At 71.9% G+C, this 57671-nt stretch carries 56 protein-coding genes and 2 pseudogenes (1 of these 58 running past the window's edge); 28 read left to right on the forward strand and 30 right to left on the reverse strand.

All coding sequences use genetic code 11. The annotated features are described in order from the left end of the window. Positions 1-202: ATP-grasp domain-containing protein (locus ACRYR2_RS18935; protein ID WP_432564440.1), on the reverse strand; the 202-nt coding region annotated here is incomplete at its 3' end. A 731-nt stretch (positions 203-933) separates the two neighbouring features. Here ACRYR2_RS18935 and ACRYR2_RS18940 point away from each other — a divergent pair. After that, a complete protein-coding gene (locus tag ACRYR2_RS18940; RefSeq protein WP_432564441.1) occupies positions 934-1455 on the forward strand; it encodes a DUF1801 domain-containing protein in 522 nt (173 codons plus the stop codon). 82 nt (positions 1456-1537) lie between these two features. On the opposite strand, the gene ACRYR2_RS18945 is transcribed toward ACRYR2_RS18940, so the two are convergent. From ACRYR2_RS18945 to ACRYR2_RS18960, 4 genes are all read right to left on the reverse strand, one after another. Further along, entirely contained in the window at positions 1538-1717 is a 180-nt protein-coding gene (locus ACRYR2_RS18945; RefSeq protein WP_432564442.1) for a hypothetical protein, read from the reverse strand. A 25-nt stretch (positions 1718-1742) separates the two neighbouring features. Further along, entirely contained in the window at positions 1743-2792 is a 1050-nt protein-coding gene (locus ACRYR2_RS18950; protein ID WP_432564494.1) for a zinc-binding dehydrogenase, read from the reverse strand. A 62-nt stretch (positions 2793-2854) separates the two neighbouring features. Next, positions 2855-3715 carry an alpha/beta fold hydrolase gene (locus ACRYR2_RS18955; protein ID WP_432564443.1) on the reverse strand — a complete coding sequence of 287 codons (861 nt, stop codon included), beginning with the start codon at positions 3713-3715 and terminating at the stop codon, positions 2855-2857. Further along, entirely contained in the window at positions 3712-5190 is a 1479-nt protein-coding gene (locus ACRYR2_RS18960) for a flavin-containing monooxygenase (RefSeq protein ID WP_432564444.1), read from the reverse strand. Before ACRYR2_RS18960 ends, ACRYR2_RS18955 begins: the two co-directional genes overlap by 4 nt. 77 nt (positions 5191-5267) lie before the next feature. Here ACRYR2_RS18960 and ACRYR2_RS18965 point away from each other — a divergent pair, with 77 nt between their 5' ends. Both ACRYR2_RS18965 and ACRYR2_RS18970 read left to right on the forward strand, forming a co-directional pair. Next, complete coding sequence (locus tag ACRYR2_RS18965; RefSeq protein WP_432564445.1) at positions 5268-5936, forward strand: TetR/AcrR family transcriptional regulator; 669 nt, start codon at positions 5268-5270, stop codon at positions 5934-5936. Positions 5937-6292: 356 nt separating this feature from the next. Then, a complete protein-coding gene (locus tag ACRYR2_RS18970) occupies positions 6293-6709 on the forward strand; it encodes a hypothetical protein (protein ID WP_432564446.1) in 417 nt (138 codons plus the stop codon). Positions 6710-6945: 236 nt separating this feature from the next. Here ACRYR2_RS18970 and ACRYR2_RS18975 read toward each other — a convergent pair whose 3' ends face one another. Together ACRYR2_RS18975 and ACRYR2_RS18980 are read right to left on the reverse strand one after the other, a co-directional pair. After that, positions 6946-7386 (reverse strand): YdeI/OmpD-associated family protein, encoded by a 441-nt coding sequence (locus ACRYR2_RS18975; RefSeq protein ID WP_432564447.1) that lies wholly within the window; start codon positions 7384-7386, stop codon positions 6946-6948. A gap of 95 nt (positions 7387-7481) precedes the next feature. Beyond that, the gene (locus ACRYR2_RS18980) at positions 7482-8657 is read right to left on the reverse strand and encodes a hypothetical protein (RefSeq protein WP_432564448.1); all 1176 of its coding nucleotides are present in this window, start codon (positions 8655-8657) and stop codon (positions 7482-7484) included. 202 nt (positions 8658-8859) lie between these two features. On the opposite strand from ACRYR2_RS18980, the gene ACRYR2_RS18985 reads away from it, so the two are divergent. Then, entirely contained in the window at positions 8860-9261 is a 402-nt protein-coding gene (locus ACRYR2_RS18985) for a hypothetical protein (protein WP_432564449.1), read from the forward strand. A gap of 48 nt (positions 9262-9309) precedes the next feature. Here ACRYR2_RS18985 and ACRYR2_RS18990 read toward each other — a convergent pair whose 3' ends face one another. Continuing rightward, positions 9310-9732 carry an NUDIX hydrolase gene (locus ACRYR2_RS18990; RefSeq protein ID WP_432564450.1) on the reverse strand — a complete coding sequence of 141 codons (423 nt, stop codon included), beginning with the start codon at positions 9730-9732 and terminating at the stop codon, positions 9310-9312. Positions 9733-9869: 137 nt separating this feature from the next. Between ACRYR2_RS18990 and ACRYR2_RS18995 the strand changes: the two genes are divergently transcribed. The 3 genes from ACRYR2_RS18995 to ACRYR2_RS19005 all read left to right on the forward strand — a co-directional run bounded on the left by ACRYR2_RS18995 (position 9870) and on the right by ACRYR2_RS19005 (position 12020). Next, positions 9870-10688, forward strand: coding sequence for a hypothetical protein (locus ACRYR2_RS18995; RefSeq protein WP_432564451.1), 819 nt, complete (start codon positions 9870-9872; stop codon positions 10686-10688). A 145-nt stretch (positions 10689-10833) separates the two neighbouring features. Next, positions 10834-11133, forward strand: coding sequence for an RNA polymerase sigma factor (locus ACRYR2_RS19000; protein WP_432564452.1), 300 nt, complete (start codon positions 10834-10836; stop codon positions 11131-11133). Next, on the forward strand, positions 11130-12020 hold the full coding sequence (locus tag ACRYR2_RS19005; RefSeq protein WP_432564453.1) for a hypothetical protein: 891 nt from the start codon (positions 11130-11132) through the stop codon (positions 12018-12020). The genes ACRYR2_RS19000 and ACRYR2_RS19005 overlap by 4 nt, the downstream gene beginning before the upstream one ends. Positions 12021-12114: 94 nt before the next feature. Here ACRYR2_RS19005 and ACRYR2_RS19010 read toward each other — a convergent pair whose 3' ends face one another. From ACRYR2_RS19010 to ACRYR2_RS19020, 3 genes are all read right to left on the reverse strand, one after another. Continuing rightward, a complete protein-coding gene (locus tag ACRYR2_RS19010) occupies positions 12115-12909 on the reverse strand; it encodes a hypothetical protein (RefSeq protein WP_432564454.1) in 795 nt (264 codons plus the stop codon). A gap of 103 nt (positions 12910-13012) precedes the next feature. Continuing rightward, on the reverse strand, positions 13013-13144 hold the full coding sequence (locus ACRYR2_RS19015; protein WP_432564455.1) for a hypothetical protein: 132 nt from the start codon (positions 13142-13144) through the stop codon (positions 13013-13015). A 16-nt stretch (positions 13145-13160) separates the two neighbouring features. Then, positions 13161-13412, reverse strand: a complete 252-nt coding sequence (locus tag ACRYR2_RS19020) for a hypothetical protein (protein WP_432564456.1) — start codon at positions 13410-13412, stop codon at positions 13161-13163. A 222-nt stretch (positions 13413-13634) separates the two neighbouring features. Here ACRYR2_RS19020 and ACRYR2_RS19025 point away from each other — a divergent pair, with 222 nt between their 5' ends. Beyond that, positions 13635-14096, forward strand: coding sequence for an HIT family protein (locus ACRYR2_RS19025; RefSeq protein ID WP_432564457.1), 462 nt, complete (start codon positions 13635-13637; stop codon positions 14094-14096). A gap of 402 nt (positions 14097-14498) precedes the next feature. Next, the gene (locus ACRYR2_RS19030) at positions 14499-15023 is read left to right on the forward strand and encodes a hypothetical protein (protein WP_432564458.1); all 525 of its coding nucleotides are present in this window, start codon (positions 14499-14501) and stop codon (positions 15021-15023) included. Positions 15024-15219: 196 nt separating this feature from the next. Here the strand turns inward: ACRYR2_RS19030 and ACRYR2_RS19035 are convergent, their stop codons facing one another. The 3 genes from ACRYR2_RS19035 to ACRYR2_RS19045 all read right to left on the reverse strand — a co-directional run bounded on the left by ACRYR2_RS19035 (position 15220) and on the right by ACRYR2_RS19045 (position 18852). Further along, entirely contained in the window at positions 15220-16782 is a 1563-nt protein-coding gene (locus ACRYR2_RS19035) for a flotillin family protein (RefSeq protein WP_432564459.1), read from the reverse strand. Between the two features lie 311 nt (positions 16783-17093). Then, complete coding sequence (locus tag ACRYR2_RS19040; RefSeq protein WP_432564495.1) at positions 17094-18191, reverse strand: ABC transporter permease; 1098 nt, start codon at positions 18189-18191, stop codon at positions 17094-17096. 46 nt (positions 18192-18237) lie between these two features. Then, a complete protein-coding gene (locus ACRYR2_RS19045) occupies positions 18238-18852 on the reverse strand; it encodes an FtsX-like permease family protein (protein ID WP_432564496.1) in 615 nt (204 codons plus the stop codon). Between ACRYR2_RS19045 and ACRYR2_RS19050 the strand changes: the two genes are divergently transcribed. Continuing rightward, the gene (locus tag ACRYR2_RS19050) at positions 18751-19302 is read left to right on the forward strand and encodes a hypothetical protein (RefSeq protein WP_432564498.1); all 552 of its coding nucleotides are present in this window, start codon (positions 18751-18753) and stop codon (positions 19300-19302) included. The two genes, ACRYR2_RS19045 and ACRYR2_RS19050, sit on opposite strands and share 102 nt — an antisense overlap. A 353-nt stretch (positions 19303-19655) precedes the next feature. Here the strand turns inward: ACRYR2_RS19050 and ACRYR2_RS19055 are convergent, their stop codons facing one another. Both ACRYR2_RS19055 and ACRYR2_RS19060 read right to left on the reverse strand, forming a co-directional pair. Continuing rightward, positions 19656-20423, reverse strand: a complete 768-nt coding sequence (locus tag ACRYR2_RS19055; protein WP_432564497.1) for an ABC transporter ATP-binding protein — start codon at positions 20421-20423, stop codon at positions 19656-19658. 575 nt (positions 20424-20998) lie between these two features. After that, a complete protein-coding gene (locus ACRYR2_RS19060; protein WP_432564460.1) occupies positions 20999-21664 on the reverse strand; it encodes a TetR/AcrR family transcriptional regulator in 666 nt (221 codons plus the stop codon). 619 nt (positions 21665-22283) lie between these two features. Here ACRYR2_RS19060 and ACRYR2_RS19065 point away from each other — a divergent pair. Then, positions 22284-23444, forward strand: a pseudogene (locus ACRYR2_RS19065) (IS3 family transposase). 464 nt (positions 23445-23908) lie between these two features. On the opposite strand, the gene ACRYR2_RS19070 reads toward ACRYR2_RS19065, so the two are convergent. Together ACRYR2_RS19070 and ACRYR2_RS19075 are read right to left on the reverse strand one after the other, a co-directional pair. Continuing rightward, complete coding sequence (locus tag ACRYR2_RS19070) at positions 23909-24274, reverse strand: hypothetical protein (protein WP_432564461.1); 366 nt, start codon at positions 24272-24274, stop codon at positions 23909-23911. 206 nt (positions 24275-24480) lie between these two features. Beyond that, a pseudogene (locus tag ACRYR2_RS19075) lies at positions 24481-24860 on the reverse strand (VOC family protein). Between the two features lie 100 nt (positions 24861-24960). On the opposite strand from ACRYR2_RS19075, the gene ACRYR2_RS19080 reads away from it, so the two are divergent. Continuing rightward, positions 24961-25263 (forward strand): hypothetical protein, encoded by a 303-nt coding sequence (locus ACRYR2_RS19080; RefSeq protein ID WP_432564462.1) that lies wholly within the window; start codon positions 24961-24963, stop codon positions 25261-25263. Positions 25264-25299: 36 nt separating this feature from the next. Here the strand turns inward: ACRYR2_RS19080 and ACRYR2_RS19085 are convergent, their stop codons facing one another. Further along, on the reverse strand, positions 25300-26133 hold the full coding sequence (locus ACRYR2_RS19085) for a phosphotransferase (RefSeq protein WP_432564463.1): 834 nt from the start codon (positions 26131-26133) through the stop codon (positions 25300-25302). 104 nt (positions 26134-26237) lie between these two features. On the opposite strand from ACRYR2_RS19085, the gene ACRYR2_RS19090 reads away from it, so the two are divergent. From ACRYR2_RS19090 to ACRYR2_RS19105, 4 genes are all read left to right on the forward strand, one after another. Further along, positions 26238-26975 carry a hypothetical protein gene (locus tag ACRYR2_RS19090; protein WP_432564464.1) on the forward strand — a complete coding sequence of 246 codons (738 nt, stop codon included), beginning with the start codon at positions 26238-26240 and terminating at the stop codon, positions 26973-26975. Positions 26976-27138: 163 nt separating this feature from the next. Beyond that, positions 27139-27558 (forward strand): RidA family protein, encoded by a 420-nt coding sequence (locus ACRYR2_RS19095; protein WP_432564465.1) that lies wholly within the window; start codon positions 27139-27141, stop codon positions 27556-27558. Positions 27559-28061: 503 nt separating this feature from the next. Continuing rightward, entirely contained in the window at positions 28062-29972 is a 1911-nt protein-coding gene (locus tag ACRYR2_RS19100) for a putative bifunctional diguanylate cyclase/phosphodiesterase (protein ID WP_432564466.1), read from the forward strand. 526 nt (positions 29973-30498) lie between these two features. Next, a complete protein-coding gene (locus tag ACRYR2_RS19105; RefSeq protein ID WP_432564467.1) occupies positions 30499-30666 on the forward strand; it encodes a hypothetical protein in 168 nt (55 codons plus the stop codon). Between the two features lie 1729 nt (positions 30667-32395). Here the strand turns inward: ACRYR2_RS19105 and ACRYR2_RS19110 are convergent. Continuing rightward, entirely contained in the window at positions 32396-32794 is a 399-nt protein-coding gene (locus ACRYR2_RS19110) for a RidA family protein (RefSeq protein WP_432564468.1), read from the reverse strand. Between the two features lie 314 nt (positions 32795-33108). Between ACRYR2_RS19110 and ACRYR2_RS19115 the strand changes: the two genes are divergently transcribed. Further along, a complete protein-coding gene (locus ACRYR2_RS19115) occupies positions 33109-33936 on the forward strand; it encodes a hypothetical protein (protein WP_432564469.1) in 828 nt (275 codons plus the stop codon). Positions 33937-34035: 99 nt separating this feature from the next. Here ACRYR2_RS19115 and ACRYR2_RS19120 read toward each other — a convergent pair whose 3' ends face one another. The 3 genes from ACRYR2_RS19120 to ACRYR2_RS19130 form a co-directional block, all read right to left on the reverse strand. After that, the gene (locus ACRYR2_RS19120) at positions 34036-34626 is read right to left on the reverse strand and encodes a GNAT family N-acetyltransferase (protein WP_432564470.1); all 591 of its coding nucleotides are present in this window, start codon (positions 34624-34626) and stop codon (positions 34036-34038) included. A gap of 56 nt (positions 34627-34682) precedes the next feature. Continuing rightward, on the reverse strand, positions 34683-35429 hold the full coding sequence (locus ACRYR2_RS19125) for a hypothetical protein (protein ID WP_432564471.1): 747 nt from the start codon (positions 35427-35429) through the stop codon (positions 34683-34685). Positions 35430-35670: 241 nt separating this feature from the next. Next, on the reverse strand, positions 35671-36564 hold the full coding sequence (locus tag ACRYR2_RS19130; protein WP_432564472.1) for a helix-turn-helix domain-containing protein: 894 nt from the start codon (positions 36562-36564) through the stop codon (positions 35671-35673). A 154-nt stretch (positions 36565-36718) separates the two neighbouring features. Between ACRYR2_RS19130 and ACRYR2_RS19135 the strand changes: the two genes are divergently transcribed. Then, on the forward strand, positions 36719-37477 hold the full coding sequence (locus ACRYR2_RS19135; protein WP_432564473.1) for an SDR family oxidoreductase: 759 nt from the start codon (positions 36719-36721) through the stop codon (positions 37475-37477). Positions 37478-37803: 326 nt separating this feature from the next. Here ACRYR2_RS19135 and ACRYR2_RS19140 read toward each other — a convergent pair whose 3' ends face one another. Beyond that, complete coding sequence (locus ACRYR2_RS19140) at positions 37804-38643, reverse strand: helix-turn-helix transcriptional regulator (protein ID WP_432564474.1); 840 nt, start codon at positions 38641-38643, stop codon at positions 37804-37806. A gap of 242 nt (positions 38644-38885) precedes the next feature. Here ACRYR2_RS19140 and ACRYR2_RS19145 point away from each other — a divergent pair, with 242 nt between their 5' ends. Both ACRYR2_RS19145 and ACRYR2_RS19150 read left to right on the forward strand, forming a co-directional pair. Then, entirely contained in the window at positions 38886-39647 is a 762-nt protein-coding gene (locus ACRYR2_RS19145; protein WP_432564475.1) for a DUF3159 domain-containing protein, read from the forward strand. Positions 39648-39685: 38 nt separating this feature from the next. Further along, positions 39686-40633, forward strand: a complete 948-nt coding sequence (locus tag ACRYR2_RS19150) for an SDR family oxidoreductase (protein WP_432564476.1) — start codon at positions 39686-39688, stop codon at positions 40631-40633. 287 nt (positions 40634-40920) lie between these two features. Here ACRYR2_RS19150 and ACRYR2_RS19155 read toward each other — a convergent pair whose 3' ends face one another. From ACRYR2_RS19155 to nadE, 3 genes are all read right to left on the reverse strand, one after another. Beyond that, the gene (locus tag ACRYR2_RS19155; protein WP_432564477.1) at positions 40921-41253 is read right to left on the reverse strand and encodes a hypothetical protein; all 333 of its coding nucleotides are present in this window, start codon (positions 41251-41253) and stop codon (positions 40921-40923) included. Positions 41254-41882: 629 nt separating this feature from the next. Continuing rightward, the gene (locus tag ACRYR2_RS19160; RefSeq protein WP_432564478.1) at positions 41883-42275 is read right to left on the reverse strand and encodes a hypothetical protein; all 393 of its coding nucleotides are present in this window, start codon (positions 42273-42275) and stop codon (positions 41883-41885) included. Positions 42276-42575: 300 nt separating this feature from the next. Beyond that, positions 42576-43397: an ammonia-dependent NAD(+) synthetase gene (gene nadE / locus ACRYR2_RS19165; RefSeq protein ID WP_432564479.1), complete on the reverse strand. Its 822-nt coding sequence runs from the start codon at positions 43395-43397 to the stop codon at positions 42576-42578. Between the two features lie 478 nt (positions 43398-43875). Here nadE and ACRYR2_RS19170 point away from each other — a divergent pair, with 478 nt between their 5' ends. Further along, on the forward strand, positions 43876-44643 hold the full coding sequence (locus ACRYR2_RS19170; protein ID WP_432564480.1) for a GNAT family N-acetyltransferase: 768 nt from the start codon (positions 43876-43878) through the stop codon (positions 44641-44643). A gap of 382 nt (positions 44644-45025) precedes the next feature. On the opposite strand, the gene ACRYR2_RS19175 is transcribed toward ACRYR2_RS19170, so the two are convergent. The 3 genes from ACRYR2_RS19175 to glmS form a co-directional block, all read right to left on the reverse strand. After that, positions 45026-46201, reverse strand: coding sequence for a pyridoxal phosphate-dependent aminotransferase (locus ACRYR2_RS19175; protein ID WP_432564481.1), 1176 nt, complete (start codon positions 46199-46201; stop codon positions 45026-45028). A gap of 31 nt (positions 46202-46232) precedes the next feature. Beyond that, the gene (gene serA / locus ACRYR2_RS19180; RefSeq protein ID WP_432564482.1) at positions 46233-47315 is read right to left on the reverse strand and encodes a phosphoglycerate dehydrogenase; all 1083 of its coding nucleotides are present in this window, start codon (positions 47313-47315) and stop codon (positions 46233-46235) included. Positions 47316-47511: 196 nt separating this feature from the next. Then, positions 47512-49344: a glutamine--fructose-6-phosphate transaminase (isomerizing) gene (glmS, locus tag ACRYR2_RS19185; RefSeq protein WP_432564483.1), complete on the reverse strand. Its 1833-nt coding sequence runs from the start codon at positions 49342-49344 to the stop codon at positions 47512-47514. Between the two features lie 314 nt (positions 49345-49658). On the opposite strand from glmS, the gene ACRYR2_RS19190 reads away from it, so the two are divergent. From ACRYR2_RS19190 to ACRYR2_RS19220, 7 genes are all read left to right on the forward strand, one after another. Next, complete coding sequence (locus tag ACRYR2_RS19190; RefSeq protein ID WP_432564484.1) at positions 49659-51464, forward strand: glycosyltransferase family 2 protein; 1806 nt, start codon at positions 49659-49661, stop codon at positions 51462-51464. 91 nt (positions 51465-51555) lie between these two features. Continuing rightward, entirely contained in the window at positions 51556-52599 is a 1044-nt protein-coding gene (locus ACRYR2_RS19195; protein WP_432564485.1) for a glycoside hydrolase family 6 protein, read from the forward strand. Positions 52600-52701: 102 nt separating this feature from the next. Then, positions 52702-53325: a PIG-L deacetylase family protein gene (locus ACRYR2_RS19200; RefSeq protein WP_432564486.1), complete on the forward strand. Its 624-nt coding sequence runs from the start codon at positions 52702-52704 to the stop codon at positions 53323-53325. Between the two features lie 2 nt (positions 53326-53327). Beyond that, entirely contained in the window at positions 53328-54353 is a 1026-nt protein-coding gene (locus ACRYR2_RS19205; RefSeq protein ID WP_432564487.1) for an endonuclease/exonuclease/phosphatase family protein, read from the forward strand. A 72-nt stretch (positions 54354-54425) separates the two neighbouring features. Next, positions 54426-55151, forward strand: coding sequence for an endo alpha-1,4 polygalactosaminidase (locus ACRYR2_RS19210; RefSeq protein ID WP_432564488.1), 726 nt, complete (start codon positions 54426-54428; stop codon positions 55149-55151). A gap of 157 nt (positions 55152-55308) precedes the next feature. Further along, positions 55309-55857, forward strand: a complete 549-nt coding sequence (locus ACRYR2_RS19215; RefSeq protein ID WP_432564489.1) for a hypothetical protein — start codon at positions 55309-55311, stop codon at positions 55855-55857. Further along, positions 55854-57671, forward strand: partial view of an Agd3-related carbohydrate deacetylase gene (locus ACRYR2_RS19220; RefSeq protein WP_432564490.1) — the 5' portion only. The gene runs 21 nt beyond the window's last position; 1818 of the gene's 1839 nt are visible here — the first part of the coding sequence; the start codon lies at positions 55854-55856; its stop codon lies beyond the right edge, outside the window. The genes ACRYR2_RS19215 and ACRYR2_RS19220 overlap by 4 nt, the downstream gene beginning before the upstream one ends.

The raw sequence follows: 57671 nt of genomic DNA on the forward strand, positions 1-57671 counted from the left end.
ACGGACCCGAGGCCCACAGCGGATTGACCTCCACCACCAGCCACCGATCCTTCCCGCGATCCCAGGCCACGTCCAACGCGCACACCGACGGGCACTCCGACCCCAGCACCCGCACGGCGTGGCGAGCGAAACGCGGCCGCCTCCTCTGAGCGCTCTGAGCGCAGCGACGGGCTCCACGCCCGCCCCGCCACCCGGTAGGCACTACCGGTCAGCACCTGCCCTTCGCAGACCACGAACCGGTGTTCGTGGTCCAGGTCCAGCAGTTCCCGGCTGTACTGCACCTGCAGCCGCGGGTCGGCCCCGTCAGCCAGCGCAGCCCGGCGGAAGTCGTCCACGTTCCAGACCCCGGCCGGTGCCCCGACCAGCTTCAGCAGCGCCGGTTTGAGGAACATCCGCCCGGCCGGCACCTGGTCCAGCGTGGTGGAGACCACCTGCCGGCCCAGCAGATCAGCGTCGAGGCCGCTGAGCCAGTCCCAGGCCGGCGCGGCCAGCGCCGGCGCCAGCCCGGCCAGCTGCAGCCGGGCGGCGTAGGCGTCAGCCATCCAGAAGGTCAGAGAGTCGAACTCGGCCGCCAACGGCACCTGCCCGGCGTAGGACAGGAACAGGCGACGATCCCCGCGGCCCGGGGCCAGGCGCATCGCCACAGTGGTGGCTTGCGCGATGACGCACAGGGCACGGGACACCCCAGCCACGCTGGCCGATCACCAGGCTGGCCGTCCAGCCGATTGCCGGCTTCCCCGCTGCCCACCGGCGGTACACCCCTCGACCCGCGCGGTCATTCCGCAAAGTGCGTGGTCCTGAGCTGCCGGCAACGACCCGGACATGGTGATGGCCGAGTGGTCAGGATGCGAGAAGCACTTCCTGCTGCCGCGGCCCTAGCGTGCTGGGAGATCGGCCGTTGACGCAGCGGTCGCGCAAGAGACGGGAGCAGTGATGACGTCGACGTCGGAAATGCCCGGGGCCGGCCGGGACGCGGATCTCTCCGAACAGGAACGCGCCGCGATCAAGCAGCGGGCCTCTGAGCTGAAGACCCAATCCCGGCGCGCTCGAACGGTCAACAAAGCGGCCGCCGACGAGGCCGACGTACTTGCCAAGATCGCGCAGATGCCGGCTGACGACCGCGCCTTGGCCGAGCACGTTCACCAGGTCGTCACCCAGGCGGCGCCAGACCTGGCGCCGAAGCTGTACTACGGCCAACCCGGCTACGCCCGAGGAGGAAAAGTCGTGTGCTTCTTCAGAAGCGGGCAGATGGACAAGCTGCGGTACTCCACACTCGGGTTCAGCCCCGAGGCGAAGCTGGACGAGGCCGCAGGCCTGTGGCCAACCTCGTACGCGTTGACGCAGGAGGCGACCGACGAAGTGTGGGAGCAGATCGCGGAACTGGTCGCCAAGACCGCACCCACCTCGCCACTCACCACTGAACCCAGCAGCTCACGAGGCGACGAGCAGCCCTGACAACGACGCCGGATGCGCCGGTCACTGTGTGAGGTACCGCTCATCCCGCGTTTCGCGCCCGTCCGTTCAGCGCAGCACCCGATCAGTTCCCACCGAATCGGCGCTGCTCAGCGGCCTGCGCCAGACGCTGTACTCCACGGTTGCGCCCATCCACCGCGAAACCAGCCAGCGCGGGCAACTGGATCTCGGTGTCATCGCGCAGGTGCACCGACACCGCCACCGTCATGATCGGCGAGGCCGACTCCCGTTCAGCGACCACCACCCCACACACCTGATCTGCGCCCGGGTCAAGGTTGCACGAGCACCCGCACCGGCTTCCCCCGCCGCTCGTGCAGCTGCCGGATCCCGTCCTCGACCTCGTCCAGCCCCACGACCGCGCTGATCGACCCGGACAGGTCGAGTCGGCCGCCCGCCAGCAGCTTCACCAGGGTGCCGATGTCGGAGTTCTGGTACCCGAGGTGCCCCAGCGCCTGCTTGCGGGACAGGTTGAACGACAGGGACGAACCCAGCGAGATCTCCTGCCCGCTCAATCCGACGCCCACGACGCGGCCGCGCGGGGCGAGCATCGCCAGCCCCTGCTCGAACGTAGACGCCAGGCCCACGGCGTCGAACGCGACGTCCAGCAGGTGGCCGTCGGTCGCCTCGGCGATGCGCTCGCGCAACGCCGGGTCTTGCGGGTCGAGGGCCAGGTCCGCCCCCACGGCGAGGGCGCGGTCGCGCACAGCGGGGTCCAGGTCGAAGGCCACGACGGGCACGGCACCGACGAGCCGGGCGAGCTGCACGAGGTGGGTCCCGACCCCGCCGACCCCCCACACGCCGACCGCTTCGCCGGGCCGGACGGCGGCGGTGTGCACGACGGCGCCGAACGGGGTCGAGACGGCGTCGGCGAGCAGGGCGGCCTGGTCGAGCGGAACACTGTCGGGCACGCGGGTCAGGCCGCCGGCCTCGGCGACGGTGTACTCCGCCCACGCGCCGTCGTAGGCGAAGGCCATGAGCAGGATGTCGTCGCAGTTCACGAGGTCGCCGCGGCGGCAGTGGTCGCACCGGCGGCAGGGCCGTCCCGCGGCGGGTATGACGCGATCACCCACGGCCCAGCCCGTCACGCCCTCCCCGAGCGCGGCGACGGTGCCCGACGCCTCGTGGCCCTGCGTGATCGTCTCCGGTCCGCGCAGGTCGCGGAACGAGCCGTCGAGGAGCCCGAGGTCGGAGTGGCAGATGCCGCAGTAGGCGACGTCGACGAGGACCTGCCCGGGGCCGGGTTCGGGCACCGGGACCTCCTCGACCGTCATCGTCCGGGTCGGGACGTGCAGGCGCTGGGCGCGCATGGTGCGCGGCAGCCCTGGGGTGGACGATGGGGTGGACGGTCCGGAGATGGACGGTGGGGTGGGCGGTGCAGCGGTCACGGTCGTCCTCCGGGGTCGGTGGTCTGCCAGAACTCCTCGAGCAGTGCGGCGAACTCCTGCGCCCGCTCGATCTGCGGCATGTGCCCCGTGGCGGGGAACACGTGGGTCCGCGCGTGGGGCAGGGCTCGGCGCGCGGCCCGCAGGTGGGTGACCGGCAGGACCTCGTCCTGCTCGCCCCACACGACGAGGGTGGGCACCGGATTGCAGGCTGCGCCCCGCAGGAGGTCGCGCCGCCAGCGGCTGCGCACCCCGAGGACGGTCCCGAGGGCGCGCGCGGTCTCGTGCATGACGCGGGTGCCGTGCGGGCGGCGGTTCAGCGCGTCCTGACGGGCGACACGGTCGGCCGTCACGAGGTCGCGGTCGTGGAACACCGACCGCAACGTGCGGCGCGCGGACTCCTGGCTCGGGGTGAGCAACCACCGGGCGAGGAACGGGACGGTGATGACGCGCAGGGCCGCGGTGACCTCACGGCCAAAACCCGCGGGGTCGGCCAGCGCGAGGGAACGAACCCGCGCGGGGTGGTCGACGGCGAACTGCAGCGCGACCGCACCGCCGAGGGAGTTCCCGACCACGTGCACGGGTCCGTCCAGGCCGGCCTGCGCGCAGAACGCGGCGACGAACGCCCCGAGCCGCGGGACGGAGGCGGGGACGGGCATCGGGTCGCTGCCACCGAAACCCGCGAGGTCCACGGCCCAGCAGCGGTAGCGGTCGGCGAGCAGTTCCACCTGCTCGTCGAAGTCCTCCAGGCTGCACCCGATGCCGTGCAGGAGCAGGACCGGGTCGCCAGAACCCCGCGCGCAGTACCGGACACGCATCCCGTTGCGCAGCAACAAGCTCTGTGACGGGTGGGAAGTCACGAGAAGTCCAGGGCGCGGTCGTCGACGCGACGGTGCCGCAACGTCCACACGTCGGCGGGGTAGTTCTGCCGCAGTCGCCAGGGAGCGGAGACACCCTGCTGCGGCAGCTGCCCGGCCGCACGGCGCACGTACCCGGACCGCAGGTCGATGAGCGGGCGCCGGCGGGGGTTGCGGGGCGCGCCGGGGGTGACGACGCGGTGGCCGCGTCGTTCCATGAGGGCCAGCAGACGGCACACGTGCTCGGTGACGAGGTCGATCTTGAGCGTCCACGAGGCGTTCGTGTACCCCAGCGCGAAGGCGAAGTTCGGGACGCCCGACAGCATCATCCCCCGGTACACGACGCGGTCGGCCGGGTCCACGGGCCGGCCATCGACCTCCAGATGCATCCCGCCGAGGAACAGCAGGTCCAGACCGGTGGCGGTGACGACGACGTCGGCGGGCAGTTCGGCCCCGGACGCGAGCCGGACGCCGTCCGCGGTGAACGTCTCGATCCCGTCGGTGACCACCGAGGCGGCCCCGGCGCGGACGGCGCGGAACAGGTCCCCGTCCGGCACGAAGCACACCCGCTGATCCCACGGGTCGTACCGGGGGGTGAAGTGGCGGTCGACGTCGAAACCCTGCGGAAGCCTGGCGGTGAGGCGTTCGCGCAGGAAGCGCCGCGCGGCTTCCGGCCGGCGCCGGCTGAACTGGTAGGAGGCGGTGGCCACGGCGACGTGCTTGGCCCGGACCAGCGAGTACGCGAGCCTCGCGGGAACCCTGCCGCGCAACCGGTCCGCGAGGTGGTCGCGTGAGGACAGCGCCAGCACCCAGCTGGGAGAGCGCTGCAGCATCGTCACGTGGGCCGCGTCCGGGGCCAGGTTCGGGACGAGGGTGACGGCGGTCGCGCCGCTGCCGATGACGACCACCCGCCGGCCGGTCACGTCCAGGTCGCCCGGCCAGTGCTGCGGGTGCACCACCCGGCCACCGGCGGCCGTGAACTCCGCGGTGCCCGGGAACTGCGGCGCGTACCCCCGGTCGTAGCGGTAGTACCCCGTGCAGCTCACCAGGAACCCGCACGTCAGCGTCGCGGTCTCCGTCCCCCCGTCGGGGCCGGGACGTTCGACGACCACCGTCCAGCGCCCGTGCGCGGTGCGAAACCGCGCGGAGACGACCCGGTGGTGGTAGCGGATCCGTGCGTCAAGGCCGAACTCCCTCGCGGTGTCCGCGATGTACTGCCGGATCGAGGCGCCGTCGGCGATGGCCTTGCCGCCGGTCCAGGGCCGGAACGAGTACCCCAGGGTGTACATGTCCGAGTCCGACCGCACGCCCGGGTAGCGGAACAGGTCCCACGTGCCGCCCGTGGTACCGCGGGCCTCCAGGACGGCGAAGGTCGCGCCGGGCCGGCGGCGGCGGAGCTGACAGGCGGCTCCCACGCCGGACAGGCCCGCTCCGACGACGAGGACGTCGAAGTGTTCGGTCGCTGCGCCGTTGTCCACGACCGCCAGCGTTCAACACCCTGTCGAGTCTGTCAACACCGTGTCGAAAGGAGTGGTCGGTGGGTACAGTCGGACCGGTGAGCGAGTCCACCGCCGTCGCCCGGGGGCGCCGCACGCCCCGCACCCGCGGGGACGACCGCGAACGCGCCATCCTCGACACCGCCGAACGACTGCTGGGCGACCGGACGTACGCCGACATCTCCGTCGACGACCTCGCGCGGGGAGCGGGCCTGTCCCGGCCGACGTTCTACTTCTACTTCCCCTCCAAGGAGTCCGTGCTCCTGGCCCTGCTGGACCGTGTCGTCGCCGAGGCCCGCGCGCGCCGCGACGACGCCGTGGCCCACCCCGCGCCCGACACCGAGGGCCGCTGGCGGCAGGTGATCAGCGCGATCGCCCAGCCGTTCCGCTCCCACCTGGCCGTGACACGCGCCGCGGCCGAGGCCCGGGCCACGAGTGTCGCGGTCCGCGACGTGTGGAACGGCGTCATGGACCGGTTCGTCACCGAGACAGCCACGCAGATCGAGGCCGAACGCTCCCGCGGGACCGCCCCCGACGGCCCGCCGGCCCGGGACCTGGCGGTCGCCCTGAACTGGATGAACGAGCGCGTGCTGCACTCCGCCTTCGCCGGTGAGCAGCCCTCCCTGGCGGCCGATGACGCCGTGGAGGTGCTGCTCGTCATCTGGTTGCGGACGATCTACGGCACGGGTCCGGCGCCCCGTCGGACGCGGGACCCGCAGGACGGCTGAGCCCAGTCCTTCGCGGTCACCGGCCGGACGTCCTGCAGGCGTTGCCGTGGGTGGCCGGCGGCAGGGGCGGGTCCGGTGCGTCGCGTCGAGCTGTTCGCGCGAGGTCACCTCGTGGCGCCGGACAGTTGCGCCTCGCACGGTCACCACCAGGTCGATCCCGTCGGCCAGGACGCCGGTGAGGCCCACGGTCACGGCAACAACGGAGTCAGTGACGTCGTGGTCATCGCTCTGACGCTGTCGTGGACGTCGACGACCGCCCGGATCTGGCGAAGAGCGAGCCGTTGGTCACGACGCTGCGATCATCACGAATGTGGCGAGACGGGTACTTTGAAGCCGCGGTCCTCCTACGGTGAAGTGTGCACAGTGACCAGAGGTCCAGCCTGAGGCGAGCCGTCCTGATCACGACTGGTGCAGGGCTGCTCATCGCCGCCTGCTCTGGTTCCAGCAACGACGGCTCCTCGCTCGTCACCGAGGGCACCCGCCACAACTCCAGCCCTGCCAACGCCGGCTCCATCACCGTGACCTTGCCCGAGGACCCGGCTGAGCCGTGGTGCCTGCTCGACGGTGATGCTCTGATCGTGTGGCCGAAGGGCAGCACCTATGACGTCGCTGCAGGGGAGGTGCACAGCGAATCCGGACGCCTGCTCGGCAAGGTCGGCGAAAGCGTGGACGGCGGCGGGATGGTCGGTGAGTCGCCTTCCTCGAACACGTTGGACGACGTCGACTGGGCAGGGTGCACTCCCACGGATTCAGTGCTGCACCAGTACGGCTGACGGCGCGCTGTCCTCCTGCTCGAAGCTCTGCAGTACGCGGTCATGCCGCCGTCCACGCGAAAGTCCAGCAGGGAACCGCAAGGTCAGGCCTTCCGGGGAGAGCGGGAGAAGCGCCCCCATCCCGTCGCCGCGGTTCCAGGGGGGCCACCGAGCCGACGGCAGGTCCCGATCTCCCGGATCGCCCCCATCTGCGTGCGCACGGCTGGGGCGCGCCCAGAAGAACGCTGATGCCGCGCTCACCCCGCGAGGTCGGCGACGACCTTCTCGATGCGCCGGATACGCGTCGCCTCGGCCTTGGCCCCCTCCACCGAAGTGACGTGCGCCTTGCGCGCCGAGGGGGACAGCGCGTCGAAGGCAGTCCGCACCCCGGCGCTCTGCAGGGCCTGCGCGAGGTCGGTGGGAACCTGCACCGTGCGCGGGGCGGTGTCCAGGTCCAGCCTCACCTCCAGCTCCTCACCCGCCGCGACGCCGGCAGCGGCGCGGACCTCGGCGCTGACCGGGACCAGCGCGCGGCCTGCCATCACCCCAACGCTGGTCCGGTAGCTGTACCCGGCCAAGGTCACCACGACGGCCGGGCGCTTGCCCCCGCCCAGGGCCTGCAGGACGTCGGCAGGCACCTGCAGCCCGGTGGCGGTCCTGCGGTGCAGTTCGAGGGTGGCGGTGAAGGTGACGCTCATGATGCGACTCCCCGGATCCGTAGCTGGTGTGACGTCGTCGCCAGGCGCAGTGTGACGCCGATTCCGTCCATGAGGGTAGGAAAAGGCCGGCGACTTCAGGCGGGGACCTCAACACGGGTCGTGCGGTCGCGCAACACCAGCAGTGGAACGAACAACACCACCGCGATCAGCACCCCACCACCGACCACCGGCAACCCGTCGTAGTTGACGTAGGCACCAGCCGGCATCGTCACCACCAGACCCAGCATTCCGCCCACCACGATCGGCAAGGCCAGGAGCTGGGGCACCGCGGCGAACAGCCCACCCAGCACGGCCAGCACGAGGGCGGCAACGACGCGACGCCGTCGTGCGGTCCGCCCCGCGATGCCGGTGCCGGTGCCGGTGCCGGTGCCGGTGCCGGTGCCGGTGCTGGTGCTGGTGGCTGCTGCGGCCAGCACCAGCGGCGCGTACGCCAACACCAACACCACCCCCAAAACCCACCCCCCATCACGCACCTGCCACCCCGACCCCGAGCGCTCCAACAGGACCACCAACGCCGCAGCGGGCAGCACCACCCCCAAGACCACGTCCAACGTGCTGCGGGCCAGCAGGACAGCCGCCACCGCCACCACCGCAGCCAGTCCCAGAGCCGTCACCACGTTCGCCATCGCCAGATCTCCCGGCACCCACTCCCGGTAGCGCCGCGACCCCACGCCCTGCGCCACCAGCACCGGCAGGGTCCCCGCGGCCAGGACACCCGCTGCCACCGAAGACCACTGCCCGCCCGTACCGGCTTCCTGGTCCCGGCGTCGCCGGATGCTCACGCGGTGAGCACCCGCGCCCCCTGCGCCGATCACCAGCACCAGAGCACCCGCGGCCAACAGCACCGAGCCACCGTCGAGGACCGGCCCGAGGGCCGCGTTGGCGATCACCATCGCCAGGACCCCACCGAGCCAGCAGGCCAACGCTGCCCGCCGGACGAGCGCGGTGAGCGCCAGCGCCAGGCCCGCAGCGATGAGGATCATCGCGGCCAACCGTGCATCGTGCGCCAGCAACGCCAACTCGTCCTCACCCGGCATCTGGGCGGTGTGCCCAGGTCCCAGCGCACGAGCTTCAGCGGCCTGAACCGCCGTCATGGACGTCGCGGCCAGCGCCCAGGCCACCGCTCCCACGAAGACGGTCCCTGTTGCCACGCAGGCGCTGGCACGGCGGTGAGGAATGGCCATGGCGGCAGTCTGCTGGACCCGGCGGCTAGCGCGCAGGGACTGCGGCAACGTCCGCGTGGTGTTCACCGCAACGTCGACCCGTCACGATGCCTGAAAGCGCCCGCGCCACTCGATGCCGGGGCACGAGCAGCTGGCTGAGGTCGTGGCCGGCTCCACCGAGGACAACCGGGCGCCTTGGGCCTCTCCTGACTGACCTTCCAGTCATTCCGCGGTCCGCGAATCGAGTCCCCTGTGCCCGCGGCGGCCCAGCATGAGCAAGGCTGCAAGTGTGTCCGACGCCAGGCGATTGATCACCTCCATCGACATCAACGAGACGGCAGGAGCAGAGCTCAACAATGATCACCGCACCTCCATCTCGGCGCTGCACGAACTGGAGCTCGCCGATGGACGGCGGCTGACCCTGCTCGATGACCGCGGCTGGTCCTCCAGCGGCCCCAGCAACATCTGGGCCTACGAATCACTGGAGCGCCTGACGGAGACCGCGCGCACGGTGGTCGGGCCCGATGAGCCACCCGAAGGCCGCACTCGCGAGGAAGAGGCGACACTGCACTGGGCCTACCTGGCGAACATCGCCCAGGAGCACGGGGTGAGCATCGAGGCCGGCGAGCTGGCGGCGCTGTCGCACGACGTGGACGTCAGCCCCGCGATCCAAGCACGGCTGACCCGCTGAACTGCGGTGCGGCCCACGTCGCGGTCATCCCGCTGGCCGCGCGGCCGGTCAAGCAGCCAGCAAGCCGTCCCGCACCAGCCTGGGAACCAGGACGTCGTGCAGAGCCGGGGCCAGGACGTCTGGAGCCTGTAGGCCTGCGCCGGTGATCCAGCGGCAGTCGGCCAGCTCAGCGGCCAGCCGAGGCGGCGCGGCGAGCCCGCAGCGGTAGACCGTCATCCGCATGGGCACTGCCTCCAACGCCGCCGGCGCCTGCACCACCAGGTACGGCTGAACATCGACGGCAGTGGTCGACAGTTCCTCCGACAGCTCACGGGCGAGGGTCTGCTCCGGCGACTCCCCGGCGTCGGGTTTGCCGCCGGGCAGGTAGAAAACGTGGGCGGCGGCGGTCTTGCTGACCGTCAGCAACCGCTGATCGACGAGGACGGCTGCTGCCACGACTTCCAAGACCACGACGGGCACGATATAGAGCATCTGCCCGACGCTGGATCATCCCTCCACGCCCGGCCAGGTGCGCGGTCATCCCGTGACCAGGAGGTCGTCGCCCTTGCGGTCTTGACGATGTCCGCCATGTCCTGGTGGCTCATGATCGCGGCAGGCACGATGAACCGATGAGCATGGAAGGCCTGCAAGCAGCAGCCGACCCCGCCGCCGGTGACTGGATCGCCCCGCGCCTGTGCGGCGGCTTTGGCGCGGTCTGCCGCACCGTCCCACGCGGCTACCCCGCCTACGCCCGCGTCCTGCACCCGGTCGAACCCGGGCCCGCGGTCGAGCCGACCACCTGGGCCGGGGTCTGCGCCCGTACCGGCCGCACTCCACACGCCCTCATGCAGTGGGAAGCCATCACCACCCCCGCCCCACCCCCGCGCTCCGGCACAGAGCTTGTCCTGTCCGGCGAAGGCCGCTGGGACGAGGTCCAGGTCCAGCGCGGCACCCTGGCCCCGCAGGCGCTGGGTCCGCTGCTGGACGTCCTGGCGCCCTTCACCGGCGAACAGGGTTGCCACCACGCGCTGTGGGAGGGCTGGGGCTGGCTCACCGGAGCCAGCGCCTTCGTAACCTTCTCCCCCGCCGGCGGCCCGCAGCCGCCGGCACCTGCCCGTGCGGCCACGCCCGACGTGCTGGAGCAAGCCCTGGACGCTTCCCGATTGTTGCTGCCGGGACGGGACTACCTGCTGTTCACCGGTCCGCTGCACGCCGCCCTCGACATGGGAGACCAGGTCACCGACGAGTGGTTTGACCCGCAGTCACCGAACCTGCTGTGGCCGGCGGACCGGTCTTGGTGCCTGGCCAGCGAGATCGACTTCGACTCCACCCTCATCGCCGGTCCGGTTGAGCTGATCGAAGCCGTCTTGGCCGTACCAGCGTTGGAGGCCTGGCCCGTCGGCGAGGACGACGAGCTGTCCGCCTTCGCCGACCATCTCAACGCCTGACCTCAGGCACGGAGCACGTCACGGTCATCCCGCGTCTCGTGCGCAGTGACCGGCTGAGGAGGCATCTGCAACCTTTCCCTGTGTGAGGCGTCTAGAGAGTGTGAGAGCCGACGACGTCACCGCCAGCCCGCGGACGCACGAGCCGATGCCTGGTGATCGCGCTTCGTCGACCCTGGACTGCGACGGCTATCGAGCCCTCTTCGAGCAGCACTTCCGCGCCATGGTCCGCCTGGCCCGGCTGCTGGGCGCCGAACGCGTCGACCACCTGCTGACCGCCGTCCAGCGACTGCCGCACCGGCAACGCCAAGTCCTGATCTTGCGGTACTGGCTGGACCTGCCCATCGCTGAGGTCGCCGCCGCCCTCGACATGCCCTCAGGCACAGCGAAGTCCCTCATCTCCCGCGCCCAGCGCGGCCTGGCCACCGCTTTGGAAGGTCTGGCATGACCACCTCCGACACTGACCGCAACAGCGATGGCAGCACCGCTGGCGACGCGGCTTTGCAGACCGCGCTGGATGCGGTCGCCGCCCGCGCCGCGACTATCCACCAGAGCGCCTCGGCCCAGGACTGGCAGCGCCACCAGCAGCGCCTGACCGCCGCCGCCCGGCGTCGTCGCCGCTCCCGGCTGATCAGCGGCGGTCTGGGCGCGGTCGCCGCCAGCGCGCTCGTGGCCGCCGGGCTGAGCTGGGCGCCGTGGAGTGGTGAGGGCCCCAGCGTGCGGATCGTGCCGGCGGGCCCCACCACCGCAGCGGTCAGCGACGATGATGCGCAGGTGCACCCGGTCGCTCCCGCAGGTGATGGGGAGTTGCCGGACGGAGAGTCGTCGTCGATGTCGTCGATGTTGTTACCCCAGCAGTTCATCGACCTCGCCGACGACTGCGCTCAGCAATTCGTCTCCGCCGGCCCCGGGGGCAGGCGAGGCGGGGGTGGCTACACCACCGTTTTCGCCGCGCGAAGTGCGCTGACCCAGGCGGTGGGAATCCGCGACAACCAAGGCCGCGACTGGTTGTGCTCACACCTGCCCGGTGCGCAGGTCGCCGGGCAGGTGATCTCCGGTGATGGCGGGCCGAAGGCAGTCTCCGAGAGCGTGGCCACCGGCGGACCGGGTGTGGCAGCCGACGGGTCGGTGTTCACGTCCTTCTTCGGATACGCCAGCCCGCAGGTCGCGGCAGTCACCGTGACCACGCCCGACGGTGTCGCCTTCCCCGCCGTCGTCGCCAACGGGATGTGGTGGGCCAGCCCTCGAACTCCTGACCAGGAGGCAGCGGCCGAGATCAGGTGGGAGGCGGTCGATGCCGACGGCGTCGTCATCGCCGGCGGCGGCCCCGCCTGAGCCGCCTGGAAGTTCAGCACCAGATTCACGGTCATCCCGCGGAGGTTGCGCGGTATCGGCGGGGGCGGGCAGCCATCAGGCGCCTCCCCCACGGTCAGGCCTGGGCAGCTGCCGGCAGCAGAAGATCGTCTTGGGCCAGTCGCTGCACCGCCAGCACCGGGTCGACAGGCGTCTGCAACCTCACCGAGCAGGCCATCCCCGCACGCCGACCTCGCCAACTCAACGTGGTGCCAGCGGGACTGGCGTAGCTCACCACGACCAGATGGCCACGCACGTCGACCAGCGTGCAGTCCCCGCTCAGGCGACGGCGGGCCGTCTCCGGCGGCGGCGTCGGCATGTTCGGGCCGAACGACCACGAGATCTGGGTGATCCCCCGGCTCAAGGCCTCGGCCCGGATGAGCCCAAACAACTCGAGACCGTGTGGGACCAGCAGCAGGCGCAGCACGGCAGATCGCTCAGCGACCTGGCGCGGTGAGCGTCCGGCCAGCACATCCGCCGGGATAGGGCTTGCTCGCCGGGCGTTGGCACCGATCCACAGCGGCTGCAGCGCTCGTCCGTCCGCATCGTGCAAGTGCACGGCACCCACCTGAGGAAGTTGCTGCAACACGGCGGAGTCGAGCTCCTCAGCGCGCCGGGGTGGATCCTCCTCAAGGAGAGGGCTGGCGCCCGTGCTGCCTCGGCGCGCACGACGGTGCTCCTGCGGTTGCGGTGGCTGCAGGCTCGACAACAGGTCCTGCACGGCCGCGGGCAGCGGAAGCCGCGTGACGACTCCCAAGGTGGAGGCGGCCGGCTCCCAAGTCTGGTCCATCACCGCTCCGTCCTCGATCAGTCGCGGGGCTGGCGACAGCAGCATGAGCGAGCTGCAGTCCGAGCACCAAACGACCTTCACCTACTTCACGGTCATCCCGCGTGGCGCGCGATCGTCGAGGCGTAGAGAGTTTCGGCGGACTTGTTCGCCTGCTGCTTCCTCGGGGCCTGGGCCGCTGCGATCGCTACCGGACGGTCAACGCGGACACGTCCGCCACCGACACCACGCCTTGTGCTTTCAGCGCCATCGCCGGATCGATGGTGACCAACGCATCGGCTTGCAGCTTGGCCACCGCCAGGTACTCCGCCTCGGCCATGGTCTCCCAGTCCCGCTCAGGCGATGTCCCAGGCCAGGCGATGGGAAACCCGGTCTCCCAGCAGGCGCATCTTCAGCTGGGTCAGCCGGTCGTGGCGGTCCAGCGCTTCTCGTTCGTCCACCTCGGCGCGACGGACCGCTGCAAGCAGCAAGGTCAGCGCCTGGGAGCGGATTCCATTCGGTGCCACCAGCTGGTGGGAGGGGTGGACCGACACCTCGCCGGAGACGATGTGCAGCAGCGTCGGCGCATCCAGCGCGTAACGGCTCATGGCGCCCGACCCTAGCCAGCGCCGGCACCTCACGGCCGACTTTCTCCACGACCGAAGCGCTTGGTCACCAGGACGCCCTCGGACAACGTCGCGGTCATCCCGCGCTGGGCGTGACTTGAGCTGCCAACGTCGGCGCGGTCCTGGCGAAGAGCTCTCCACCAGCAGATCCACCTGATCATCAAACGAGTAGACCCCGGCTCGCCGCACTGAAACCGTCGCCCCATGACACAGACCGCGACTGCGATGGCGCAGGAGTGCATCTTCTGCGCCATCGCACGGCACGAGGCCGAGGCCAGCATGGTGTACGAGGACGAGACCGTCGTGGCCTTCATGGACCGCTACCCCGTCACTCCGGGGCACCTCCTGGTGGTGCCGCGCCGTCACGCGGTGGGCCTGGAAGACCTGGACAAGAGCACGGGTGGTCACGTCTGGGCGGTGGCTCACGACCTGGCCCGCACCTTGCGCCGCTCGTCGTTTCGCCCGGAGGGTATAAACCTCAACGTGTGTGACGGCGAGGCCGCCTTCCAGACGGTCTTCCACTTCCACCTGCACGTCATGCCCCGCTACACCGGAGACGGCTGGCCCGTCGAGAGCCTTCCCAAGACGTTGGACCGGGACAGGCAACGCCTGGACAGCGACGCCTACGAGGTCAGGTCTGTCTCTGCTCGCGGCACGGGCGACTGACCGTCCGGCGCCCGAGGACTCGTTGACCTGTTCGGGGTCCTGCCGCGTCGTGGCTACGTCACGGTCATCCCGCTGGCCAGGAGGCCGTCGACCTCGCGGTCTCGCCGCCGATGTCCGTCCAGTAGGAGGCAGGTCATGCACGGCTCGACGAGCGGTTTAAGGAAGGTCTCCTACTGGCTCCTCCAGCTAAGGCCCGTGCTCGTGGGGATGCCATCGGGCATGCTGGCCCTCCCCTCACCGCCAGGAGGCTCAGCCGTGGCCCGCTTCCCCCAACCGCCCCGGCCCGCCGCGCGACAGGCCAGTCCAGCCAAGAACGAGGAGCCCGAGAACAGAGAACCCGAATACGACGAGCCCCAGCAGCCGGAGTGGAAGGGCCCACCGGAAGATGTCCTGGCCGGTGTGGTGCCCATCGAGCTGGTGCTGGGCCGCGCCAGCAGCACCGTGCTCACCCTCAGCGGCCTCAGCGCCTTCCCCACCGGATTGAGCATGACCTTGGGCGTGCGGGTGCGGGCCCAGGGGCGCGCGGTACACCCGCAGCTGTACCAGCAGGTCTTCACCACGCCCCACCACCGCCAGCGGGGCTCCACCTGGCGGCCCGGTCAGTTGAGCTGGGGGTTCGAGCTGGCCGACGGGCGACAGGTCACCAACGCCGACCCCGGCCCCTGGAGCGAGCAGCCCATCGGCCTCGACGGCACCCCCGACCTCACCTGGCTGCCCTCGCACCCGGTTCTGATCGGTGGTGGCGGGCAGGCCAGCGCCCGCGTGATCGACTGCGAGTACTGGTTGTGGCCGCTGCCGCCGCCTGGGCCCCTGCGGGTGCTGTGCCAGTGGCCCGAGCGGGGCATCGAGCAGGCCTGGCACGAGCTGGACGGGGAGATGTTCCAGCGGGCCGCGCAACGTGCCCAACCGATCTGGCCGCGGCCGTGAGACCGGCGCGCTGACCACCCTCCACCAGCCGAGGACGGGGAGCAGCACCCCCAGCGTCACCGCGCTTCAGCGCTGCCCGTCGAACGCTCGGTCATCCCGCTGTCTTGGACGTCCGCTCGTGCCGACGAGCAAGTGGTCGGGGAACCCGGCACTCACCTCACACCGAAGAACGAGCAACCATCCAACGCTGTCTGCCTCAGCGCGGCTCGGCGCCGTCGACGCGCTCGGGCACGCCGTCTCCCGGCTGCGGCCCGCCGAGGGCCTCGTGCGCGGGCTGGTGCGCGGGCTGTCCGTGGGCGTCGCGGGAGGGATCGCCGAGGGTCTGCAGCATCTGGGTGACGTCGATGCCGGTGGTCCGCTTCAGCACTTCCAGCGTCTGCTGCAGGTTGGTGCCCACCGAACGACTCAGGGCCCCGGCGCCGTCGTTGGAGATGACGGTCAGGTCCTTGATCGCACCCAGGGGGCGGGCGAGCGCCTCGGCCAGCTGCGGCAGGACCTCCAGCGCGCGTTGGGTGAGCGCGGCGTCGCCGAACTGCTTCAACGCCTGCGCCTCCTGGCTCAGCGCCTGCGCCTTGGCCGCACCGGTGGCCGAGAGGGCCTCGGCCTGCGCCTGTCCCTCGAGGCGGACCGCGTCGGACTCGGCGGTGCGCCGCTGCAGCTCGGCCTGCGCGGCCAGACGGACCCGGTTGGCCTCTGCCTCGGCGGACAGGCGCACCCGCTCAGCCTCGGCCTGGGCGGCGGCGATCGCAGCCTGCTGCTCGGCCTCGGCGGCCAGCACGCGTGCGGTCTTGCCCGCCGCCGCCTGCTGCTCGGCCTCGTAACGGCGCGCATCGGCGGGCTTGCGCACCTCGGTGTCCAGGGTGCGTTCGGTCAGCTCAGCCTGGCGCTGCGCCACCCGCTCCTGCTCCTGCAGCACCTGCTGCTGCGCCGCGGCCTCAGCCAGCCGGCCGGCGGCGTCGGCCTCGGCGGCGGCCTTGTCCTGGTCGGCGCGGAACTGCGCCTGCTGCAGCGCCAGGTCACGCTGGGCCTGGGCGATCTTCGCGTCCGACAGCGCCTTGGCCTGCTGGGCCTCCTGGGCGTTGTTCGCCTCGGCGATCTCCGCGGCGCGGCGGGCGTTCGCCGCTTCTGGCCGGCCCAGGTCCTTGAGGTAGTTGCCGTCGTCGCTGACGTCCTGGATCTGCAGGGTGTCCAGGACCAGGCCTTGGTTGTTCAGGCTGGTGACGGCCTCCTCCTCGACCTGGCGGGCGAAGGCGACCCGGTCACGGATGATCTCCTCCACGGTCAAGGTGCCGATGACGCCGCGCAGGCTGCCGGCCAGCACTTCCTGCGTGAACGGCTCGATCTCCTTCTGCTGCTGCAAGAACCGTTGCGCGGCAGCGCGGACCATGTCCTCGGTGCCGCCCACCTTGACGATGGCCACGCCGTCGACGTTCAGCCGGATCCCCTGACGGGAGACCGCGCCGCGGATGGAGATCGGGATGCGCACCGACGACAGCGAAAGCCGGTGCGCCTGCTGCACGAGCGGTTTGACGAACACGCCCGCGCCCATGACGACCTTCTGCCCTGACAGGTCGGTCGTCATCTCGCCGGTCTGCGGGTTGGTCACCGGTCGCCCCTTCTTGCCGACGATGATCAACGCCTCGGACGGGCTGGCGATCTTGTAGCGCGTCTTGACCGCGACGAACGCCACCAGCAGCAGCACGACGAGCGCGCCGACCACGGCGGCGACGAGGATGACGTTGTCCACGACGGTGTCCATCTCACTCCACTCCCCACCCGGCAGGCGACCGCGCCGGCTCCTGCGGGAGGCGTCAGCGGCGGGGAGCCACGGCCTGCTGCAGGGCGGGTGGTGCGGGTACCTGTTCCGGACATCGACGACCACTTTGCCGACCAGGCTTCCCGGCGCACCTGCGCTCAGAGTAGCGCTGATCACTGCTCGTGGTGCCCCCCCTCCCGGGGGAGCAGGACGGCCACCGGCTGAATGGTGCGTCGGCGCATCCTCGACTCGCCCGAAGGTCGGGCCGGGTTCTCCCCGAACGACCAGAGCCAGCTGCTCCGGTTCTGACCTCCTCACCCCAGCCGGGCCGCGACCGCAGCCGGGCGACGGCGCAAGACTCCCAGCGCCGGCAGCAGACCCGCACCGGTGCTGAGGACCGCGACCACTGCGAGCACCAGGAGGAACACCGCCGGGGAACCCGCGGGCAGGACCCGGGAGGTGGTCGACAACGCGAACGGCACCAACGTCGCCGCCGCGACCAGCAGCCCCAGCAGCAGCCCGGCGACGACCAGCACCGTCGATTGCAGGATCACGAGCAGCGCGAGCGCTCCACGGCGGGCCCCCAGGAGGCGGGTGGACAGCAGTTCCCGGCGACGGGACAGGCCCGTGAGGACGGCGGAGTTCACGAGCGCGACGAGCGCATACCCGGTCACCAGCACCGCCAGCAGGTAGCCCGCCCACGTGTTCACCGTGGTACCTGGCGTCTGCGGGCCGGTGGCTCCGGCCGAGACGGTCAGTCCCGGGTGGTCGTCGGCCAGACGGGCGACCGCCCGGGCGATTCCCGCGGCGGCCGCGGTGGCCGCGGTCGGGTCGGTGGAGAGCGCGATCGCCTGCACTCCGGTGGTGCTGTGCGCTGCGGCCAGGTCGACCGGTAGGTAGGCGCTGGGGCCGTCCGCCCCGGGCACGTCGGCCACGACGGCCACCAGGCGCAGCACCACCGGGGAACCGTCCCCCAGGCGAAGGGGGACCCGGTCCCCGATCCGGTAGCCGGACGAGCGCACCGCGCTGAGCGAGAGCGCGACCGTGTCCCCGTGCAACGCCGACAGGTCACCGGACCGCACTCTCGGGCCGAGGATCCCCGCCCCCGTCACCGCGTCCAGGCCCTGCAGCCGCACGGCGTGCCGGGCCGGACCCGGAGTCCACTGCGCTGCCACTCCAGTCGGTCGGGGAGTCTCCACGTAACCGGCGCTGGCGACCACCGGCGAGGCCGCCACCACCCCCGGCACCGCCCGCAGCGCCTGCGTGACCTCGGCGCTCGCAGCGGCAGTGAACCCCGTGGGGGAGGTGGCGACCACGTCGGTGTGCACCTGCCCGGCGGCTGCAGCGGTGGCCACCGCCTGCTGGGTGTTCTGCAGGTACACCGCGCTGGTCGACAACCCGACCGCCAGCATCACCGGGACGACGACGCCCACCGCCCGCGACACCGACGCGCGGACGTCATCGGCGGCGAGCTCGCCCAGCGCACCCGCAGCGCGCAGCGGCGCACTGCACACCACGACCAGCGGGCGGACGACGACGGGACCGAGCAGAGCGAACCCCACCGCCCACACCGTCGCCGCCGGGCCGGCCGTGGCCGCCGCCACCGGGCCGTGCAGGATCTTGAGCGTGACCACGCTGAGCGCGGCACCGCCGGCCAGGACGACGGCCCCGGCCACCGCGCGGGTCCGCGGGAGTCGGCGTGCCGGTTCGTCCGCTGCTTGCAGTGCCTGCCCCGGCCGCGCCCGCGCCGGGCCACGGGCTGCCCCCCAGGAGGCCAGCAGCGCGACGAGCGCGACCGCGCCGAAGGCCGCCAGCACCGGAACGCCCGCCGAGCGGAACAGGAACTGTGACGGCGCTGCCCCGCTGTCCTGCAGCAGCCGCAAACGCCCTGCGCCCCAGTGGCAGCCCCAGCGCAACACCGGGTCCGGCGGCGACGGCAGCCAGCAGGGCGGTCTCGGCGAGCACCGCGCGGTGCACCTGACGGGGTGTGGCGCCCAGAACGCGCAGCAAGCTGAGCTCTCGTTCGCGCTGGCGCAGCGCCAGGCCGGTGGTGCCGACGACGACGAAGACCATCACCGCGACGACCGCGCCCCCGAGCGAACCAGCCAGCGCGATGAGCCCGACGCCGCCGCCGGCCGCCTGCGGAGCCTCCGCCAGGCCCCGGTCCGCGCCGGTGACGACGCGCGCGGCGACGTCGGGCAGCTGCTCGGCGAGCGCCGCCTGGACGCGTCCGGCGACCTCGGTCGCCGACGCACCGTCGGCGAGGAGCACGGCGATCGAGTCCACCTCCTCACCGTGCCGGGCGTAGGCAGCGGCCTGCTCGTCGCTGGCGAAGGCAGCGGGTGCCGCGCTCGCGGGACAGTCCACCAGGCCGCTGAGGATCCACATCGCCCGTGCACCGCCGACGACGGCGTCCACCTCTCCTCCGATCGCGGACCCCGCCGCCAGGCGGCGGTCCAGGACGACCTGCGCAGCACCATGGGGAGCGCTGCCCTGCAGGTGACAGCCCGCGGCGGTGGCTGAGGACCAGCCGTGGCCCGCGAGCGGGGTCTGGCCATCGCCGAGCGCGAAGCTGAACGTGACGTCGGGCAGCACGCCCGCGACACCTTCGACACCGGCGACGACGGCCGCGGTCTGGTCGGGCAACCGCACGCGTTCGCCGTAGGCGGGATCGCCGTCCTGACCGCTGTTGCGCGTCGGGTCGCCGGTGACGACGACGGGAGCAGCGCCCAGGCGGGTCACCGCGACGTCACCGCGCGCCCCGGTCTCCAGCAGGCTCCCGCAGGCGAGCAGTACCGCCGTTCCGCACAAGAGAGCGGTGAACGTGGCCACCGACTGCACCCAGCGTCGCCGCAGCGTCTGCAGTGCCAGCCCGCTCAAGACGTTCCCCCCACGCTCGCACCGGCCACGGCGCCCCAGGCGCCGAGGTGGACCATGCGCTCAGCGATCTGCTCCGCGCTGGATCGGCCCAGTTCACCGTCCAGGCGCCCGTCGGCGAGGAAGACGACGCGGTCGGCGTAGGAGGCGGCCACCGGGTCGTGGGTGACCATGACGACCGTCTGCTGGCGCTCGTCGACGGCGGCGCGCAGCAGCCTCAGGACGTCGCCCGCTGTGCGGGTGTCCAGCGCGCCGGTCGGTTCGTCGCCGAAGAGGACGGCCGGTTTCCCGAGCAGGGCCCGGGCGATCGCCACCCGCTGGCGTTGCCCCCCGGACAGTTCTCCCGGCCTCGCGGTGGAGCGGTGCTCGAGACCGACCTGGGCCAGTGCCTGTGTCACCGCCGTACGCGCCAGCCGATGCCCCGCGAGGCGGGCCGGCAGGGCGACGTTCTGCGCGACCGTCAGCGCGGGAAGCAGGTTGTAGTCCTGGAAGACGAACCCGATGCGTTCGCGACGCAGCACGCTGAGGTGCCGCTCGTCCATCCCGCCGATTTCGTGGCCCTCCAGCCGCACCGATCCCGACGTCGGCCGATCCAGCCCGGAGGCGCACTGCAGCAAGGTGCTCTTGCCCGATCCGGAGGGACCCATAACCGCGGTGAACGAGCCGCGCTGGAACTGCAGCGTCACTCCGGCCAGGGCATCGATCTCGCGCCGGCGGCCGCCGTAGCGCTTGACGACGTCAGTGAGTTCCAGGACCGTCCGCGTCAGCGACCCACCCTGGGCCTGAGACGGCGGGGCGGACTTCCACTGCCGATCGGGGACCTGTTCGTCCCGGTCTCCACGTCTGCTCGTCTTGCGCACCGCACTGGCCTTTCGTTCGGGGTCGGGGTTCTTCGAGGTTTCGGATTCGTGCGGGAGATGGGGCGTGGTCGCCCGGCCTTCGACCGCACGGCAAGGAATCGGGTACCCGTGTTTCGTCGGGTGTCGGCGGGTTCTGGCTGTCGGAACTGACGGGGACCCGTCGTGGATCGACCGGTCGCCGGTTCGTGTCTGCGTGCGCAGGAACGGGAGGCGGCGGACCACCGGGAGGGTCTTCGGAGCATCGCGCGGACGCAGACGGCTCAAGGCCGCCGAGTCGGCCGAGAACGCCGCTGGCCGATGCGTCCGGCACGGGAGGCGGCGATCGGGGAACCGGTGTTCCCGCGTTCAGCGGCGTGACGGCAACCGGTCGGTGCTGCAAGGCTCAGCAGAGGAGCCTCGCTGGTGCAGGGTGCGCGCGACGGGACCTGCGACGGCGTGGGAGAAGCTGGTGCGGTCCTCAGCCAGGGGCACCCGGCCCGGCGCTACCGAGGGGCGCTACCGGTCCATCGCGCGACGACAGGTTCCGGCATGGTGTCGTGCAGCAACCCCGGTAGCCGACTGAGGACGTCGGCGTAGGCCTGCGCGAGGTCGTCGGTGCGGGCACCGGCTGCTCGCCAGCGTCGCTGGGCAATGACCGAGGCAGCACCGAACACCGCCACGACGAGCACGGCATCCTCACGGCAGTCAGGTCCGAAGTCCTCACGGGCGGTGATGAGCTCGGCCAGTTCGTCCTGCCGCTCGGCGTCACGCAAGGCAGCCCGGGCGCGGATGGACTCCACAGCCGCCACCTGGTCCTGGACGATGCGGACTTCGGTGCCGTTGGCCTGATCGAACGTCTCGGTGAGGGCGTCGGTCAGCGCCGTCGCGAGCGTCTGGAACACCGGAGCGGTCGCGCCGAGTTCGGCGACGCGTTCGACGAATCGGTCGTTCGTGGTGTCGGCGAGGGAGAGGACCAGATCCTCCTTGGTGGCGAAGTGGCGGAACACCGTCTGGTGCGAAACCCCCGCCTCCCGGGCGACCTCCTCCACGGTCACGTGAGCGAACCCACGACGGTCGAAGAGCCGCAGCGCGGCCGAGCGGATGCTCGCTCGCCGTTCGGCGACCTGTCGGCGACGAACGGGTGGTGCGGGCGGCTCCATGGACACCATGATTGCGTTAGTGACTAACACTTGTCAAGAGGTGACGGCCTCCGCCAGGACACCCGACCCCCCGGAGCACGGCCCACGGAGCACGGCCCACGGAGCACGGCCCGTCCACAGCACCGCCGCCCACCGCGGGCCCTCGCTCCAGACGGGCGCAGGGCCCGTGCACCGCTTCGTCAAGGGTTCAAAGCACGTACCGCCCGGACGGCGCTGAGCAGGTTCAACCCGGTGCACTGCCGCACGAGGCGTACCGCAGCGACTTCGCCGGACCTGCCGAGCAGAGCGGAAACCTCGGCACGCAGAGGCTCCGGGAGCAACACCGCCACCGGCGCCTCATCGACGACCACCCCGGTACCACGCAGCCGCCGGATCCATTTGCGCATCACGCCATCCCTTCAACAGGTGACCAGTCGTCCACAGTTGTCCGCCACCTTGGTGTTAGTCACTCACCTCTGTCAAACGCGGGGTCGAACCTGCTACACCACCACTCCCCCTCCTGCATCGATGGTTCTTCGGATGGGTCTGCTGCACGGTTGGGTGACCTCCGAGGTGACTCGTCCGAGGGTGAGTCCGGAAGGATGTCGCTGCGCCCAAGCCCTACCCCCGCGAGTACCGGGACGACGTCGTGCGCGTGACCCGGGACCGCGACCCCGGTGTGACGTTGGAGCAGGGCGCGGCCGACTTCGGCATCCACGGCATGACGCTGTCGAAGTGGATGCGCCAGGCGGATGTGGATGCCGGGTGAAGCCGGGAAGCACGCCAACGGACAACGCCGAGCTGCGGGAGACGCGACGGTGGATCAAGCTGCCGGAGCGGGAGAACGAGGTCCTGCGCCGGGCCGCGGCCTACCTGTCCCAGGCCAACCTGCCCGCAGGCTCAGGACGTGGCTCGGGAAAGTGATCTTCCCGCTCGTGAGGGAGCAGGACGGACGAGGGCATCCCGGTGGCCCTCACGTGCCGGGCCTTGAACATCGCTCGACAGGTTTCCTACCGCTGGCTGGCCGAGCCGGTCACCGACACTGAGTCGGAGCGGTCTTACCGCGCCCACGCCTTGTCCGACGCCCACCGCGACGACCCGGAGTTCGGCTACCACCATCTGCACGAGGAAGCCGCGCAGGCCGGGCAGCCGATGCCGGCGCGGACGGCGTGGCGGATCTGCTCAGACAACCGGTGGTGGAGCGCGTTCGCCAAGCGGCGCAGCGAGTACGACAAGCGACCGTGCCCACCGGTGCACGACGACCTCGTGCAACGGAAGTTCACCGCAGCGGCGACCCGAACCAACTACGGCTCACCGACATCACCGAGCACTGGACGGGCGAAGTCAAGCTGTGTCTGTGCGCCATCGACGACGTGTTCTCCCGCCGCCTCCTGGGCTACTCCATCGACCCACGGATGACCTCCCGCCTCGCCGTCCGTGCACTGACCCACGCCGTTGCGCGCCGGTACGTTGAGGGCCTCAGCGTCGCTGGTTGCCGAGTCCACAGCGACCGCGGGTTGCAGTTTCGATCGAGGCGATTCGTCCCGGGCCTGAGTCGCCACGGCCTGGTCGGATCGATGGGCCGCGTCGATGCCGCCGGGGGCACCGCGGCGCTGGAAGGCTTCTTCGGGTTGCTGCAGAACAACGTCCTGGACCGGCGGGTATGGGCTACCCGCGACGAGTTGCGGATCGCGATCGTGACCTGGATCGAGCGGACCTACCACCGCCGTCGCCGGCAGAGCGGGTTGGGCCGGTTGCCCCCCTTGAGTACGAGACCATCATGCCCGCGCCGGCCGCCCTGGCCGCGTGACGCAACTGTCACCTGATCGTGCAGCGAACCCGGCGGACAGGACCTGGGCATGAGCGATCCTCTCGGGCGTCCGAGCGGTCACCGTCTCTCGACACGCGAGTCCGGAGAACTGGGTCGTGATCGAGGCGACCAGACCATAGGCGGGGTGGGTGTTCGACCTCATCACAGCCTCCGAACATGCTCAGTACGGAACTCGCCTACCTGAGAGACTTTCTCGACCGCGTCCTGGTCCCGGCCCACCACCCGAGGTTGACCATCCCGCGACGCCGAAGACCGCCCAGCGCGACCAGACACCCCACACTTCGGGCCCCGGCTCTTCGTGGAGTCCCCCGGCTCTGCTGGGCGCTGCCGGAACCCGCTCCGCCGCCGGCACCAGCCCACGACCACCCCGCTCACGACCATCCCGCAGGCCGCGCCTTCTGCGGATGCACGAAAGCACGCCACCAGCCAACTCGTCCGCGCAGTCAGTCACCCCAGTCCAGCTGGTGCGCAGGAGTTCCGACCCGCCGCCCCCAGGCGACCGCCTCCTCACGAGCAACAGCATCACCGATGCAGTACCGGAAGACGCGCCCGGCGAAGACCACCACGTGCTCCGCACCCACCACGAAGTCCGCCCACCACCCCGTCTGCGGTTGCAGCGCATCGGAGAGGACTGCCGCCAGGTGCTCAGCACGTTCATCGGGAGCGGTGAAGTCCAGGAACGTCCACACCGTCGGCTGACCCGGCGCAGCACCCCCACCACCGGACACGGCGGGCTCTGCAGATCCACCCGGCTGCGTGTCGACCGAGACGTCGTGCCTGCCCAAGCGCAGCACGACCAGGTCAGGCACGCGCACCTCAGCGCCCACCCGCAAGCTCTCGACGATCAACCGTCCCTCCAGCACCCCCCGATGCTAGGACGAACGAGCACCGATGCGGTGTCCGAGACCGAGCCACCGTCCGCGACGGCACGACCCTCCTCACCGATCAGCTGGACAACGGCTCCGGGCGTTCCCTGCACCGAGGACAACCCCGGTCGGACTGCTTCCGCCTGCGGCTACCGCAGGAGACAGAACTCGTTCCCCTCGGGGTCGCTCAGCTGCACCCACCCCTCGTACTCACCGACGACGCTGGCCCCCAGCGCCACCAGACGAGCCACCTCGGCGGGGTGGTCACCCGTGCTCAGATCCAGGTGCACCCGGTTCTTGACCACCTTGCCTTCAGGCACCAGCACGAAGAAGTAGCGCGGCAAACTCGCGCCGGCCTCGACGAGCACGCTGGATCGTCCTCGGGATCATCGATGCCCTCCGCAGCGAGACGGCGGAGTTCATCGTCGTCGTAAGGGGCCACCCGATAACCCTCCAGCGCTTCGGCCCGAAAGCGCGCCAACGACGCGGGATGCCGGGAGTCGAACACGATGTCACGCAACGAGGCCACCCTCTGAACCCTAGCCAGGTCTGCAAGCGTCCCCGCCGCACACTCACGGCGCGGACATCGCACGTCTGCCCGGAGGCGCGCGTCGCCAGCAGGGAGCTTCGTGACCGAGGAACGACCACCACACGGCTACACCAAGGCGACCCGCAGCGACCACGGCCTCGTCACCCAGCGCCACCTCGGACCCGGTGCCTCGCTGCGCCAGCACGCCGAGGTCACCGCCCTTCGCCACCTCGCCGGCACCTTGCCCGTACCGGCCCTGCTCCACGACCAGGCGGAACGGGTGTTCCGAACCCGTCGTCTGCACCTCCTCGGCGCCTTGCCGAACCTGTTCGACGGCTACGGCACAGAGCCGGCCCGGGGCCGGCGCCAGGCCGCGATGGTCGCCGAGTGCGAGTGGCCGTGAACTTCGCCACCTGCCGACGTGCATGCGTCGGCGGTTCTAGAGATCGGCGCCGGTATCGGCGTCCAATCGTCGGCGCACATGGGCCAGGCGGTCCTCGGGGTAGCGCCCGGCGAGGTCGTCGAGCATGAACCGGCAGGCCCACGCCCGTGCCTGCGCCGGCAGGTCCTCGAACCCGGCGGCATCGGACCACCCCCGCACCAGCGCAGCGACGCGCGGCTCGAAGCGCCGGGCCAGCACCGCGGGATCGAGCGTCAAGATCGACCACGTGCGGGCACGATCCAGCACCGAGGGTCCGGCGGCAGTGTTGGCCCAGTCCACCACGCCACTGACCTCGCCGGCCGCGTTCACGAGAACGTTCAGCGGATGCAGATCCAGGTGCAGCAGGCTGTCCCCACCGGCCAGGCTCGGCGGTTCCGCCTCCGGCGCCAGCGTGGAGTTGGGTACGCCCGCCAGGACCGGCGGCGGCGCGACTGCCGCGAGGGCGAGCTGCGCAGCACCGCCCGCCTCGCCGTGGCGACGGGCCTGCGCCGGGGACAGATCGCCGACGTCCCAGGCCGGGCGCCCCCGCAACCGGGTCAGCAGCAGCACAGCGTGAGCCCGTCCTCGATCGTCGACGTACCGGGCCTCCTGGAGGACCTCTGGAACGGGCACCACGCTCGCGGCGGCCGTCATGGCTGCCCTCTCCCGATCCAGCACGTCCGGGGCGCCCATGCGCAAGATGTGCTCACCACACGCCCAGGTCTGGCCGCTTTCCCCACCGACCGCCGCCAGGGACTCGTTCGCCATCCCCAGGGCGGCAGCAGCCCGACGAACCTGCGTGGACCAGGGTGATCGGCCAGTCCCGGGGTCGGTGGAGGCGTCTTTCGTCACGAAGGCGAGTGTGCCAAGCGGGCAGAGCCCGACGAACCCCCGGACACCACGGTCATCCCGCCGTTCGCGCGCCTGTCACCCCAGCATCGACGATCATGGCGGTGATGAGCATGCGCCTGTGCACCGATCTCACCCCCGCGGCCTGGATCACCCACGACCCCGCGCCCTGGAACAGGCTGACCACCCTGGGCCCCAGCGGACTACCCGCCTACGCGCGTCTGCTCTTCCTGCCCGACCCCACCCACCCCGGCCAGAGCGAGAACGACGCCCCCGCCCGCGACGACGGCCGATCCGAAACCGACCTGCTGCGCACCGCCCTGACCCACCTCACCTCCCACACCACCACCCCGCAGGAGTGCTACTTCCTCCTGTGGGACGGCTGGGACCTCCACCCCTCCCCGACCAGAACCCCGACCAGAACCCTGACCGGCCGCGCTCCACGCCCACCCGCCGCCCCGGCCCAGGGGCCCACCCGTCCCACCGACGACCCGGAACACCTCAGGCCGCCGGTCGGTGCCCAACCTGGCGTCTCCCCGGGCGCGCGGCGGCCCACGACCGGCGCACCGCTGGTCTCGCTGCCCGAACGCGACTACCACCTCTTCCGCGGCACCGTCGACGACCTCGGCGACTGGGGACCAGACCTGCCGGCCGCACCTTCTGGCTGGGCACCCGACCCCGCCTTCTTCTGGCCGGCCGACCACGCCTGGTGCATCACCCGAGACGTCGACCCGCACTACGCCACCATCGCCGCCGGCAACGCCGCGATCACCGCGCTCCTGCACGACCCGCAACTCGACGTCGTCCCCACCGACCCCAGCCAGCCACAGCCGTACTACTGGTGAACCGTCAGCTGACAACCGCACGGTCATCCCGCCGTCGTGGACGTTCGGTCGCACCCCGATCAGCGCGCAGTCGAGAACCACCTGAGGAAGGCGCCCAGCCGGTCCTCGACGCCCCAGGCAAACCAGGTGCTCAACATCTCCACCTCGATCCAAGATGCCCACCGTGACCAACGAGGCCATCGCGTTCATCCGCCCCGCCGCACTCACCGACCAGGCGCCCTACGCCTACGCCGCCGTCACCGGCGCCCAGCAGACCATCCACACCTCCGGTGCGTGCCCTCTGGACGCCGACGGGAACACCGTCGCCGTCGGTGACTACGTCGGCCAGGCGCACCAGGTCATGGCCAACCTGATCACCACCTTGCGCGAGGCCGGCGCGGAGCTGAGCGACGTGGTCAAGAGCACCGTCTACGTCGCCAGCAGCCAGCGTGACGACCTCGACGCCGTGTGGGACGTCGTCCACAGCACCCTCGGCGACCACGACGCACCCAGCACTCTGCTGGGCGTGAGCGTCCTGGGCTGGCCGGACCAACTGGTGGAGGTGGAGGCGGTCGCAGTCATCGCAGAACCTCCTGTGCGGTGATCCCAGACGCCAGTCGACGGCCGACCTACCGCAGCCGAACGTTCTCCCGGCACTGCCCGTGAGGCTGGTGTCGGGGACCGCGTGTGGCAGGGACGCTCTCGATGGCGGCATGAGCCCGGGGGTTGCAGCACGCCCGGTGGGGCGCGGGACGGGGTGGCAGTCGGCCATCGCTCTGCAGCGCCCAGCACCGGCGTGATGAGAGCCTCGGCGACGCCGGAACCCTGCGGGTACCGGGTTGTGACCGAGCGCAGGGCTCCTGCTGGCCGCACCCGCTGCCCGCCTCACAGCTGGACGAGACGTCGACCTCGCGCTCGGCAGGGACGCTGCGGTTGGTAGGCGCATCAGCGCGCTCCGTGACGACTCCTCCGGCTGAGAGTGGTATGTGTAAGCCTCCTGGCTGATTCGCCAGCGAACGCAGATGCAGTTCCCTCGCCTCCCGGTTGAGCCAGCGAGGAAGGCAAGGGTGTCGCCGCTGCGGTGCGGCGGGGGGAAGGGGACGGCTCGTGCGCTTGGCGCGGATGTGGCGTGCGCTGGCGCCGCTGGTGGCCTCCGAAGTGGCCGACGACGTCTTCGCCCGCCGCACCCTGGCCCGCGTGCTCGGCCTGCAGTACGTCCTCGGCGGCGTCCTGGCCTGGCTCTTCGCCCTCGTAGCCCTGCCACCGACGACCCGAGCGTCCGTGGTCGCCTGCGGTGCCACCGCGATCGTCGCCGGCGCGGTCATGGGGATCGTCAGCGTCCTGCGGCTGTCCTCGCGGACCCTCACCGCCGTTTCGCACGTGTGCATCGTCTCCGCGCAGGTGCTCATCGCGATCGCCTACGCCCGCGCCCGCGGACCGGGTGGTCCGCTGCTGCTGTTCCTGCTGTGGACCGCCCCCTACGCCGGAATCTCCTCCCCCCGCGCCCGCTGGATGCACGTCGCCGTCGCGTGCACCGCCCTGATCGCGGCCTCCACCGCAGTGCCCGGAGACCCGGGCACCACAGCGGTCAGCATCGTGATCTTCGCCGCCACCGTGGTCATCACCAGCATGCTCACCGCCCGCATGACCACCCGGCTGCGCCGCAGCGCCACCCAGGACCCGCTCACCGGACTGCCCAACCGCCGCCTGCTGCACGCCGCCACCCACGCGGCTCTGGTCCGCCGCGCAGCCCGCGGCGGCACGGTCGCCGTCCTGCTGATCGACCTGGACCGCTTCAAGCACGTCAACGACACCTTCGGCCACGAGAGCGGCGACGCCCTGCTGCAGCAGGTGGTGCCACGAATGCTGGCGGTGCTCGGACCCGACGACGTCCTGGCCCGTCTGGGCGGAGACGAGTTCGCCGTCGTCTGCGAAGACCCCGGCGGCGCCCTGGATCCCGCCGACGTGGCCGCCCGCTTCGACCGGGTGTGGGCCGAGCCGGTCCTGGTCGGTGAGCGCACCCTGCACGTCAGCGGCAGCACAGGCGTCGCCCTCGCCGAGGACGGGGCGACGCCGCGCACCCTGCTGCGGGACGCCGACGCCGCCATGTACGAGTCCAAGCGCCGCGGCCCGGGCACCTTCCAGGTCTTCTCCGCCGACGTCGCCGCCCGCGCCCAGCGCCTGCTGCTGCTGGAGCAGGGGCTGCAGCAGGCCGTGCAGCGCCAGGAGCTGGCGGTGCACTACCAACCGGTCATCGCCTTGGGCGGTCCGCGCGCCGGCCGCGTCATCGGCGCCGAAGCGCTGCTGCGCTGGAGCAGCGTCGAACTGGGCGCGGTAGGACCCGACGAGTTCATCCCCGTCGCCGAGGACGCCGGGCTCGTTTCCGCCCTGGGCGATTGGGTGCTGCAGCGGGCGCTGGGCGATCTGGCCGACTGGCGCGCTCGCGGGGTGGTCGGTGACGACTTCCAGGTCGCCGTCAACGTCAGTGCCCACCAGCTCAGCCACGCCCTGCCCGAGCGGGTCACCCACCTCTTGACGCAGTTCGACTTGCGCGCCGCCGACCTCGGCCTGGAGCTGACCGAGACCGCCGTCGTCAAGGGCGGCGCCCCGCAGGTGCTGCACAGCCTGCGCGAGCTGGGCGTGAGCCTGCTGCTGGACGACTTCGGCACCGGCTACTCCTCGCTGTCCCAGCTGCAGGAGCTGCCCTTCGACGTCGTGAAGGTGGACCGCGCCTTCGTCGCCGGCATGTCCCGCTCCCCTCGCGATCGGGCGCTGGTGCTGGCGGTCCTGTCCTTGGCCGGCGCACTGGGCATGTCGGTGGTGGCTGAAGGCGTGGAGGAGGCCTACCAGGCCGAGCAGCTGCGCGCCGCCGGCTGCGCAGCCGCACAGGGCTGGTACTTCGCCGAAGCAGTGCCCGCCGTCGACCTACCGGCCGCCGTGCACGCGGCGGGCGCTCGGCTGACGCCGAAGGCTTCAACCACCCCCGGACAGAGCGCGCCGGCTGAGTCTGCTCGATGACCGCTGCCTCGAGGAGGCGAACGCTCGGCCCGGCCCGTCGCACCAGCGAGCAGCCCGCTGCGGCGAGGCCTCGGCCAGCGACGCGGGGGCGCTGGAACCACGGGCCGCTGCCGCGACCGGCTTCACGGAACGACCACGAGCGGGGAGTTCCTGGACGTCGACGAGCCGACGAACCGGTGGGATCGAAGTGGTGATGCCGATGGCGTCCGCGAAGTGAGCGATGCCGGCCACCGCGACCTGCCCGCGCGTCAGCAGGCCGTGCACGACGCCGTCCGGACGCACTGGAACCTGGGACCGGGGACGGTCGACCCCCTGCCCGGCGGCATGAACTCCACCACCTGGACGGTGACGAGCACCAGGGCCCACCCCCCTCGGCGGTGGGTGGCCAAGCTCGTCGCACTCCAGCAGCGTGAAGCCTTCGTCCGGGGTTTGAGCGCCGCCGAGCGCGTCCAGGACGCCGGCATCCCCCCCGGAGCGCCCGAACCCACCCGCGAGACGCCTACGCGCGTACCGCCACCAGCCCGCCGTGGAGATCGCCACCGGAGTGGACGTTCTGCTACGGGTGCGCTGGGCGGTGCAGGCCGACTACTTCGCCCGCCGGCTGGTCAACGACGACCGCACCGGCATCAACGATCCGGCCGAGAACTTCACCGGGCTGCACGATGCGCGGGACTTCTTCGAGCGCGACCGGTGACCCACCTGGCAGAACGGACGAGGAATCCGGCGCGAACTCAGGCGCCGACCGACCGACTCGTGGTTCGTCGCCACCTCAGGGTGCCGGACGTCCGGCCTCGGCGTGCGCCGCGTTGGGCGGCCGCTGTTGCCCACCGCGTTCACCGCCCATGACCCAGACCGCGACGTCGAGAACACCCCAACCACCCGCACCAGCCGCAACACGACTTCGCCCACCCCACCGCACCGGCACCGAGAAACGCGTCTCCCCAGAGCCGGCCGACTCCAGCGTCACGTACCAGCCCGTCCAGGTCCCGCACGCACCGCCGCCCTGGCACGGCACCTGGGAAGGTGCGCTGAGGTACAAACTCGCGTCCCCGGCGTGCAACCGTTGCGGCTCCGCCTGCATCGCGACCCCCACAACCGGCTGGTCTTCCTCGCCCGCAGCAGTGCGCGGCACCGAGAGCCCCACCTCCACTGCCACCGCCTCACACGGAGCCATCACCACCGCTACATCCCGCCCTACCTGCTGAACCGCTACCGCACCCACTGCACGAGTCCTCAGCACCACATCCGACAAGGAACTCACCGCAGCGGTCGGGGACTGCAGCGACACCCCACCCGGCGACCCGTCCCGCAACTGGCGCAGCCGAGCGCTGAACTGCACCACACTGACCTCGGCGAGGTCGCAATCGCGAACCTCCACGCCCGGCGGACGCGATGCCTGAGCCTGCTCGCGCCAGGGCGACCAGGAGAACGAAGCTCCCATGACGATCAGCGCGGCGACCGTGAACGCCGGCGCCTCCCAGCCCCTCCCACGCCCCCGGTTCCGCCCTTGCCCTCGGCCTCGGCTCCGAGCTCGCGGTGGATCGGGCGGTGGACCACTCCTGGCCACCCGGCCCCCGGACACCCCTCGTCTGCGAGGCACAGCACGATGCTGCCAGCAAGAGCGATCCCGGTCACCACGACGATCGATGCGCGTCCGCAGCCGTCCACGGGGGTCTGCCCCGGTCTCGTCGACTCCCACCGGCAGGGGCGGTCAGGCCGCGCGTGAGCGGCTCGTGCCGATGTCTCGGACTCGACGAGCGGCACGCGGTGGCGCCGACTGGTGAGAAGTGACCCCTCCAGCGTCGGTCGGGTTCGAGCACGGGTCGCACATGAGGGTTCGCGGATGGCTCGATGAGAGCGCGAACGGCAACTGGAATCCGAGGGCGAGTGCCGGCCGCTGATCGGCGCGGGCATCGGCACCCCGGTCACCTGGCGGCTCCCCCTCAGGGCTCCGCCTCGCGACGGCCCAGCGAAACTCGTCCGCCTCGGCGCCCGCAGTCCTCGTCGCTGTGCGGCTGGGCCTGTACCGCAGGCCACGCCTGGGGCACGTGAGCGGATTCCGCCCAACAGGTGCGAACGTCGGTGTTCTCCTCCGATCGGCGCGCGCAGCAAACCCTCCCCGCTGGTGCCCCTTCCACTCGAGAAGAGCCGGTCAGGACACGAAGACGGCACCCTCACCCGACCCCGCCCCGCTCCGCCCCGGTCGTCGACACGTGAGCCCTCCGCATCGGCCGCTGTCACCGACGGGCGCGCGCGGCGGCCACCTGCGGCAGCGGCCCACCGGCGCCGTCGGGGACGACAGCCCCCGCCACGACGACAAGGGCCGCGAGCCCGACCGTCCGGGGGTTCGACGGCTCAGTACCGCCTCCTCCCTCAGCACCTCACGCGACGTCGCTCACGAACCGGCGACGGCCACAGCCCGGCTACCTGCCCGCGATCACGTCGATCTCGACGAGCGCGCCGACCGCCAAGCCCGTCACCCCGACGGTCGTACGGGCCGGCAACGGACCCTCGAACCAGCTCCGGTAGCGCTCGTTGAACTGCTCGAAGTGCTCATCGAAGTACCGCAGGTAGACGCGGACCTGCAGAGCGTCGTCGAAGGTGAGCCCGCACTGCGCCAGAACGGCGACGAGGTTGGCCCGCACCTGCTCGGCCTGCTCGGCGATCCCGCCGTCGACCAGGCGGCCGGTGGCGGGATCGGTGGGCATCTGCCCGGTGACGAACACCAGATCCCCCAGGCGAGTGGCGTGCGCGAACGGGCCGACCTGGGGCGGAACGCCGTCGGCGGGATCGAAGACGAAGGTCTCCTTGCGGCTAGTCATGATCACGAGGGTGCCAGCCACTACCCGCGCAGCCGGAGTCCGCCACGCGGGCACAACGTCACCAGCGCCGCGGCACGGCCGAGGAACCGCGAACGCCCACAGCAGGTCGGCAGCTCCGCCCACTGGGACCCAACGGTGGAGTGCACCAGTGGGTGAACGCCAGGGTGAGGCACCACGTCGTGGTCCTGGCGCCGGCCCGGACGTCCGCGAGGCCCTCACCTGTCGCTGTCGTGTCGTCCGCGCCGCTGCGACGGGAGGCGTACCGGGAAGGCGCAGGACTGGGCGCGAGCCGTGCCAGGGAGTACGACAGAGGCATGCAGCAACGGCAAGAACCACAGTCACCGCGCACCGAGAACGAGTGGCAGCACCTGCTGGAAGACCGCTGGAAGCGGTACACCACCCGCTGGCAGGCGCTGGAGGAGCACTGGCAGGAGCTGGCCGGTCAGCCCGACCTGACGCAGGCACGGGTACGCACCCTGGCCGGCTTCGACCAGCTGGCCGAGGACCGTGACGACTCGGCCACCGACCGCGACACCGTCGCCGACGAACGTGACGACCGCGCCACCGAGCGCAACTCCGCAGCCTTGGACCGCGACCTCGCCGCCTTCGAACGTGACGCCGCCGCCGACGAGCGCGACGCGGCCGGTGAGCAGGCGGACACCGGCCGCCGTGCGCGCGGGGAGGACACCACCGTCTCGCAGGCTGACCGGGAGCAGGCCCGCTCCGACCGGCGCGCGGCCGCCCAGGACCGGCGCGCGGCCTTCGCCGACCGCGAGGCCGCCGACCGGGACCGCCGCCACGCCGGCGGTGACCGGGACTACTCCGCCGACGAGCGCTTCTACTCCCGGGACGACCGCCAGCGCTCAACGCGGCTGCGCGAGCAGCAGGAGGCCCAGCAGGCGGCAAGCCGAGAGCAGGAGCGGGAGCGGCAACAGATGGCCACCGCCGCCATCGCAGCGTGCGAGCAGCTGGCCTTGACGCTGGAGCACTGCAGCACGCTGTACGAGCAGCTGGCGGTGCGCGAGGACGACGAGCAGGACGCGGCACAGTTGCGGGTCATGGCCGAACGCCAGCGAGCCCGAGCCGACCAGGTCTCAGCCCGGGCGCACCACCTGGCATCGCTCCTGAGCACCGGCTCCTGACCTCGACCGCGGCGCGATCCGGTCTCCCGGACGGATCGATCATGACCACGGTGCCCGGAGAAGCGGGTCAAGCTCCCGCGGTGCTGGCGCCGACCACGCTCAACGGTTCGCGGTCCACTCCTGCGCCAGCAGGGCGTAGCCGACCTCGTCGACCCAGCCCAGGTCGCGGTGCAGGGAGTCAGCGACCGCGTACAGCTCGCGGCGCATGCCCACGCGCTCGGCCAACCGGCACGAGGCCTCGTTGGCGGCGAAGGCGTTGGCCGTCACCCGCCGCAGCCGCAGGTCCTCGAAACACACTCGCAGCACCTCGCGCACCGCTTCGCTGGCGTAGCCGTGCCCACCGACGGCCGGATCCAGCGCCCAGCCCAGCTCGGCCTGCACCCCACGCGCCCGGTCACGCACCTCGCGCTGGGCCCAGCCGTCCTCCACCTTGACCATCACGTCACCCACCACGCGGCCCTCGAGTTCGACGACGAGGAGATCGCGCAGCCGCGCGCTGAAGATGCCTCGCCAGTCCGCTCGGTCAGCAGGGCGCCACGAGCCCCACCGACTGACCTCCTCCAGACGTCGGTAGGCCCACATCGCCTCCTCGTCAGCGGGCCTGACACGCCGGATGCTCAAGCGGGCGGTACGCACCGGCCACGACAGCGCGTCCAACGGTGCGGGCATCTCCTGGTCGGTTCCGGTCACCGGTCGAGGGTGTCAGCTCGACCGCGGAACTGTTCGAACTCCGGGCGCTGTGGTGGTCACTGCGGCAGCGGCGGGACGAGGTTCACCGCGTCACTGTCGTAGGTCACGCCCTGACCGTCGCGCACCTCCCAGGCCTCCACACCCGGCGCGGCCAGCACAGCGTCGATGCACGCCCGGCTACCGCCGACGTAGGTGCTCATCAGGTCCACGTCGGTGGCCACACACCACACCCGGTCCGCCGGCCACCACAGGCTCGGACTCTGCTCCACCGGTTCCGTCTCCATCGACACCCGCCCCGCCTGCGCCAGTGGCCCGGTCAGCAGCACCATCTGCCGCTGCGGCATCGGCACCGTCCGCGAGACCGGCGCCAGCACCGAGGACCCGTAGCCCTCCCACACCGCGTAGAAGCACTCCTGCGGCGTCGTGGTGAACCGCCTCAGCACCTGCACGAGCGCCTCGCCCTGCGCCGCGGGCAGGCTGCCCTCGTCCGGTTCGGCGTCCCACACCCCCGGCTGGGTGTCGCCGTGGTGGTACTTCCAGGAACCGGTGATGGCCACCCACTCCATCCCGGCGTGCGCCAGCCGGCCGTTGGCCGCAGCGACCTGCGCCCAGCTGACCTCGACGTCCCCTCCGGACGCGTCCTGGCGGGCGGCGGGGTGGAAGACGCGCGCGTAGGCCTCGAACACCGGCGGCACCAGCGAGCCGACCGTGTGGTCGACGTTGCGCACCGCGGCCACGACCCAGTCCGCTGCGCTGACGTCGTCGGGCAACTGCCGCAGGTCGCCCAGCCCTTCACGCCTCATCCACCCACTGTGGCGTCCGCAGGCCCGCACCGCCAGGGACCCGACGATCTCCCGGTCATCCGGATCACCGGACTCACCTCCCTTTCCGCAAGAGGCAGGTGGAGCAGGCCGAAGACGCCCGGCACGTCACCTCCTCAGCCCCTCCTGACGGCGCGCCCACCGCATCCCGAGGACGTCGCTGATCACAGGAGGTGTCAAGACCTGGGTTGCGCGACAACTCACGCGCACTCCCACCCGCCGGTCAGGTGCCGGGCGGTGCGTCCTCGGTGGTCGTCGCCGCCCACGAGGCCAACAGCTGCAACTTCTCGGCACTGTCGCCACCCGCATCCGGGTAGTACAGGACGAGGAGGAGCCCTTCGACGGGGAACTTGTCGCGGTGCAGCTTCAGTTCACCGACGACGGGATGGTCGACCAGGGTCGTCCCGCCCCGCAACCGGCGCACGTCGTGACGGTCCCACAGGGCCCGGAAACGTCCGCTGGCCAGCGACAGCTCCCCGACCAGTTCCGCGACGCGGGAATCGTGGGCGACGCCGTGGGGATCGCCACCGTCCCCGTCGGCGAGGCCGGTGGCGGGGATCGCGATCGACTGGCGGAAGGCTCCGACGAACTCCGCGGTCGCCGCCTCCCAGTCCCGGTGGAAGTCACGCTCGGCGGGGTCGAGGAAGAGGGACCGCAACCGGTTCCCACCCGGCGCCAACCGCGGTGAGAGCGCGAGGGCCAGCGGGTTGGAGGCCAGCACGTCGAAGGCCCGGCTCTCGACGAAAGCGGGAACTCCCACCGCCGCCAGCAGGTCGTGCAGCCGGGCCGGAACGCGTTCGGCGCGCCGATGCCGGGCGGCGGTACGCGCACGGGAGGCGGGTCGCGCCAGGTCGTGCAGGTACTGCGTCTCGACGTCGTCCAGGTGCAGGACCCGCGCCAGCGCCTGCAGCACCTGCGCGGAGGGGTTGCGGTCACGACCACGTTCGAGCCGCAGGTAGTAGTCCGCGCTCACCCCGGCCAGCAGCGCGACCTCCTCCCGGCGCAGACCCGGCACCCGGCGCCGGGACCCGGCGGGCAGACCCGACTGCTCGGGGGTGACCAGGGCCCGGCGGGCGCGCAGGTACTGGCCCAGCTGGTTCGTCGGTTCCGTTCCCACCCGACCACGCTAACCACGCCTCAACCCGCCACGCTGCGCACCGGTGCCGCAGAGGGGGTCCTGCCACTCCCCGGATCCGCGGAACCTCCCCGTCGCCGCTCCCCGCGGTCGAACCTGGCCAGGCACCACCGGACACACCAGGGAAGAGACAGCCATGGACATCAGCGGGCGCACCGTCCTCATCGTCGGCGGCACCTCCGGCATCGGCCGCGGGCTGGCCCAGCGCTTCAGCGCCGCCGGCAGCACCGTCGTCGTCGCCGGCCGCGACACCGGCAAGGTCGCCGACCTCGTCAGCGCCGGGACCGTCGAAGCGGTGCGGATCGACGTCACCGACCCCGCCAACCTCACGCACGCCCGCGACGAAGTCCTCGCGACGCACCCCGACCTCGACGTGGTGGTGACCATGTCGGGAGTCATGCTCTCCGAGGACCTGCGCGACCCCGCCCACTTCGACGCCGCGCAGACCACCATCGCGGTGAACCTGCTGGGGACCATCCGCGTCCTGGACGCCTTCACCCCCCACCTGCTCACCCGCGGGCGCGGTGACGTCATCACCGTCACCTCCGGCATCGCCTTCCTGCCCTTCCCCCTCATGCCCAGCTACGGCGCGGCCAAGGCCGGGGTGCACGCCTACACCGAGGCGCTGCGCGCACAGCTGGCCGGCACCGGCGTGACGGTCACCGAACTCGTCCCGCCCGCGGTCGCCACCGCCGGGCAGGAGAAGGTCAACCCCGCCGCCCTGCCGCTGGAGGGTTACCTCGACGAGGTCCTCGACCTCCTCACCACCGACCCCACCCCGAACGAGGTGGTGGTCCAGGCCGCCCGGCGACTGCGGTGGGCCGAACGCGACGGCACCTACGCCGACCTCCTGCAGCAACGTTCCCAGGCGCTGAGCACCCTGCCCGGCCGCTGAACACCACGACATCGAGCCCACCGCGGCGATCGGCTGGTCCACGACGCCCGGGTCGCCCACCGGAGCGCACCCCGACCAGACGGTCGACGACCGCAGGTCGTGAACGCGCCTGACGGCAACTGCTGCCGGCGAACCGGGTGGTGCAGGGCGCTCCCGGGGCGCTGAACAGGTGCGGGCCCCAGCCGGGCGGCGGTGAGGAGGAAACTCCCACGCCTGCGCCCACCCGAGCCGGACGGGTTCACGGGCCAGTTCCCGGCGGGCGTCCGGACCATGGGCCCCGATCAGGAGCGAGGTCGGACCAGGGCGGAGTCGGACCAGGAGCGGAGTCAGCCGAGCGTCTGCGCCCCCAGGACGGACAGCAGCTGCAACTTCTCGTAGCTCTCGCTGCCTGGCACCGCGGTGTAGACGAGCAGCAAGTGCGACTGCTGCGGATCCAGCAACGTCTGGCAGTGCAGCTCCAGCGCACCGACCTGCGGGTGCACGAAGTGCTTGACGTCCTGCGGGCGCAGACCGACCTCGTGTGCGTCCCAGAGGCGCCGCAGCTCCTCACTGCGCTCCAGGGCCAGATCGGCCAGGTGCGCCGCCCGGGACTGCGGGCCGCGCACCGTGACGACCTGGCGCAGGTGCGAGGCGTACAACCGGGACAGGAACGCGTGGTCCTGGCTCCGGTACAACGCCCGGCTGCCGGGATCGGTGAACCACCGGTACCCCGAGCTGCGCGCCGGGCCGGTGTAGCCGCTGGCGTCTCCGGTGAGCGCGACACCCAGCGGGGTCTGGCGCAGCGTCTCGCCCAGTTCGGTGACGACCTCGGCCGGGGTGTCCACCAGGCGGTCCAGGATCCGCAGCAGGCCCGGGCTGACGTGGTCGCTGAGCACACCGCGCGTAGGCGGGTGGTGCCCGGCGAGACGGAACAGGTGGTCGCGCTCGTCCAGGCTCAGGTGCAGGCCCTGGGCGATGGAGGCGATCATCTGCTCCGAAGGCTGCGGGCCGCGCTCCCGTTCCAGCCGGGCGTAGTAGTCGGTGGACATGTGGCACAACGCCGCCACCTCCTCGCGGCGCAGCCCGGCGGTCCTCCGCCGCGGTCCTCGCGGCAGGCCGACGTCCCCCGGTTGCAGCACCTCGCGCCGGCGCCGCAGGAACGCCGCCAGCCCCGGTCGGTCGATCACGGCCCACTCCCCTTCGTCCGGTGGTTCTGTTCCTATCGTGCCTGCCCCGCCAGGAACCACGGCCTGTCGATCCCCCCTTCGCGCCCGGCATCGTCCCCGGGATCCGTCCCCGTGAACTCGATCGGGACGCGGAACCGAACAGCCGTCACGACCGGGTCCTCCTCAGGGACGGATCGGCAGGTCCTGGATGGGGCCGACGGGTGCCCCGAGGCTGATCGCACCCCATCGACCGAGGAGGAACGATGACTGACCGACCGGCCGCCGACACACCGCCGCAGGAACCGGCCGAACCGCGCAGTGCGCCGATCGGCGTCAGCGCCAGGACCCGCAGGGCCCTGGGGTTGCCCGAGCCGGAGCAGCGGTCCGCAGCGCGATCCGCAGCGCACCGGATGCTCGAACGCGTCGGCGGGCCGGTCGGCCTGGCCGCGACCGCAGCGCCGGCCACCGCCTTCGTGGTCGCCGATGCCGCCGCCGGGCTCGGGACGGCCTTCGTGGCCCTGGGTGTCACCGCGGGCCTCGCCTGCGTCGTGCGACTGGCCCGCCGCGAATCCCCCGGGGCCGCCCTCGCCGGCCTGCTGGTCGCCGGGATCTGCGCGGCGGTGGCGGCCGTGGCCGGCGAGGCCCGCGCGTTCTTCCTGCCCACCACGGTCCTGCCCGTCGTCTTCGTCCTGGCCCACACCGTCTCGCTGGCTGCGGGACGGCCCTTGATGGGTCTGGTGGTCAACCGGCTCGCCGGCGGTCCTCGGAACTGGTGGCAGCACCGCCCTCTGCGCCGCCTGTACCTCCTCAGTTCGGTGATCGGCCTGGCCATGGCCGTGGCGAACCTGCTCGGCCGGGTCGGGTTCTACCTCGCCGACCAGCCCGCCGCCCTGGCCGCGATCCAGGTCCTGTCGACCTCCGCGTTCGCCGCCCACTTCGCGGTCACCCTCGTCGTCGCCCGCCGGGTGACCTCCACGACCCGGACCCCGGTCCCGTTCCCCAGCCCGACCGCCGTCCAGCACTGATCCCCTCGACACGACCGACACGACCAGGAGCGCACACCATGCCCCGAACCCACCACCTGCCCCTGCCCGACCTGTCCGGCAAGCGCGCCGTCGTCACCGGCGCCAGCGACGGCATCGGCCTGGGCATCGCCAGCCGGCTCGCCGGGGCCGGCGCCGAAGTCCTCCTCCCCGTCCGCAACCGGTCCAAGGGCCAGGCGGCGCTGGCCCGCATCCGCAGCGACCACCCCACCGCCGACGTCTCGTTGCGCGACCTGGACCTGTCGTCCCTGCAGTCGGTGGCCACCCTCGGGCGGCAGTTGCGCGGTGAGGGTGCCCCGATCCACCTGCTGGTGAACAACGCCGGCGTCATGACCCCGCCGGAACGCCGGCTCACCGTCGACGGGTTCGAGCTGCAGTTGGGCACCAACCACCTCGGCCACGTCGCCCTGGTCGCGCACCTGCTGCCGCTGCTGTCCGCGGGGCGGGCCCGGGTCACCTCCCAGATCAGCGTGGCCGCCCGCAGCGGATCGATGAACTGGGGCGATGTGAACTGGGAGTCCTCCTACGACGGCATGCGCGCCTACAGCCAGTCCAAGATCGCCTTGGGCTTGTTCGCCCTGGAACTGGACCGCCGCAGCCGGGCCGGTGGCTGGGGCATCACCAGCAACCTGTCCCACCCCGGCGTCGCCCCCACCAGTCTGCTGGGCGCGCGCCCTGAACTGGGACGGGACCGCGACACCCCGCAGATCGCCGTGATCCGCCGCCTCTCGCGCGCCGGAGTCCTGGTGGGAACCGTCGACAGCGCCCAGCTCCCCGCGCTGCTGGCCGCCACCTCAGCGCACGCCCACGGCAGGCGGCTGTACGGCCCCAAGGGACCGGGCCACCTCGGCGGCGGCCCCGCCGAGCACGCCTTGTTCCGACCGCTGCGCGAGGCCGGCGAGGCCGAACGCGTCTGGCGGGTGTCCCAGGAACTGACCGGAGTTCCGTTCGCCGCCGCGGCGGCCTGACCCCGCCGGTCGCGGACGGCCTCCCCGACGACGGACTGACGCTCCGGACCCGCGGGGGTCGCTGCGGGACAGGAGGATCCCGAGGCGGTCAGCACTGCCCAGGTAGTTGCTGCCGCCGGTTCCTCCGCTCGGCTGTGCGCGTCGAGCAGGTCACGGTCGAGGGGGCCGTCCGACCCGTCCCCGGTGCTGGGCGGACCCGGCGTCCCCGACTCCGCCGGTGGCGTCGCCGAGCGCGACGCTGTCCTGGTCGCCGCCGTCCGCGACCGCCACACCGGGCGACAGTGAGTTCAGCGAGTTCCCTGTCCGCGGCCCGGATCAGCTCGTCGGGTTCGACCGGCCACGTCCCGCGGACGCACCGTCGCCACCAGCGCTCCGGCTCGTGCTGCGGACAGGAACGTCTTCGCCCCGCCCGGCACCAACTCCGGTAGCAGCTGGTGAACCCGGTTCACCGTCTCGGTCCGCCGGACCCCGAGCTCGTCGCGACGGTCGGCCAGCAGGCGCAGCGTGACGACGGCGGTGGAGTGCGCCTCGGCGGCGCCGGTCTCGCGGCCCTGGCCGTGGAGCCAGGAAGTGGAGGAGAACACCCGCGCCCGGGCCGACAGTTCCGCCGGGACGTCCACGACCTCTTCGCCGTCGACGATCAGGGGCTGGGTCAGGTGCTTGCCGAGGTCGTTCGCGCCCTCGACGGCACCCGTGGGACCTGCTCGGTGCGATCGAGGACCTCGATCGTCGCGGACCGCTCGTGCGGACCCACCCGATGACCACCGGACGCACGACGGCCGCCGGGCTGTTCAGCCCGGCGGCCGTGGACGTCTGGTGGTCGACCCGGCAGTCGCCTCTCGGCGAGAGGCCGCTCGAGGCGGCTGAAGGTGAGGCCCGGGGACGTGCAGCGGATCGACCACCCTCTACAAGCCGAGGACGGGCAGCAGCATTCCCGGCGTCACCGCTTGGTCTGCGGCCCACGGTGAGGGGTGGACGACGTCCTGCCTCTCCTGGTGCTGGCTGCGTGCCTGACTGCGGTCGCGCTGCTCCTCACGTGGCTGGCGTCTCCGCCGGGGCGGCTGGCCGAACATCCGCTGACGGCGCGCCGAGCGTGGGAGGGGTCAGCAGGTGCCCCCGATCTCCGCCTGCTCGACCAGCTCGTCTCGACGATCCTCGCCGTGACCGAGCACCTCGGGCGGCACCACGACGAGGGACCGCGGCACCTCGCACGGACCGACGTGATCCAGCTGAGGAACGGCTGGGGAGGTCACCCAGGCGAGGCCGGCGCCTGCCCCTCCTCCGCCGGAGCCGCCAGGTTGTCGCTCACGATCACCCATTCCTCCTCCACTGCGGCGTCGGCCACGTCGAACCCCTCCGGGACCAGGAGCCCCGTGGCCGACACGTCCAGGGAGGTGGTGCTCACCCAGACGCCGGACTGCCTGAACACCTCAGCGTCCGCGCAGGAGATCCCCACGGTCCCGGTCCCGCGCAGTGACTGGACCAGGCAGATCTCCTCGCCGTCGAGCCCCACCCAGTACTCAGCCACCTGCGTGCCTCCCAGGTACCTGGTCGACTCGGCATCGACGACGTCGATCCTCGCGCTGCCCTCGGGGGTCGGCAGCCGGTCCTGCTCGGCCTGCGGCTGCGCGAGGGCGGGCACCATCTCCTCGAACGGCGGGGCACCGCACCCACCGACCGTGAGAACCGCAGCAAGAGCCACCGGTCTCCAGCGTCGTCGGCTCACGCTCACGCTCCCCCTCGATCGGGTCCAGCCGCCGACGTCATCCGATGGCCAGAAGACGCACCGGGCAGCAGGATCGACGTCACGGTCGTCCCGCAGTTCGCGCTCGTCGGTGTGCACCGGCGCGCCGCCGCCTCGAAGGACGCGCGACCGCCGGCACGAGAACCCCCGCAGGACTTCGCCTGAACGTCCCGTGCAGTCGGGCGCACAGCCTCACCGTCACCGCCACCAGTCGTCGCGCGCCGACGCCGGGAGCCGGCGCTTGTGCTCGCTGGCCCGGTACCGGCCCTCGACGGCCTCGGCGACCTCCTCGCTCACGCTGCCGCCTTCGAGGTAGTCGTCGATGTCGACGTAGCGCAGGCCGAGGTTGTCCTCGTCGGTCTGGCCGGGCTGGTCGTCGAGCAGGTCGGCGGTGGGCGCCTTCTCGTACAGCCGGGCCGGCGCCCCCAGGTGCTCCAGGAGCGCCCGGCCCTGCCGCTTGCTCAACCCGGCCAGCGGAACGACGTCCGCGCCGCCGTCACCGTACTTGGTGAAGAACCCGGTCACCGCCTCGGCGGCGTGGTCGGTGCCGACCACCAGGAGGTTCTGCTCACCGGCCACGGCGTACTGCGCCACCATCCGCAGCCGCGCCTTGACGTTGCCCTTGACGAAGTCGCTCAACGGCTGGCCGGTAGCGGACTGCACGTCGCGGACCACACCGTCGACGCCGTGCTCGATGTTGACGGTGAGCCCCTCGTCGGCGGCGATGAAGCGCAGCGCGAGCTGGGCATCCTCCTCATCGGCCTGGCTGCGGTACGGCATCCGCACCGTGACGAACCGGGCGAGGGCGCCGTCGGCGCGCACCGCCTCGACCGCGAGCTGGCACAACCGCCCGGCCAGGGTCGAATCCTGCCCCCCGCTGACGGCGAGCAGGTAGCCGGCGGCACCGGACCGCCGCAGGTAGTCGCGCAGGAACGTCACGCGCCGCGCGACCTCGGCGGCGGGGTCGATGACGGGGACGACGCCGAGTTCGTCGGCGATGACTCGCTGTTGTGGACGCACGACGTGAGTATCCCCGCCCTCACGCCCTGCACGTCGCTGCCGCGCCAGCGGTGCGACCTCGGCCCGGTCGCCTGTCGTCATCGCGCAACGCTCCCCGCCCGTACTCCCCGACCACCACCGACGACCGCGCGGGAACTCCTGTGGTCACGCCGCAGCCGCGCGGGACTCACGGTGGAACCCAGGTCGAGTTCTGGATCGACGCACTCGACACCGTCGAGCTCATGCCCGCGGGCCGGCCCGGGTCGATGCCCACCCCACGCGGCTGCGCCCACCGGGGAAACCCGGTCACCCGGCAGCCGCGTCTCCCACCGGGTCATCGGCTCGTCGTGGCGCAGCGCTTCACGGTCGTCCACCCCGGCCCGACGGACGGCCGCAGGGGACGAGGCCGGCGCGGCACCTCACGACCGACGGCCGCACGACCGGAGCGGTCGTTCATCCCGCCGTCCGCGCTGCCCACCGGTCAGGGGACGATGCCCTCGTGGACGAGGAACCGCTGGCTCACACGTTCCAGGTGGGCACCGTGCGACACGCCTGGGAGCACCTGGCCGGGTCGTCCGCGAAGTTCTCCGGCACCTCCCCTCCCCGGGTCGTCGTGACCTCCACCTCCCACCTGTGCCCACCCGGGTGGTGCGGCCTGGTCACCATCGCCGGCGCAAGCACCGCCACCGCACCGGACACCACCCACGCCGACGTCCTGCAACGCGGGCTGGAGGACGTGCTGGCCGGCGCTTCCACCGGCCTCACCGCCCAGTCGTCCTCGGTGCTGGCGCGCAGACTCCCCGTCAGCGACGTTCTCGGGCCCACCGACCTGGCCTACCTCCTCACCGCCCCCACCAGCGGCACCTCCCACAGCAGCGCAGTCCAGACCGTCGGCGCGCACGCCCTCGACGTCACCGACCCGCTCGTCCAGGAACTGATCGCCGCCTGCTCCGTCGACGACGCCGCCGAGGCCGCGATCGACACCCTCACCTCACCCGCCTTCGTCGTCCTTCGCGACGGTGCAGCCCTGGCCGTGGCCGGCTACGAACGGTGGCCGGGCTCGATCGCTCACCTGTGCGTCCTGACCCACCCTGCCGCACGCGGCGCCGGCCTGGCCCGCGCAGCAGCCGCCGCGGCCGGCGACCACGCTGTGGGTGCCGGCCTGCTGCCGCAGTGGCGAGCCCGCCCGGTCGCCTCGCAACGGGTCGGCCGCGCCCTGGGCTACCGCTCACTCGGACACCAGGTGAGCCTGCGGCTGGCGCCGTAGGAGAGCTCAGGAACCATCCGTCATGCCGCCGGCCGGCACGTCCCCGCCGTCCTCACCCACCGGGGAGGCAGGCCGCCCGGCTCGATGAACACGATGCTGGAGCTCCCCGGCCTCCGCCAGATCGCGGCCACAGCGGTGCCGCTCGTGCGGGGCGACCCGACGTCGTGAGCCGGTCCTGGCGCGCCGCGGGCGGTCAGGAGCTCAGCCACTGCCCGCCAGCCGCCAACCACCTCAGCAGGCCGGCGGTGGAGGTACCCGACTCGGCCGCCCGCCGTGCTGCGGCCGGATCCGGCGCGGCGGGTCGCCGAAGGTCCACCCCAGCGGGCGACCTCGCGGTGGAATGCGCGTGAAGTCCGCCTGCCGGCCGTGGTCAACCCCCCGCTCACGCCGTCGTCGCGCTCCGAGCGCCGAGGTGGTCACGCAGTCCGTCCAGCAGCCGGTCGACGTCCTGGGCCGGGCGCACCACCAGGCGCAGGAAGTCGCTGGTCAGACCCAGCTTGTTCCCGCAGTCACGCACGTAGACGCCGTGCTGTTGGACCAGGTGGTCGCGCAGGGCGCGCCCGTCGCAGCCCGGCGGGACCTTCACGAGCACGAAGTTGGCCGTGGTCGGGAAGACGGTCAGCCCGGGCACCTGCTGCAGACGCTGGACCATGTCGTCGCGGTCGGCCGCGGTACGGCGCAGGCTGGCCCGGTACTCGCCCAGGTGGTCCGACAGCAGTCCCACCACCGCTTCGGCCAGGGAGTTCAGGTTCCACTTCGGCAGGGCCCGGGAGACGCGCTCGGTCAGGGCGGGGTTGGCGACCATGTAGCCGAACCGGACGCCGTGCAGACCGAAGTTCTTGCCCAGGCTGCGCAGCACGATGACGTTGGGTCGCAGGGCCGCCTCTCGCACCACCGAGCACTCCGGTTCGGCGTCCACGAAGTCGAGGAACGACTCGTCGACGACCACGAGGTCCAGGTCGGCGAACTCGTCGAGCATCCGGACGATCCGCTCCCGGTGCACGTACCCGCCGTCGGGGTTGTTGGGCTGGCACACGACCGCGACGCGCGAACCGCGCTCGCGGACGAAGGCGACGTAGGCGTCGACGTCGAGGGTGAAACCGGTCTCCTCCCGCAAGGGGAACATGTCGACCCGTTTGCCGGTCTCCAGGGGCTGATCGGTCCACCGTCCGAAGGTCGGGACGGGCACCGCGAGGCTCTCCTCGACCAGGAGGTGGTCGATCCAGGTGATGAGTTCGGTCGAACCGTTGGCCATCGCCACGGTCTGCGGGTTCAGCCCGAGCAGCCGGGCCAGTTCGCGTGAGGTGCCGCTGCTGTCGTCGGGGTAGTACTTCAACAACGTCGGCAGGTCGGCGCGCAGCCGTTCGAACACCTCCGGGGTGGGGAAGTAGCTGTTGGTGGGGATGCAGAAGTCGACGACGGGGCGTTGCCGGCCGAACCGGCGGGAGACGTCGAAGAACGAGGCGCTGTGCGCGTGGACGTCCAGTCCAGTGCCGCTCGTGCCGTCTGCGCCCGTGGTCGCGGCGGAGTTCACGGCGGTGGTCGTGGTGGGGGTCATGCGTTCCTCCGGGTCGTCGTCGGGTAGCGGTTCAGGCGGCCAGTCGAGCACCGTCGGCCGTGTCGGTTCCGGTGCGGGTCGGTGTGCCGAGGTGCGTCACCAGGGCGGTGGCGACGGTCTCGGCGATGCGCTGCTGCGCCTCCTGGCTCGATCCACCGATGTGCGGGGTCAGCAGGACGTTGGGCAGCCCTTGCAGTTCGCTGACGAAGGCCTGGCCCGGGGCGGCGGGCTCGTCGGGGAAGACGTCGATGAAGGCGCCGGCCAGGTGCCCGCTGCGCAGGTGCCGTCGAAGGGCAGCGGTGTCGAGCACCGTTCCCCGGGACAGGTTGAGCAGGAGGCTGCCGGCGCGCATCGCCCGCAGTTGCCCGTCACCGATGAGGTGCCGGTTCTCCTTCCGGCCATCGACGTGCAGGCTGACGACGTCGCACTCACCCAGCAGGGTGTCGAGGTCCTGGCGGCGCCGGGCCCGACCCAGGGGTGCGCGGTCGAGCACGTCGTGGAAGACGACGTCCATGCCGATCGCCTCGGCGAGCACGGACAGCTGCGTACCGACCGTTCCGTAGCCCACGATGCCCAGCCGGCGTCCGCGGACCTCGTGGGCCCCGGCGGCCGTCTTGGTCCAGATCCCGGTGTGCGCCGCGGCGTTGTGCACGAGCAGGCATCGGCTCAAGGCGATGATGCCGCCCACCGCGACCTCGGCCACGCTGCGGGCGTTGTCGTGGGGTGCGTTGAGGACGGCGACTCCGCGCCGCGCGGCGGTGTCGCAGTCGATCTTCTCGGTACCGGTGCAGAACGCGCCGATGGCCCGCAGGTCGGGCGCCGCCTCCAGGACCCGGCGCCCGACCCGGGTGGCGGAGCGGACGCCGAGGACGTGGACACCCCGGACGGCCTCCACCAGGGAGTCCTCGTCCAAGGCCGTGGCGTGCACCTCCACGTCCAGTCCCTCGGCTCGCAGGATGGCCGCGGCGGACTCGTGGACGTCCTCCAGCAGCAGCGCGCGGGGTGCTGCACCCGGATCGGCGGTCTGGTCGGTGGGGCGGGTGTGCACGATGACCTCCAGGTCGGACTGGGCGTGACCGCTCGTGTGCGGTTCGTCCTGTCCGAGCCTGCTCACCGCCGCAGTGGAACGGCTGTGCGGCTCCTGGGTCGTGCAGCAGCGTGGTGTGCACATCCGGTGACCACGGTGGTGCTTCGCGGTTCCGGGTGGAGACGTCGTCGCGGTGTTCCGGTGATCGGCACACCCGGGCTCGCCTGTCGTGGGGCGGTGATGCCCGTCGACAGGCCCTGGCCGCGGGCAGGTGGGCACGACATCACGCCACGGTGACCGACTTGGCGAGGTTGCGGGGCCGATCGACGTCGTGGCCGAGTTCGAGTGCGGCGTGGTAGGCCAGCAGTTGCAGCGGAACGGTGAGCAGGACGGGATCCAGTTCGGGTTCGCTCTTCGGCACGTCGATGCGCCGCACGTCGAGGCCGCCCACGTCCACGCCCGGGTGGGTCACCACGAGCAACCGCCCGCCCCGGGCGGCGATCTCGTGCAGAGCGGCCACGTTGCGCCCGAGCAGTTCGTCGTCCGGCACGACGGCCACGGTCGGCAGGTCCGGGGAGACCAGGGCCAGCGGGCCGTGCTTGAGTTCACTGCTCTGGTAGGCCTCGGCGTGGCGGTAGGTGATCTCCTTGAACTTCTGCGCCCCCTCCCGAGCCACGGGGTAGCCGCGGACCCTGCCGATGAACAAGAGGCTGCTCGCCAGCGACAGTTCCTCGGCGTGGCCGGCGATCTCCCCCTCGTCGTCGAGGATCCGCTGGATCTGGTCGGGAATCCGGCCCAGCGCCTCGACGAGGCGCTGCCCGTCGGCGATGGACAGGTCGCGAACACGTCCCAGGTCCAGTGCGAGCAAGGCGAACGCGAGGGCCATGTTCGTCAGCGCCTTGGTCGAGGCGACCGACACCTCGGGCCCGGCGTGCAGGTAGATCCCGCCGTCGCAGGCTCGGGCGACCGACGACCCGACGACGTTCACCAGGCCCACCACCTGCCCGCCCCGCCGTCTGATCTCCTCCACGGCGAAGAGGGTGTCCACGGTCTCCCCGGACTGGCTCACGGCGACGTACAGGGTCGTCGGCTCGACGACCGGATCGCGGTACCGGAACTCCGAGGCGGCCTCCGCGTCAGCCGGCACCCGAGCCAGCTCCTCGATCATCTGGGCCCCGACCTGCCCGACGTAGTACGACGAGCCGCAACCGATGACCTTGACGCGCCGGATCGCGCGCAGGGCCCGCGCGTCCAGGTTCAGCCCGTCCAGCCGGGCGGTGCCCAGCCGGCTGTCGAGGCGACCGCGCAACACGTCCCGGGCCGCGGCCGGTTGCTCGAGGAACTCCTTGCGCATGTGGTGCCCTTGGCCGTCGAGCTCCCGGTGTCCGGACCGCCCGTCCACGCGGACCGGCGGTCGTGACGTGGTCACGCCGTCGCGGGTGAAGGTCCGCAGCCCCGAGGCCGTGACCGTGGCGAACTCACCGTCCTCGAGGTGGACCACCGAGGTGGTGTGCCGGACGATCGCGGCCAGGTCGCTGGCCACGAAGGTTTCACCGTCCCCGAGGCCGACGATCAGCGGGGAACCGTTGCGGGCCAGCACGAGGCGGTCCGGACGGCGGTCGTCGACCACCGCGAGCCCGTAGGTTCCCTCGACCCGCGCCAGGGCGTCGAGCACCGCCTCCTCGAGGCTGCCCGCCGGGGACCGGGCGACGAGGTGGGCGATGAGGTGGGCGAGGACCTCGGTGTCGGTGTCGGACGTGAACTCGACGCCCGCGGCGGCGAGCTCTGCGCGCAGCGGCGCGGCGTTGTCGATGATCCCGTTGTGGACGACGGCGACGTGCCCGTCCTGGGACCGGTGCGGATGGGCGTTCTCCCGGGTCGCCGGCCCGTGCGTCGCCCAGCGGGTGTGCCCGATGCCCACCGCGCCCGAGAACTCCTCGGGCAGGGTCCGGCGCAGGTTCTCCACGGGCCCGACGCTGCGGCGCGACCGCATCCGGCCGCCGTCGAGGACGGCGATCCCGGCCGAGTCGTAGCCGCGGTACTCCAGCCGGCTCAATCCGTCCAACACCACAGGAGCGGCGCCCTGCGGTCCTGCGTAACCCACGATTCCGCACACGGGCGGTCCTCCTCGAACGAGTAGCGGTGCGCCTCGCCGGCGTGCTGGAGCTCACCGGGGGCGTCCGCCGAGCATGGACGCTGGGGCTGAAGCGTTCCTGTGCCGACGCTTTCCCGAACCCCGCACGCCCCTGCGGGGAACCGTGGGCACCACGCGAACGGCCGCCGGGAACGACGATCGGCGAGCGGGAGATCACGCTCAGTAGCGGCACGGGAGTTCCTCCGCCCACGCACAGCATCCTCCTGAAGCGCCGTTGTTCCGTGGGACCCACCACGGCCCGGGACTGCGGGCCGCACGAACCCCAGGATGAGATCTTGTCGAAACACCGCGAACCGCCTGAGTACGACTACGCCGCGTACGCTCGGCTGGCGGGGCCGCTGCGCGAGCCGCCACCGGGTCCGTACGTGGTCCAGTACCAGAACCTGCTGCGCCGCGACCGTCGGCGCGTCGCCGCCTCCGCCCTGCTGGGCGCCGCGTTCGTCCTGCAGGTGACGTTCCTCGCGTGGTTGCTGCGGCCGGACCACTGGCCGGCGGACACCGGCACCTGGCTGTACTGGCTCGGGCTCGTGCTGGTCGCCTTCGTCGGGATCGTCGAAGGCCTGCGGCTGATCAACGTCGTCATGCTGGTGCGCAACACCGCCGCGCTCACCGACCCGGTCCCGGTCCGTCCCGAACGGGGAAGTCGCGTGGCGTTCGTCACGACCATCGTGCCCGGCAAGGAACCGGTCGAGATGGCCGAGAAGACGCTGCTGGCGGCCAAGCGGATCCGGCACGACGGCACCCTGGACATCTGGCTGCTGGACGAGGGGAACGACCCCGAGGTCCGCGCCATGTGCGCCCGCGTCGGTGTCCGCCACTTCAGCCGGCACGGGATCGCCCAGTGGAACCAGGCCAGCGGCCGGCACCGCCGCAAGACCAAGCACGGCAACTACAACGCCTGGTTCGACGAGCACGGCCACGACTACGACTTCTGGATCTCCGTCGACACCGACCACGTGCCGCACCCCGAGTTCGCCGAGCGCCTGCTGGGCTACTTCCGCGATCCGGACGTCGCCTTCGTCGTCGGCCCGCAGGTCTACGGCCAGAACTACGACAACTTCGTCACCAAGGCGAGCGAATCGCAGCAGTTCCTGTTCCACGGTGTCCTGCAGCGGTCGGCGAACCGTTGGGGCGTGCCGATGTTCGTGGGCACCAACAACGCCGTCAGGTTGTCGGCGCTGCGCCAGATCGGCGGCCTGGCCGATTCCATCACCGAGGACGCGGCCACCTCGATGGTCTGGCACACCAGCCGCAACCGCCTCACCGGCCGGCGCTGGAAGTCGGTGTACACCCCTGACGTCCTGGCCGTGGGCGAAGGCCCGGCCAGCTGGTCGGACTACTTCACCCAGCAGAACCGCTGGTCGCGCGGCACCGACGAGGTGATGGTCCGCGACTACTGGAGGTTCGCACGCAAGCTCGGCCCGCGCCGCGCGCTGCACTACTTCCTGCTGATGTCCTACTACCCCAGCGCGGCCATCACCTGGGTCCTGGGCGTCGTGAACCTCTGCGCGTACCTGCTCACCGGCGCCAGCGGCGTCCAGGTCGCCGCCAGCACCTGGATGGTCCTGTACGTGAACGCGGCCGTCATGCAGGCCGGCATCTACTTCTGGAACCGCCGCTACAACGTCAGCCCGCACGAGGAGGCGCACAGCACCGGCGTCGTCGGGATGCTCGTGTCCATCTTCTGCGCGCCCATGTACGTGGTGGCCCTCGTCGACGCCGTCCGCAACCGGACGGTCCCCTTCGCGGTCACCCCCAAGGGCTCCGAGTCCCTCGGCGACCGCTGGGTCGTCTTCCGCCAGCACCTGCTGTGGGGCGCGGTGCTCGTGGCCTGCCTCATCGCCTCCTTCCCGCTGCACCACGACTACCCGGCCATGCGGCTGTGGACGGCCCTCGACATCGCCGTCTGCCTCGCACCGGTGGTCATCTGGCAGGTCACGACCCGCTACCGCCGCGCCACGGCCCGCACCGCGGCCGCCCTGCCGGCGACCCGACCAGCCGTACCCGTGTCCGTGCCCACCAAGACCATCGTCCTGCCCGACACCCGGACCGCCGGACAGCGCGTGGAGGCTCCCCGGTGAACCGCACCCAGGTCCTGCACCTGCGCAACCTCCTGCTGCTGGGCTGCACCGGCGTCCTGCTGGCGGGAGTGGACTACCACGGAGTCAGCACGTGGCTGCAGAACCTCTCGTGAGGCGGCGGTTCCTCGCGCTGGCCGCCGCGGGGGCCGCCGGCCTGCTCGCCGCGTGCACCGGAACCGGTTCCGCGGGAGCCGGCACCACCACGGCGTCCACCGGCGACACGGTCTCCAACCCGCTGCAGGGGATGAGCTTCCACGTCCTGCCCGACTCCCCCGCCGCACTGCAGGTGGCGCAGTGGCAGGCCACCGGGGACAGCACCGACGCGGCGAACGCCGAGCAGTTGTCGGTCGTCGCGCAGGCACCGGTGGCCACCTGGTTCTCCGGGCAGCACACCGACCCGCAGGCCGCCGCCGAGGAACTGACCACGGCCGCGCAGAGCGCCGGTCAGGTGCCGATCATCGTGGCCTACAACATCCCCGGCCGCGACGCCGGTTCCTACTCCGCCGGAGGCGCCGCCGACGCCGACGCCTACGCGACGTGGGTGGCGCAGGTCGCCGCCGGCATCGGGGACCGCCCGGCGGTCGTCGTCGTCGAACCGGACGCCGTCGCCCACGCCGTGGACGGCACGGCCGGCACGACCTCGGCGGAGGAGCGGTACGCCATGCTCGCCTCGGCGGTGGGGACCTTCTCGGCCCTGTCGGCCACGAACGTGTACCTGGATGCGGGCAACTCGGCGTGGATCACCGACCTGGACGCGCTGTCGCAGGCCCTGTGGGCCTCCGGCATCGACGACGCGGACGGGTTCTCGCTGAACGTCTCGAACTTCCAGACCACCGCCGACAGCCTCGCCTACGGGAAGGAACTGTCGACCTGGCTGGACGGTGCCCGGTTCGTCGTCGACACCAGCCGCAACGGCGCCGGGGCGGTCTCGAAGAGCGAGGACGCCGACGCCTGGTGCAACCCGCCGTCGGCGCGCATCGGCACCACCCCGACGACCACGACCGGCAGCGCCCTGGCCGACGCCTACCTGTGGGTGAAGGAACCCGGCGTCTCCGACGGGGACTGCCGCGACGGCGCACCGGCCGCCGGTGAGTGGTGGGCCGAGTACGCCCTCGTCCTCACCTCCGACGCCTGAGACACCCACGACCACCACGGCACCGCGATGCCCCGCGGCGCCGCACCTGTTCCACCTGCGACGCCCGAACACCCGAACACCCGAACCACGAGGAGAAGCACCGTGAACACCACCCCGCGCAGCGTCCTGGCCGTCGGCGCCCACCCCGACGACATCGAGATGGGTTGCGGCGGGACGCTGGCCCGTCACGCGGCCTCCGGTGACCGCGTCACCATGCTGGTCATCACCTACGGCCAGGCCGGCCCCGGCGACGTGCGCGCGCGCATGCGCGAGCAGCAGGACGCCAGCGCCACCCTCGGCGCGGACCTGGTGTGGGGGCACCTGCCCGACGGGAAGGTGTCCAACCACGAACTCGACCTGGTGCACCTCATCGAGTCCACCATCCGCGAGGTCCGCGCCGACGTCGTCTACACCCACGGGGTCGAGGACACCCACCAGGACCACCGGGCCGTCGCCCTGGCCACGCTGGGTGCGGCCCGGCACTGCCGTCAGGTCCTCACCTACGAATCCCCCAGCAGTTACGGCTTCCGCCCCCACGTGTTCGTCGACGTGAGCTCCGCGCTGGACAAGAAGGCCGACGCGCTGCGCTGCCACCGCAGCCAGGTCGCGGACTCGCGGATGGTCGACCTCGACGTGCTGCACCACCAGGCCGGGTACCGAGGTTTCCAGTCCCGCGTCGGGACCGCGGAGGCCTTCGTCCCGCACCGCCTGGTCCTGGAGGTGTGAGGGTGCCTCGTCGCCTCGTCCCCGGCCCTCTCCTCCCGGTCGCCCCACCCCGTGACGGCTCGCGCTCGACGGTGCTGACGACCGGGGCGGTCGCCGCCTGCGCCGTGCTGGCCGCCGCGCCGGGCACCTTCGGCCTGGCCGGCCGCCGCCCGTTCGCCTGGACGGTGCCGTTCCGGGTACCGGTCGGCGCGGGCCTGGCCGCCCTGGCGGTCGCGTCCGGCGTCGCGGGTCTGCGGTGGCGGCGGGCCCTGCCCTGCGCCGCGGTGCTGGGCGCCGTCGCCGCACGTTCCCTGGCGACGACGTTCTCCCGCGGTCTGGCCTGCGGTGACCTGCCGTCCGCCCGGCCCGGCGACGTCACCGTCCTGGCCGCGAACGTCTTCAGGGCGCAGGCCGATCCGGTGGCGCTGACCCGGCTGGCGCTGGAGAGCCGCGCCGACGTCGTCTCGATGCCCGAGACCAGCCCCGCACTGGCCCAGGACGTCGCCACCCGCCTCGAGAGCGCCACCGGCGCAAGGATGCAGGTCTTCTACGCCGCGGACGGCGGCGGGTACGGGTTCGGCACGGCCCTGCTGATCTCCGAGCGCCTGGGCGGGTACCGCGCCACGGGACAGCTGGCCGGGGGCGACTCGGCGGTGGTGACCGCCGAGCCGGTCGACGGCCGCGGGCCGGTCCTGGCCGCGGCGCACACCGCCGCACCGGTTCCCGGGCTGGTGCGGCAGTGGCGCCGGGAGGTCCGGGCCGTCGTGGACTGGTGCGCCGCGACCCCGGGCGCCATCGTCGCCGGCGACCTCAACGCGACGCTGGACCACCCGGACCTGCAGTTGCGGGGCTCCTGCGTCGACGCCGGGCAGCAGGTGGGCACCGGCGCCCGCGGCACCTGGCCCTCGACGCTGCCCGCGGTGCTCGGCGCGACGATCGACCACGCCCTGGCCGACGGGAACCGCTGGCGCCCGGTCGGTGCCCGCGTCGCCGACCTGCCCGGCAGCGACCACCGGGCGCTGCTGTCGCGCTGGCGACCGGTCGCCTGATCCCGGGACCGGTGGCGTTCCGGGCGATCCGCCGCGTCCGCCGGTCGTCGCGGAACAGTAGTCTCCGGTGCGGTGAGCCGGAACCCGACCGACCGGTGGCAGCCACAGCCCGGGACCCCCTGGCAGTGGCAGTTGTCCGGAGAGCTCGACCTGACTGTCGACGTGCCGGTCTACGACGTCGACTGGGAGGTTCCGCGCGGTGTCGTCGACCGGTTGCACGCGGACGGGCGCCGGGTCATCGGCTACCTCAGCGTCGGTACCGCGGAGGAGTACCGCTCGGACGTCGGTGGGTTTCCCGCCGAGGTCGTCGGTGCCGCTCTGGGGGACTGGCCCGACGAGCGCTGGCTGGACGTGCGGCGCATCGACCTGCTCGCCACCGTCCTCCTGCGTCGTCTGGACGTGTGCCGCGAGAAGGGTTTCGACGCGGTCGAGCCGGACAACGTCGACGCCTGGACCCACCAGACGGGGTTTCCGCTGACCGCCGAGGATCAGCTGAGGTTCAACCGGTGGATCGCCGGGGCCGCCCACGATCGCGGTCTGGCGGTGGGCTTGAAGAACGACGTGGCGCAGGCCGCCGACCTGGTGGACGACTTCGACTTCGCGGTGAACGAGGAGTGCCTGCGCTTCTCCGAGTGCCGGGCGCTGGATCCCTTCGTGGCGGCCGGCAAGGCCGTCTTGCACGTGGAGTACGGCATGAGCCCGACGAAGTTCGGCAGGACTGCGCCAGTGCGGGGGTTCTCCTCGATGCTCAAGAACAGGCGGCTGGACGCCTACCGTGTCACTCATCCCGGCGGGTAATCACTCTGTGTGCTGAGTATTGAACTCGCCGTCGCCACGTCGGTGAGCATCGAACAGCTCTGAGTAAACCCTTCCGTTCGGTGAACTTTCCAGCACTGGTCGGCTACCGTTCCAGCGGAACCGCGTGTTCCTCAGGAAAGCGCACGAAGGGGTTGTCATGACCAGGAGTCGCTGGTGGCGTCGGGGCGAGGTGGCCGTCGGCGGTGGTGAGGAGCTGCGCCGGGAGGTGGAGCGCCTCACCCAGGAGAACATGCGGCTGCGCTTGGAACAGCAGCGACCGCAGAGTCTGAGCGAGGTCACCGCGAAGTTGCGCGAGACGCTGCCGCAGATGCCGGCCGGTCAGGAGACGCTGGAGTCCCAGGACGAGGCGTACCACGTGTTGGCCGAGATCGAGACGATGCGCCGTTCGCTGATCGACGTCCTCGACGCCCTCGCGGTGGCCACTGCGCAGATGCGCCGGCAGTTGTCCGAGGGAGTACCGCTGGCCGAGATCGACCGCCGCGTCACCGACCGTCGCCGGCCGCGTGGGGCGCACGTCGCCGAAGCCGATCCGCTCGTCGTCAGTTCCCAGGTCGTCGTCCCCCAGGCCGACGCCGTCCGCGCCGTGGTCGCCGACGCCCAGGCGGTGGTCGCCGACGCGGAAGCAGCCGTGGTCGGCGCCGATCACGGCCCGCAGGGTCTGCCCGTCGCGGACGCGAGGACTTGACGCCGTCGCTGCCCCGGTGGTTCACCCTGCGTGGTGGACGACGTCCGGAGCCCGTCGCTGAACCCCTCGCCGAACTCCTCGCCGAGCCGGCCGGCGAACCCGCCGCCGAGCCCGTCGCCGAACCCGTCGTGGCGCCGGGGAGCGGGCGGACGCGCCGGGACCTCCGCGTCCTGCTGCTGGCCGGCGCCGACGACGACCCCACCACACGGGCCTGGCGCGCGACGCTGGAACGCACCGGCACCGAGCACGACGTGCTGCGCCCCGGGGCGGACTCCCCCTTGCGCGCGCAGGACCTGGTCCGCGAGGACGATCCCGACCACGGCCGCTACCACGCGGTCGTCGTCGGCACCGACACCTCCACGTTCTGGACCAGCCTGCCCGTGCTCGCCGACTACCGGCGCCGCTTCGGCGTGCGGCAACTGGCCGCCTTCGAGTTCCCGCGCCCGGAAGCCGGCCTGGACGACGCGGAAGGCCGCAGCACCGGCGGGTCGCTGGCCCGGGTCACGGCCGCGGGCGCCGAAACCTTCGGCTACCTGCGCGGGCGGTTCCGGCTGAGCCCTGGCAGCTACGGGTACCGGGCCGACGTCGTGGCGCCTGACCGGTTCACCACGCTCGTGCAGACCGAGGACGGCGACCCCGTCGTCGGGGTGGTCGAGCACGGCGACGGACGGCAGGACTGCGTGGTCCTGGTCAACCACGACGAGTGGATGCTGCACGGACTGCTGCTGGCCCGGGGGCTGCTGGCCTGGGTCACCGGGGGCGTGCACTGCGGGCTGGACCGCTACCGGCTGGCCTGCCACGTCGACGACGTGCTGCTGGCCAACGCCCTGACCCGCGAGGAGAACGGCACCGTGCCGTCAGGGCCCGCGCTGGTCCGGATGGACCCGCAGGACGTCGACGCGCTGCTGGACTGGCAGTCCACCCGGGGTTTCGTCCTGGACCTGGCCTACAACGGGTTCGGTGCGGCTCCGGAGGATCCGCTGACGCTGGCGCTGCTGCGGCACGCGGACCGGTTCCGCTGGATCAACCACACCTGGAGCCACCTGGACCTGGACCCGATGGCCGAGCCGGAACTGCACGAGGAGATCACCGCGAACCAGCGGTGGGCCACCTCGGTCGACCTGCCCACCAGCACCACCGCGCTGGTCACCGGCGTGCACTCGGGCCTGGCCAACCCGGCGCTGCCCGCGGTCCTGCACGCGGCCGGCATCACGGCGATCGCCGAAGACGCGTCCCTGCCGACGCACGGCGCCTGCATCGGGCCGGCCACGACGGTGCCCCGGCACCCGACGAACATCTACACCCACGTCAGCCGGTGGGCCGACCTGCTGGCCGACTACAACCGCCAGTACGCCGCACAAGGCGTGCACGCCGCGACGGTCGAGGACTTCGTGGACGCCGAGGCGGCGATCGTGCTGCGGCACGTCCTGACCAACGATCCGCGGCCGTTGTTCGCCCACCAGTCCAACCTGGCCCAGGACCGGATCCTGCTGACGTTCCTCGGGCACGTCCTGGACCTCCTCCGGGAGCACCTGGCCGACGGGGTCGAGGTGGTCAACGAGTCCATGGACGACCTGGCCCGGGAACTGCACCGCCGAGCGCGCTGGCAGCACGCGCGCTGCGCGAGGCAGGTGAGCGCGGTGCTGAGCGGCGACGTCCTGGAACTGAGCACGACGAGTGAGGTGGAGGTTCCGTTGACGGTTCCGGTCGGCAGCCACTGCACCGACCGCGCCGAGCCGGTCGGGACCTCCTACGCCGGGTCCTGCTCGGGGTGGATCGCGCTGCGCGCCGGACAGGTCCTGCAGATCACCCTC

It is taken from the genome of Kineococcus deserti, from assembly GCF_050871945.1.
In the GTDB taxonomy this organism is placed as follows: Bacteria; Actinomycetota; Actinomycetes; order Actinomycetales; family Kineococcaceae; genus Kineococcus.

Coding starts and splice junctions, on each gene's coding strand:
- ACRYR2_RS18940 (WP_432564441.1), top strand. CDS start 934: ATGACGTCGACGTCGGAAATGCCCGGGGCCGGCCGGGACGCGGATCTC.
- ACRYR2_RS18975 (WP_432564447.1), bottom strand. CDS start 7,386: ATGAGCGTCACCTTCACCGCCACCCTCGAACTGCACCGCAGGACCGCC.
- ACRYR2_RS18990 (WP_432564450.1), bottom strand. CDS start 9,732: ATGCTCTATATCGTGCCCGTCGTGGTCTTGGAAGTCGTGGCAGCAGCC.
- ACRYR2_RS18995 (WP_432564451.1), top strand. CDS start 9,870: ATGAGCATGGAAGGCCTGCAAGCAGCAGCCGACCCCGCCGCCGGTGAC.
- ACRYR2_RS19000 (WP_432564452.1), top strand. CDS start 10,834: ATGCCTGGTGATCGCGCTTCGTCGACCCTGGACTGCGACGGCTATCGA.
- ACRYR2_RS19005 (WP_432564453.1), top strand. CDS start 11,130: ATGACCACCTCCGACACTGACCGCAACAGCGATGGCAGCACCGCTGGC.
- ACRYR2_RS19015 (WP_432564455.1), bottom strand. CDS start 13,144: ATGGCCGAGGCGGAGTACCTGGCGGTGGCCAAGCTGCAAGCCGATGCG.
- ACRYR2_RS19020 (WP_432564456.1), bottom strand. CDS start 13,412: ATGAGCCGTTACGCGCTGGATGCGCCGACGCTGCTGCACATCGTCTCC.
- ACRYR2_RS19025 (WP_432564457.1), top strand. CDS start 13,635: ATGACACAGACCGCGACTGCGATGGCGCAGGAGTGCATCTTCTGCGCC.
- ACRYR2_RS19035 (WP_432564459.1), bottom strand. CDS start 16,782: ATGGACACCGTCGTGGACAACGTCATCCTCGTCGCCGCCGTGGTCGGC.
- ACRYR2_RS19040 (WP_432564495.1), bottom strand. CDS start 18,191: ATGCTGGCGGTCGGGTTGTCGACCAGCGCGGTGTACCTGCAGAACACC.
- ACRYR2_RS19045 (WP_432564496.1), bottom strand. CDS start 18,852: ATGGTCTTCGTCGTCGTCGGCACCACCGGCCTGGCGCTGCGCCAGCGC.
- ACRYR2_RS19060 (WP_432564460.1), bottom strand. CDS start 21,664: ATGGTGTCCATGGAGCCGCCCGCACCACCCGTTCGTCGCCGACAGGTC.
- ACRYR2_RS19090 (WP_432564464.1), top strand. CDS start 26,238: ATGAGCATGCGCCTGTGCACCGATCTCACCCCCGCGGCCTGGATCACC.
- ACRYR2_RS19110 (WP_432564468.1), bottom strand. CDS start 32,794: ATGACTAGCCGCAAGGAGACCTTCGTCTTCGATCCCGCCGACGGCGTT.
- ACRYR2_RS19115 (WP_432564469.1), top strand. CDS start 33,109: ATGCAGCAACGGCAAGAACCACAGTCACCGCGCACCGAGAACGAGTGG.
- ACRYR2_RS19125 (WP_432564471.1), bottom strand. CDS start 35,429: ATGAGGCGTGAAGGGCTGGGCGACCTGCGGCAGTTGCCCGACGACGTC.
- ACRYR2_RS19135 (WP_432564473.1), top strand. CDS start 36,719: ATGGACATCAGCGGGCGCACCGTCCTCATCGTCGGCGGCACCTCCGGC.
- ACRYR2_RS19145 (WP_432564475.1), top strand. CDS start 38,886: ATGACTGACCGACCGGCCGCCGACACACCGCCGCAGGAACCGGCCGAA.
- ACRYR2_RS19150 (WP_432564476.1), top strand. CDS start 39,686: ATGCCCCGAACCCACCACCTGCCCCTGCCCGACCTGTCCGGCAAGCGC.
- ACRYR2_RS19175 (WP_432564481.1), bottom strand. CDS start 46,201: ATGACCCCCACCACGACCACCGCCGTGAACTCCGCCGCGACCACGGGC.
- ACRYR2_RS19215 (WP_432564489.1), top strand. CDS start 55,309: ATGACCAGGAGTCGCTGGTGGCGTCGGGGCGAGGTGGCCGTCGGCGGT.